Annotated in this window: 49 protein-coding genes and 2 pseudogenes (1 of these 51 cut by a window edge); 21 read left to right on the top strand and 30 right to left on the bottom strand. The window is 72.3% G+C overall.

Going from position 1 to position 55,641, the window contains the following annotated elements:
- Positions 1 to 61 precede the first annotated feature (61 nt).
- Together AC0ZLC_RS18795 and AC0ZLC_RS18790 are read left to right on the top strand one after the other, a co-directional pair.
- Positions 62 to 292, top strand: a complete 231-nt coding sequence (locus tag AC0ZLC_RS18795; protein ID WP_476753105.1) for a hypothetical protein — start codon at positions 62 to 64, stop codon at positions 290 to 292.
- A 90-nt stretch (positions 293 to 382) separates the two neighbouring features.
- Complete coding sequence (locus tag AC0ZLC_RS18790; RefSeq protein WP_358850849.1) at positions 383 to 859, top strand: hypothetical protein; 477 nt, start codon at positions 383 to 385, stop codon at positions 857 to 859.
- Positions 860 to 935: 76 nt separating this feature from the next.
- Here the strand turns inward: AC0ZLC_RS18790 and AC0ZLC_RS18785 are convergent, their stop codons facing one another.
- Together AC0ZLC_RS18785 and aspS are read right to left on the bottom strand one after the other, a co-directional pair.
- The gene (locus AC0ZLC_RS18785; RefSeq protein ID WP_476753104.1) at positions 936 to 1,895 is read right to left on the bottom strand and encodes an intradiol ring-cleavage dioxygenase; all 960 of its coding nucleotides are present in this window, start codon (positions 1,893 to 1,895) and stop codon (positions 936 to 938) included.
- Between the two features lie 120 nt (positions 1,896 to 2,015).
- The gene (gene aspS, locus AC0ZLC_RS18780; protein ID WP_476753103.1) at positions 2,016 to 3,779 is read right to left on the bottom strand and encodes an aspartate--tRNA ligase; all 1,764 of its coding nucleotides are present in this window, start codon (positions 3,777 to 3,779) and stop codon (positions 2,016 to 2,018) included.
- Positions 3,780 to 3,931: 152 nt separating this feature from the next.
- Between aspS and AC0ZLC_RS18775 the strand changes: the two genes are divergently transcribed.
- On the top strand, positions 3,932 to 6,148 hold the full coding sequence (locus AC0ZLC_RS18775; RefSeq protein WP_476753102.1) for a SpoIIE family protein phosphatase: 2,217 nt from the start codon (positions 3,932 to 3,934) through the stop codon (positions 6,146 to 6,148).
- Here AC0ZLC_RS18775 and AC0ZLC_RS18770 read toward each other — a convergent pair.
- Positions 6,064 to 7,164 (bottom strand): AI-2E family transporter, encoded by a 1,101-nt coding sequence (locus AC0ZLC_RS18770; protein ID WP_476753101.1) that lies wholly within the window; start codon positions 7,162 to 7,164, stop codon positions 6,064 to 6,066. The genes AC0ZLC_RS18775 and AC0ZLC_RS18770 overlap by 85 nt on opposite strands.
- 254 nt (positions 7,165 to 7,418) lie before the next feature.
- Between AC0ZLC_RS18770 and AC0ZLC_RS18765 the strand changes: the two genes are divergently transcribed.
- Positions 7,419 to 10,583 (top strand): ATP-binding protein, encoded by a 3,165-nt coding sequence (locus AC0ZLC_RS18765; protein ID WP_476753100.1) that lies wholly within the window; start codon positions 7,419 to 7,421, stop codon positions 10,581 to 10,583.
- On the opposite strand, the gene AC0ZLC_RS18760 is transcribed toward AC0ZLC_RS18765, so the two are convergent.
- The 4 genes from AC0ZLC_RS18760 to AC0ZLC_RS18745 form a co-directional block, all read right to left on the bottom strand.
- Positions 10,564 to 11,355: an ABC transporter permease gene (locus AC0ZLC_RS18760; protein WP_476753099.1), complete on the bottom strand. Its 792-nt coding sequence runs from the start codon at positions 11,353 to 11,355 to the stop codon at positions 10,564 to 10,566. The genes AC0ZLC_RS18765 and AC0ZLC_RS18760 overlap by 20 nt on opposite strands.
- A complete protein-coding gene (locus tag AC0ZLC_RS18755) occupies positions 11,352 to 12,323 on the bottom strand; it encodes an ATP-binding cassette domain-containing protein (RefSeq protein ID WP_476753098.1) in 972 nt (323 codons plus the stop codon). Before AC0ZLC_RS18755 ends, AC0ZLC_RS18760 begins: the two co-directional genes overlap by 4 nt.
- A 386-nt stretch (positions 12,324 to 12,709) precedes the next feature.
- On the bottom strand, positions 12,710 to 13,681 hold the full coding sequence (locus AC0ZLC_RS18750) for a pirin family protein (protein WP_476753097.1): 972 nt from the start codon (positions 13,679 to 13,681) through the stop codon (positions 12,710 to 12,712).
- A 183-nt stretch (positions 13,682 to 13,864) separates the two neighbouring features.
- Entirely contained in the window at positions 13,865 to 14,329 is a 465-nt protein-coding gene (locus AC0ZLC_RS18745) for an SseB family protein (protein ID WP_121405079.1), read from the bottom strand.
- 143 nt (positions 14,330 to 14,472) lie between these two features.
- Here AC0ZLC_RS18745 and AC0ZLC_RS18740 point away from each other — a divergent pair, with 143 nt between their 5' ends.
- The 4 genes from AC0ZLC_RS18740 to AC0ZLC_RS18725 all read left to right on the top strand — a co-directional run bounded on the left by AC0ZLC_RS18740 (position 14,473) and on the right by AC0ZLC_RS18725 (position 18,761).
- On the top strand, positions 14,473 to 16,299 hold the full coding sequence (locus AC0ZLC_RS18740; RefSeq protein WP_476753096.1) for an acyl-CoA dehydrogenase: 1,827 nt from the start codon (positions 14,473 to 14,475) through the stop codon (positions 16,297 to 16,299).
- A 240-nt stretch (positions 16,300 to 16,539) separates the two neighbouring features.
- Positions 16,540 to 17,832 carry a M18 family aminopeptidase gene (locus AC0ZLC_RS18735; protein WP_476753095.1) on the top strand — a complete coding sequence of 431 codons (1,293 nt, stop codon included), beginning with the start codon at positions 16,540 to 16,542 and terminating at the stop codon, positions 17,830 to 17,832.
- A 78-nt stretch (positions 17,833 to 17,910) separates the two neighbouring features.
- Positions 17,911 to 18,153, top strand: coding sequence for a hypothetical protein (locus AC0ZLC_RS18730; RefSeq protein ID WP_476753094.1), 243 nt, complete (start codon positions 17,911 to 17,913; stop codon positions 18,151 to 18,153).
- Positions 18,154 to 18,449: 296 nt separating this feature from the next.
- The gene (locus AC0ZLC_RS18725; RefSeq protein ID WP_476753093.1) at positions 18,450 to 18,761 is read left to right on the top strand and encodes a hypothetical protein; all 312 of its coding nucleotides are present in this window, start codon (positions 18,450 to 18,452) and stop codon (positions 18,759 to 18,761) included.
- A gap of 221 nt (positions 18,762 to 18,982) precedes the next feature.
- Here the strand turns inward: AC0ZLC_RS18725 and AC0ZLC_RS18720 are convergent, their stop codons facing one another.
- Entirely contained in the window at positions 18,983 to 19,402 is a 420-nt protein-coding gene (locus tag AC0ZLC_RS18720) for a cupin domain-containing protein (RefSeq protein ID WP_476753092.1), read from the bottom strand.
- A 52-nt stretch (positions 19,403 to 19,454) separates the two neighbouring features.
- On the opposite strand from AC0ZLC_RS18720, the gene AC0ZLC_RS18715 reads away from it, so the two are divergent.
- Both AC0ZLC_RS18715 and AC0ZLC_RS18710 read left to right on the top strand, forming a co-directional pair.
- Entirely contained in the window at positions 19,455 to 20,525 is a 1,071-nt protein-coding gene (locus tag AC0ZLC_RS18715) for a helix-turn-helix domain-containing protein (protein WP_476753091.1), read from the top strand.
- Positions 20,485 to 20,979 carry an LURP-one-related/scramblase family protein gene (locus AC0ZLC_RS18710; protein ID WP_476753090.1) on the top strand — a complete coding sequence of 165 codons (495 nt, stop codon included), beginning with the start codon at positions 20,485 to 20,487 and terminating at the stop codon, positions 20,977 to 20,979. Before AC0ZLC_RS18715 ends, AC0ZLC_RS18710 begins: the two co-directional genes overlap by 41 nt.
- Positions 20,980 to 20,991: 12 nt before the next feature.
- On the opposite strand, the gene AC0ZLC_RS18705 is transcribed toward AC0ZLC_RS18710, so the two are convergent.
- Positions 20,992 to 21,786, bottom strand: a complete 795-nt coding sequence (locus AC0ZLC_RS18705; protein ID WP_476753089.1) for a carbon-nitrogen family hydrolase — start codon at positions 21,784 to 21,786, stop codon at positions 20,992 to 20,994.
- Between the two features lie 144 nt (positions 21,787 to 21,930).
- Between AC0ZLC_RS18705 and AC0ZLC_RS18700 the strand changes: the two genes are divergently transcribed.
- Entirely contained in the window at positions 21,931 to 22,755 is an 825-nt protein-coding gene (locus AC0ZLC_RS18700) for a maleylpyruvate isomerase family mycothiol-dependent enzyme (protein WP_476753088.1), read from the top strand.
- 28 nt (positions 22,756 to 22,783) lie between these two features.
- Here the strand turns inward: AC0ZLC_RS18700 and AC0ZLC_RS18695 are convergent, their stop codons facing one another.
- Positions 22,784 to 24,079, bottom strand: a complete 1,296-nt coding sequence (locus AC0ZLC_RS18695; protein WP_476753087.1) for an MFS transporter — start codon at positions 24,077 to 24,079, stop codon at positions 22,784 to 22,786.
- Positions 24,076 to 24,774 carry a GntR family transcriptional regulator gene (locus AC0ZLC_RS18690; RefSeq protein WP_476753086.1) on the bottom strand — a complete coding sequence of 233 codons (699 nt, stop codon included), beginning with the start codon at positions 24,772 to 24,774 and terminating at the stop codon, positions 24,076 to 24,078. Before AC0ZLC_RS18690 ends, AC0ZLC_RS18695 begins: the two co-directional genes overlap by 4 nt.
- A gap of 241 nt (positions 24,775 to 25,015) precedes the next feature.
- Between AC0ZLC_RS18690 and AC0ZLC_RS18685 the strand changes: the two genes are divergently transcribed.
- Entirely contained in the window at positions 25,016 to 25,861 is an 846-nt protein-coding gene (locus AC0ZLC_RS18685) for a D-alanyl-D-alanine carboxypeptidase family protein (protein WP_476753085.1), read from the top strand.
- 69 nt (positions 25,862 to 25,930) lie between these two features.
- Here AC0ZLC_RS18685 and AC0ZLC_RS18680 read toward each other — a convergent pair whose 3' ends face one another.
- Together AC0ZLC_RS18680 and AC0ZLC_RS18675 are read right to left on the bottom strand one after the other, a co-directional pair.
- On the bottom strand, positions 25,931 to 26,110 hold the full coding sequence (locus AC0ZLC_RS18680; protein ID WP_476753084.1) for a DUF397 domain-containing protein: 180 nt from the start codon (positions 26,108 to 26,110) through the stop codon (positions 25,931 to 25,933).
- A gap of 3 nt (positions 26,111 to 26,113) precedes the next feature.
- Positions 26,114 to 26,995, bottom strand: coding sequence for a helix-turn-helix domain-containing protein (locus AC0ZLC_RS18675; RefSeq protein WP_476753083.1), 882 nt, complete (start codon positions 26,993 to 26,995; stop codon positions 26,114 to 26,116).
- A gap of 260 nt (positions 26,996 to 27,255) precedes the next feature.
- On the opposite strand from AC0ZLC_RS18675, the gene AC0ZLC_RS18670 reads away from it, so the two are divergent.
- On the top strand, positions 27,256 to 27,696 hold the full coding sequence (locus tag AC0ZLC_RS18670) for an ATP-binding protein (RefSeq protein WP_476753082.1): 441 nt from the start codon (positions 27,256 to 27,258) through the stop codon (positions 27,694 to 27,696).
- A gap of 75 nt (positions 27,697 to 27,771) precedes the next feature.
- Here the strand turns inward: AC0ZLC_RS18670 and AC0ZLC_RS18665 are convergent, their stop codons facing one another.
- The 3 genes from AC0ZLC_RS18665 to pdhA (AC0ZLC_RS18655) are packed head-to-tail and all read right to left on the bottom strand — an operon-like array spanning position 27,772 to position 31,366.
- A complete protein-coding gene (locus AC0ZLC_RS18665; RefSeq protein ID WP_476753081.1) occupies positions 27,772 to 29,184 on the bottom strand; it encodes a dihydrolipoamide acetyltransferase family protein in 1,413 nt (470 codons plus the stop codon).
- An 11-nt stretch (positions 29,185 to 29,195) separates the two neighbouring features.
- Entirely contained in the window at positions 29,196 to 30,176 is a 981-nt protein-coding gene (locus AC0ZLC_RS18660) for an alpha-ketoacid dehydrogenase subunit beta (RefSeq protein ID WP_476753080.1), read from the bottom strand.
- Between the two features lie 2 nt (positions 30,177 to 30,178).
- On the bottom strand, positions 30,179 to 31,366 hold the full coding sequence (pdhA, locus tag AC0ZLC_RS18655) for a pyruvate dehydrogenase (acetyl-transferring) E1 component subunit alpha (RefSeq protein ID WP_476753079.1): 1,188 nt from the start codon (positions 31,364 to 31,366) through the stop codon (positions 30,179 to 30,181).
- A gap of 368 nt (positions 31,367 to 31,734) precedes the next feature.
- Here pdhA (AC0ZLC_RS18655) and AC0ZLC_RS18650 point away from each other — a divergent pair, with 368 nt between their 5' ends.
- The 3 genes from AC0ZLC_RS18650 to AC0ZLC_RS18640 all read left to right on the top strand — a co-directional run bounded on the left by AC0ZLC_RS18650 (position 31,735) and on the right by AC0ZLC_RS18640 (position 34,002).
- Positions 31,735 to 32,400, top strand: a complete 666-nt coding sequence (locus AC0ZLC_RS18650) for a response regulator (protein ID WP_476753078.1) — start codon at positions 31,735 to 31,737, stop codon at positions 32,398 to 32,400.
- Between the two features lie 82 nt (positions 32,401 to 32,482).
- Positions 32,483 to 32,905, top strand: coding sequence for a pyridoxamine 5'-phosphate oxidase family protein (locus AC0ZLC_RS18645; protein WP_476753077.1), 423 nt, complete (start codon positions 32,483 to 32,485; stop codon positions 32,903 to 32,905).
- 92 nt (positions 32,906 to 32,997) lie between these two features.
- Positions 32,998 to 34,002, top strand: coding sequence for a phosphotransferase (locus tag AC0ZLC_RS18640; RefSeq protein WP_476753076.1), 1,005 nt, complete (start codon positions 32,998 to 33,000; stop codon positions 34,000 to 34,002).
- An 89-nt stretch (positions 34,003 to 34,091) separates the two neighbouring features.
- Here the strand turns inward: AC0ZLC_RS18640 and AC0ZLC_RS18635 are convergent, their stop codons facing one another.
- Positions 34,092 to 35,636 carry a protein kinase domain-containing protein gene (locus AC0ZLC_RS18635; protein ID WP_476753075.1) on the bottom strand — a complete coding sequence of 515 codons (1,545 nt, stop codon included), beginning with the start codon at positions 35,634 to 35,636 and terminating at the stop codon, positions 34,092 to 34,094.
- A gap of 350 nt (positions 35,637 to 35,986) precedes the next feature.
- Here AC0ZLC_RS18635 and AC0ZLC_RS18630 point away from each other — a divergent pair, with 350 nt between their 5' ends.
- Positions 35,987 to 37,624 (top strand): protein kinase domain-containing protein, encoded by a 1,638-nt coding sequence (locus AC0ZLC_RS18630; protein WP_476753074.1) that lies wholly within the window; start codon positions 35,987 to 35,989, stop codon positions 37,622 to 37,624.
- 115 nt (positions 37,625 to 37,739) lie between these two features.
- On the opposite strand, the gene AC0ZLC_RS18625 is transcribed toward AC0ZLC_RS18630, so the two are convergent.
- Positions 37,740 to 38,291 (bottom strand): bacterial proteasome activator family protein, encoded by a 552-nt coding sequence (locus tag AC0ZLC_RS18625; protein ID WP_476753073.1) that lies wholly within the window; start codon positions 38,289 to 38,291, stop codon positions 37,740 to 37,742.
- Between the two features lie 156 nt (positions 38,292 to 38,447).
- On the opposite strand from AC0ZLC_RS18625, the gene AC0ZLC_RS18620 reads away from it, so the two are divergent.
- On the top strand, positions 38,448 to 39,119 hold the full coding sequence (locus AC0ZLC_RS18620; RefSeq protein WP_476753072.1) for a hypothetical protein: 672 nt from the start codon (positions 38,448 to 38,450) through the stop codon (positions 39,117 to 39,119).
- A gap of 826 nt (positions 39,120 to 39,945) precedes the next feature.
- Here AC0ZLC_RS18620 and AC0ZLC_RS18615 read toward each other — a convergent pair.
- Both AC0ZLC_RS18615 and AC0ZLC_RS18610 read right to left on the bottom strand, forming a co-directional pair.
- Positions 39,946 to 40,926, bottom strand: a complete 981-nt coding sequence (locus AC0ZLC_RS18615) for an NAD(P)H-quinone oxidoreductase (RefSeq protein WP_476753071.1) — start codon at positions 40,924 to 40,926, stop codon at positions 39,946 to 39,948.
- A gap of 14 nt (positions 40,927 to 40,940) precedes the next feature.
- Positions 40,941 to 41,588: pseudogene (locus tag AC0ZLC_RS18610) on the bottom strand (potassium channel family protein); the annotation flags it as partial.
- A gap of 249 nt (positions 41,589 to 41,837) precedes the next feature.
- On the opposite strand from AC0ZLC_RS18610, the gene AC0ZLC_RS18605 reads away from it, so the two are divergent.
- Positions 41,838 to 42,911 (top strand): potassium channel family protein, encoded by a 1,074-nt coding sequence (locus tag AC0ZLC_RS18605; protein ID WP_476753143.1) that lies wholly within the window; start codon positions 41,838 to 41,840, stop codon positions 42,909 to 42,911.
- A 197-nt stretch (positions 42,912 to 43,108) separates the two neighbouring features.
- Here AC0ZLC_RS18605 and AC0ZLC_RS18600 read toward each other — a convergent pair whose 3' ends face one another.
- The 6 genes and pseudogenes from AC0ZLC_RS18600 to pdhA (AC0ZLC_RS18575) form a co-directional block, all read right to left on the bottom strand.
- Entirely contained in the window at positions 43,109 to 44,476 is a 1,368-nt protein-coding gene (locus AC0ZLC_RS18600) for a molybdopterin molybdotransferase MoeA (RefSeq protein ID WP_476753070.1), read from the bottom strand.
- Positions 44,473 to 45,465 (bottom strand): DUF6457 domain-containing protein, encoded by a 993-nt coding sequence (locus AC0ZLC_RS18595; RefSeq protein WP_476753142.1) that lies wholly within the window; start codon positions 45,463 to 45,465, stop codon positions 44,473 to 44,475. The genes AC0ZLC_RS18600 and AC0ZLC_RS18595 overlap by 4 nt, the downstream gene beginning before the upstream one ends.
- Before the next feature lie 69 nt (positions 45,466 to 45,534).
- Positions 45,535 to 45,975 (bottom strand): annotated as a pseudogene (gene mobA / locus AC0ZLC_RS18590) (molybdenum cofactor guanylyltransferase); the annotation flags it as partial.
- A 136-nt stretch (positions 45,976 to 46,111) separates the two neighbouring features.
- Positions 46,112 to 47,620, bottom strand: coding sequence for a dihydrolipoamide acetyltransferase family protein (locus tag AC0ZLC_RS18585; RefSeq protein WP_476753069.1), 1,509 nt, complete (start codon positions 47,618 to 47,620; stop codon positions 46,112 to 46,114).
- Positions 47,620 to 48,624 carry an alpha-ketoacid dehydrogenase subunit beta gene (locus AC0ZLC_RS18580; protein ID WP_476753068.1) on the bottom strand — a complete coding sequence of 335 codons (1,005 nt, stop codon included), beginning with the start codon at positions 48,622 to 48,624 and terminating at the stop codon, positions 47,620 to 47,622. Before AC0ZLC_RS18580 ends, AC0ZLC_RS18585 begins: the two co-directional genes overlap by 1 nt.
- Positions 48,621 to 49,775: a pyruvate dehydrogenase (acetyl-transferring) E1 component subunit alpha gene (pdhA, locus tag AC0ZLC_RS18575; RefSeq protein WP_476753067.1), complete on the bottom strand. Its 1,155-nt coding sequence runs from the start codon at positions 49,773 to 49,775 to the stop codon at positions 48,621 to 48,623. The genes AC0ZLC_RS18580 and pdhA (AC0ZLC_RS18575) overlap by 4 nt, the downstream gene beginning before the upstream one ends.
- Before the next feature lie 190 nt (positions 49,776 to 49,965).
- On the opposite strand from pdhA (AC0ZLC_RS18575), the gene AC0ZLC_RS18570 reads away from it, so the two are divergent.
- Complete coding sequence (locus tag AC0ZLC_RS18570) at positions 49,966 to 50,451, top strand: Lrp/AsnC family transcriptional regulator (RefSeq protein WP_358850913.1); 486 nt, start codon at positions 49,966 to 49,968, stop codon at positions 50,449 to 50,451.
- Positions 50,452 to 50,531: 80 nt separating this feature from the next.
- Here the strand turns inward: AC0ZLC_RS18570 and AC0ZLC_RS18565 are convergent, their stop codons facing one another.
- A complete protein-coding gene (locus tag AC0ZLC_RS18565) occupies positions 50,532 to 51,122 on the bottom strand; it encodes a TetR/AcrR family transcriptional regulator (protein WP_476753066.1) in 591 nt (196 codons plus the stop codon).
- Positions 51,119 to 52,633 (bottom strand): 3-hydroxyacyl-CoA dehydrogenase, encoded by a 1,515-nt coding sequence (locus tag AC0ZLC_RS18560; protein ID WP_476753065.1) that lies wholly within the window; start codon positions 52,631 to 52,633, stop codon positions 51,119 to 51,121. The genes AC0ZLC_RS18565 and AC0ZLC_RS18560 overlap by 4 nt, the downstream gene beginning before the upstream one ends.
- A gap of 148 nt (positions 52,634 to 52,781) precedes the next feature.
- Here AC0ZLC_RS18560 and paaN point away from each other — a divergent pair, with 148 nt between their 5' ends.
- A complete protein-coding gene (gene paaN / locus AC0ZLC_RS18555; RefSeq protein ID WP_476753064.1) occupies positions 52,782 to 54,488 on the top strand; it encodes a phenylacetic acid degradation protein PaaN in 1,707 nt (568 codons plus the stop codon).
- Positions 54,489 to 54,491: 3 nt separating this feature from the next.
- Here paaN and AC0ZLC_RS18550 read toward each other — a convergent pair whose 3' ends face one another.
- Positions 54,492 to 55,400 carry a TrmH family RNA methyltransferase gene (locus AC0ZLC_RS18550; RefSeq protein ID WP_476753063.1) on the bottom strand — a complete coding sequence of 303 codons (909 nt, stop codon included), beginning with the start codon at positions 55,398 to 55,400 and terminating at the stop codon, positions 54,492 to 54,494.
- Positions 55,397 to 55,641 carry the final stretch of an HTTM domain-containing protein gene (locus tag AC0ZLC_RS18545; RefSeq protein ID WP_476753062.1) on the bottom strand. 997 nt of this gene lie beyond the right edge of the window, so the window shows 245 of its 1,242 coding nt (coding positions 998-1,242); the start codon falls outside the window, past its right edge — the gene reads right to left on this strand; its stop codon occupies positions 55,397 to 55,399. The genes AC0ZLC_RS18550 and AC0ZLC_RS18545 overlap by 4 nt, the downstream gene beginning before the upstream one ends.

Raw genomic sequence — 55,641 nt, 5'->3', positions numbered from 1 at the left:
GGCCCATAGTTTTGATCGACTTCCGTGTGCCCGCGCGCACATCCGGAGGAAACTGGTGGCTGTGGACCTCTCCTTCTACAAGTCGGACCTGTCGCAAGAACTCCGCGCCGAGGGCCGCGCGGAAGGCGAGGCGAGGCGTGCTGCCGAGGACATCCTGGAAGTACGTGGCCTCGACGTCCCCCACGCGGTGCGTGAGCGCATCGTCGGCTGTGACGATCCCGAGACCCTGCGTCGCTGGCACCGGCGTGCCGTCACCGCCCCGACGGCCGAGAAGATCTTCGAAGACGCGTAGCCACGGTCGGCGGAGGACCTCTCCTCCTCCCCGGGAGCCGGAAACCCACCCCGGCGCTGACATGTCCGCGCCCGCCCGTATGGTTTCGCCATGGCAGTCCCCCAGGTCATCCCGATCGCCTACGAGCCCAAGCACCGCACCGAGACCATCGGCCGGTACGCGGACGGCCAGTTCCTGGCGTCGATCACGTACGCCTTCCCCGAAGGGTTCCGTCCCGACGACGGCTGGGAGGAGCACAAGCGCCTCTACGTGGCGCTGCACACCTTCGACGCCGAGGGGCGCTACCGCGATTCGGAGATCTGGTGCGCGGGCACCTGGGCCGAGCAGCAGCGCGCCCCGCACGGGGAGGGCTCGGTCCTCGCCCAGGCCCGGGCACACCGGGGCAAGCTGCTGCGGAGCCTGCCCCGGCGCGCGTACACGGACATCGCGATCCGCCCCTTCCGGCTGACCGTCGACGGCGTGCTGTTCGGGCTGCTCACCGGCGAGGACGCCGGGGAGGGATGGGCCGAGCTCTATCCGGACCGCCTCGGCTTCGGCGCCCCCTGGGACGGCCGCTACGACACCTGAAGGCCCCGCGCGCCCGGGGCTCGCACCCGGGCCCCCAGGGCTCGCACCCCGGGCACACCGGGCGCCCTCGGGCGGGTCAGCCGGCCGAGGCCGACGCGGACGCACCCGGCTGGGTGTCGGTGTTGTCGTGGGTCTCGTCCGGGGCGACGCCCATCGTCAGGGACGCGGTGACCCCCTTGGCGATGCCGTTCTTCCGGTACCTCAGTTTCAGGAGACCGCCCTCGGTCCCGTTGCCCGGGTAGATGGTGTCCTCGGTCAGGGTCGTGCGGGCCGCGGTGTTGGCGGAGTACGGGGCGACCTCCGCCGACGCCAGGACCGCCTCCTCGGAGAAGAACAGCTGGCCGGTGTGGCAGGTGTGGCCGCCCTCGTAGCCGGCGTCCGTCCAGGCGCCGTCGACGTGGACCTTCACATGGATGTGCACGCAGCGGCCCTGGTACCAGCCGGGGAAGACGGTCCTGAAGGTGACGTGACCGTGCTTGTCGGTCCGCCAGGTGCCCCGCAGATACCGCTCCTCGTCGGTCGGCTCCGTGTGCCCGCCGCCGCCCGGGCCGCCGGAGGGACCACCGGAGGGACCGCCGGACGGGGGCTCGCCCGTCGGCGTACCGGACGGGGCGCCCGACGGGGCACCGCCACCTCCGCCGCCCCCGCTGCCCATGGACTCGTAGCCGGAGTAGACACCCAGCACCGTGCAGTGCCAGATGTCGACGGCCGCGTCCTTCACCGGCCGGCAGGTGTCCGCGTCGATCACCTTGAGCCCGAGGGTCAGCGGGATGCCCTCCTGGTCCTCGGTGATGTCCTGGCGGATCTTGTCCGCGTCGATGTAGTAGGGGCCCTCGGTGGTCTCCGAGGTGAGCGTGTAGCACGCCTCCGACGCCTTGTCCCCGCCGGACGGGCCGCCGGTCCTCGTCCCGTCCGCGAAGGCGGTCACGGCGAGGCCCCCGCCCGCGCCCACGGCCGCGACGGCCGCGCCGCCCACGACGACGACCTTGCGCCGCGTCAGATCCCTTTTGTGTGCGGGTCGTTGATTCTCAGTCATGGGCGGGGACGCTAGGGACGGCACCTGTGAGCAGCATGGGTGCGGACTGTGGTTTCCCGTGTCCACGCGAAAGTGGCCCGGAACCGACCTCGGTTCCGAGCCACTTCCACGCGTCGGCGGCTACTTCGGCTGCGGCTTCCGCACGGAGAGGTGCAGCTCGCGCAGCCGGGTCTCGTCGAGCTCCGTCGGCGCGCCCATCATCAGGTCCTGCGCGTTGCCGTTGAGCGGGAACGCGATGGTCTCGCGGATGTTGGGCTCGTCGGCGAGGAGCATGACGATGCGGTCGACGCCCGGGGCGATACCGCCGTGCGGCGGGGCGCCGAAGCGGAACGCGCGGAGCATGCCGGCGAACTGCTCCTCGACCGTGTCCCGGTCGTAGCCCGCGATCTCGAAGGCCTTGAGCATGATCTCGGGCTCGTGGTTCCGGATCGCGCCGGACGACAGCTCCACGCCGTTGCAGACGATGTCGTACTGCCAGCCCAGGATGTCCAGCGGGTCCTGGGTCTGCAGGGCTTCCAGACCGCCCTGCGGCATCGAGAACGGGTTGTGCGAGAAGTCGATCTTCCCGGTGTCCTCGTCCTTCTCGTACATCGGGAAGTCGACGATCCAGCAGAAGCGGAAGACGTTCTCCTCGAAGTGCCCGGCGCGCTTGGCGGCCTCGACCCGCACCGCGCCCATGATCTTCGAGACCTCGCCGAACTCGCCCGCGCCGAAGAAGACGGCGTGGCCGGCGGAGAGGGAGAGCCGCTTCGTCAGTTCCGCGACGTTGTCCTCGGTCAGGAACTTGGCGATCGGGCCGGTCAGCGAGCCGTCCTCGGCCACGCGCACCCACGCCAGGCCCTTCGCGCCCTGCTCGACCGCGTAGTCACCGAGGCCGTCGAAGAACTTCCGGGACTGGCCGGCGACGTCCGGCACCGGCAGGGCACGCACGTGCTTGCCCGCGAAAGCCTTGAACTCCGAGCCCTCGAAGACGTCGGTGATGTCGACCAGCTCCAGCCGGGCGCGCAGGTCCGGCTTGTCGGAGCCGTACTTCAGCATCGCCTCGCGGAACGGGATGCGGGGGAACGGCGAGGTGACGTGCCGGCCGCCGCCGAACTCCTCGAAGAGCTCGGTCATGAGCTTCTCGATGGGCTGGAAGACGTCCTCCTGCTCGACGAAGGACATCTCCACGTCGAGCTGGTAGAACTCACCCGGCGAGCGGTCCGCGCGCGCGTCCTCGTCGCGGAAACAGGGCGCGATCTGGAAGTAGCGGTCGAAGCCGGAGATCATCAGCAGCTGCTTGAACTGCTGCGGGGCCTGCGGGAGCGCGTAGAACCGGCCCGGGTTCAGGCGGGAGGGGACGACGAAGTCGCGGGCGCCCTCCGGGGAGGTGGCGCTGAGGATCGGCGTCGCCATCTCGTTGAAGCCCAGGGCCGTCATCTTGTGACGGATCGCGGAGATCACGGCCGTACGCAGCAGGATGTTGCGGTGCATGCGCTCACGGCGCAGGTCCAGGAAGCGGTACTCCAGCCGCCGCTCCTCGTTGACACCGTCCTCGGCGTTGATGGTGAAGGGCAGCGGGGCGGCCGCGCCGAGCAGCTCGACCTCGCTCACCTCGACCTCGACCTCGCCGGTCGGCAGGTCGGGGTTCACGTTCTCCGCGCCGCGGGAGACGACCTTGCCGTCGACACGGACCGTCGACTCCTTGGAGACCTTGTCGAGGGCCTCGTAGGCGGCCGTGCCGGGGCGGGCGACGAGCTGCGTGATGCCGTAGTGGTCGCGCAGATCGATGAAGAGGATGCCGCCCAGGTCTCGGCGATTGTGCAGCCAGCCGCTCAGCCGGACGTCGCTCTCGACGTCAGAGGCGCGGAGCTCGCCGCAGGTGTGGGACCTGTACCGATGCATCGTCGTTCATCCAGTCTTCGCGGGTCGGGGGCTGTTTCACGTGAAACATCCGGGCTGGAGCCCGGATCTCCCAAGGGTACCGGCCACCCCGAGATCGCAGCCCCGAATACTCTCGGTGGCAGGCCCCGATCACCTCTCCTTAGAGTGGGTGAATGCGCACTGGTGAGCCCCTGCCCACCGTGGGAGAGGTCCTGGCATCCCTCGCGACCGGCCTTTGGCGCTGGGACAACGAGGCAGGCCTGGTGACGCTGGACGCCGAAGCCGCTCGGCTGCTGGGTCTGCCCGCCGAGCCGGCGACCCTCACCGAGGCGGCCGTACGCTCCCGTTTCCACCCGGTCGACTGGAACGAGATCGACGGCATCGTGCAGCTCGCCGTCGCCGAGGGCACCCTCGCCGAGGCCCGCCTGCGGATCATGGACGAGCAGGGGCGCGTGATCCGTACGGTGCGCAGCCGCTCCAGGCCGTCGGTCCACCCCGAGACGGGCGAGTACAAGCTGGTCGGCACCCTCCAGGAGGTCAGCGAGCAGCCGCCGGGTGCAGCCGCCCGCACCCCGGTCACCGGCGACTGGCGCCGCTCGCGCGAGGCGTTCCTGCTGGACGCGGGACGCGCGCTGGCTCAGGCGCGGTCGACGGAGGAGGTCCTGCGGGTCGCGGCCGGGCTGTCGATGCCGGGCTTCACACCGGACGGGCTGGCCGTCTTCGGGGCGGAGGCGGACCGGCTGACCATCATCGGCCACCACGGGCACCTGCCGGGTGACGACGGACCGTTCTCCCACATGTCGCTGGACACGGACTATCCGGCAGCGGAGGTCGTCCGCACCGGCCGTGCCGTCTATCTCTCCTCGCCGGCGGACTACAAGGCCCGCTACCCCGCGTCCTGGCCGCTGGCCCAGCACTTCGGCCGGCAGTCCTGGGCGTTCCTGCCGCTGACCTTCGCCGGGCGCACGATGGGGGCCTGGATGGCGGCCTTCGCCTATCCGGTCTCGTTCACGCCCGACGAGCGCTCGGTGCTGGCCACGGTGGCGCGGATGCTGGCGCAGGCCCTGTCGCGGGCAGGCGTGGCCGAGTCCGAGCGGGAGCTGACCGACGGCCTCCAGCGCTCGATGCTGCCGACTCTGGGCCCCGAGATACCCGGCATGTCGGTGGCCGCGCGGTACGTCCCCACCGGCGGCGGACTCCAGGTCGGCGGCGACTGGTACGACATGATCCCGCTGCCCGGCGGCACCGCCAGGACGAAGTCCGGGGCCGGCAGATTCGCCCTGGTCATCGGGGACGTCCAGGGGCACGACGTGCGGGCGGCGGGCCTGATGGGCCAGCTGCGGATCGCGCTCCGCGCGTACGCGTCCGAGGGGCACCGTCCGGACGCGGTGCTCTCCCGCGCCTCCCGCTTCCTGTACGGGATCACCGGCTCGGTCGCCCACGGCGGCAAGAGCATGGACCCCCGCTTCGCGACCTGCCTGTACGTCGAGGTGGACCCGGCGACCGGCGTGCTGGACATCGCCCGGGCCGGTCACCCGGACCCCGCGATCCGCATGGCCGACGGGACGGTGCTGACGCGGCCGACCGCCGGCGGGCTGCCGCTCGGCGTCGATCCGGACGCGGACTACCCGACCACCCGGATGGTCCTGGAGCCCGCCGAGACCATGCTGCTGTGCACCGACGGACTGATCGAGACCGGCGGCCACGACCTGGAGACCGGCTGGCGGCGGATCCGCCGGATCCTGGAGGAGCACGACGGCGACATGGAGGTCCTCGCCGACTCCCTGGTCCAGGCCGTGCACGGGCCGTCCTCCCACCACACTCCCGGGCCGCTGATCGACCGTCGCGAGGACGACATCGCGGTGCTGCTGCTGTGCCGGCAGGGCGAGGGTTGCGGCTGCGGCGACAACGTCGGTGTCGTACCGCCGCCCCTGCGCCGCACCATGGTCACCGTCGCGCAGGCCGAGCCCGAGCGGGTCGCGGGCGCCCGGCAGCAGCTGCGGGAGCTGCTGCACGACTGGACGTGCGACGACCAGGTCGACTCGGCGGTGCTGATGACCTCCGAGATGGTGACGAACGTCCTCGTGCACACCGACGCGGACGCGGCGCTCGTCGCCCAGCTCACCGGCGAGCCGGGGGAGCGCCGGCTGCGGGTGGAGGTCACGGACGGCAGCGACGACCTGCCGCACAAGCGCCGGCCGGGCGAGCTGGCCTCGTCGGGCCGGGGTCTGGTGCTCATGGAGCTGCTCGCCGACGCGTGGGGCGTCGACCCCCGGGGTGAGGGCAAGAGCATCTGGTTCGAGCTCTACGAGTCCTCGGGCCCGTCCGACGGCCCGGCCGGGTTCGGGCTCGACGACCCGTCCGAGGGGGCCGAGGACGTCACGGCGTAGCGCGTACGCAGCTCCGAGAGGACGCCGAACGCGGCCGCCGTCAGCGGTACGGCCAGCAGCATCCCGAGGATCCCGGCCACCGAGGCGCCCGCGGTGATCGCCAGCAGGACGGCCGCCGGGTGCATCTGCACCGTACGGCTCTGGATGGCCGGCTGGAGGACGTGCCCCTCCAGGACCTGGACGGTGAGGACGACGCCGAGTGCCCACAGCGCGATGACGAAGCCCCGGTCGGCGAGGGCGACCAGGACCGCCACCGCCCCGGAGAGGAAGGCGCCGAGGTAGGGGATGTAGGCGCTCACGAAGACCAGCGCGCCCAGCCCGACGGCGCCGGGGACACCGAGGACCAGCAGGCCGACGGTGATGCAGGTGGCGTCGATCAGCGCGATGAGGGTCGTACCGCGCATGAAACCCTCGACGGCCTCGAAGGCGCGGCGGGCCATTGCCTCGACGGTGTCGGCCGTGCCGTGCGGGGAGAGGGCGCGCACGGCGCCGGCGGCGCGGTGGGAGTCGCGCAGGAAGAAGAAGACGAGCAGCAGGGCCAGGACGGCCATGGCGAGGCTCTCGGCGACCACGCTGACGCCGCTGATCACGCCGGAGGCGGCGGTCCCGCCGAACTTGCCCAGCAGCTCCCTGGAGTTCGAGGCGACGTCGTCCAGGGAGGTGCCCGCCGCCCCGAAGTGCTCGGCGACCGAGGTCGCGGCCTGCTTGAGCGAGGCGACGATCTGGTCGCCGGTGTCGACGAGGGCGGCGACGACGATGTAGACGGCGCCGCCGACGACCACGACCACCGCGACGCAGGTGAGGCCGGCCGCGAGCGACCGGTTGACCTTCACGTGCACCAGCCGCCGGTGCAGCGGCCCGAGGAGCGCCGTCCCGAGCAGCGCGAGCAGCACGGGCACGACCGCCGTCCGCAGTTCGCCGCAGAGCCGGATCCCCACCCAGACGACGCCGGCGACGAGCAGGACCACGACGCACCAGGCGGCCAGCCGCCGGACGCCTTCGGGAAGTAGCTGCACGCCCCCAGCCGATCACGCGGGGGACGGTCTGTCCTCGCGGAGCGGCCCGCCCGAGTGACACGACGTCAGGGACACCCGCCGCGGCGAGAGCCCACCGGGCCGGCCCGGGAAGGGCTCCCGGCCCGGGAAGGGCTCACCGGCCCCGGGTGCGCAGAACCCCCGGCACGGGTGTGCGGACGTGGGGAGCCCGTCGTGCGGCGGGAGTTGGGACGCGGTGGGAGTTGCCGCGGCCGGGCCGCCGCTAATCTGCACGGGTGACCACCGACCTGACCCTGCTGCCGCGTGTCGCCCATCGCGGACGGGAGGTCACCGCGCCCCGCCTCCGCGGCCTCCTCGCCCTCCTGGCGAGCGACCTGCGCACGGGCTGCAGCACCGAGCGGCTGGTGGCGGGGCTGTGGCCGGACGAGTTGCCCGAGCGCCCGGGAAAGGCGCTCCAGGTCCTGGTGTCCAGGGCGCGGGCCCAGCTCGGCGCCGACGCCATCACCAGCACGCCGACCGGCTACCGGCTCGCCCTCGCCGAGGACCGGGTCGACAGCTCCGCCCTGCTGCTGCACGCCGCCGCGAGCGCCGGCCGGGCCAGGGCCGGGGACCACGCGGGATCGCTGGCCGCGGCCGAGGCCGGACTCGCGCTGTGGGAGGGCACCCCGGACGGGGCCGGCGACCGGGACGACCCCGTGGCCGCACTGCGCGCCGAACGCGCCCCCGTCCGCGGCGCGCTCGTCCGCGCGCGGGCGCTCGCGCTCGCCCGGCTGGGACGGCACGCGGAGGCGGCCGCGCCGCTGGCCGCGGCCGCCGCGGAGCGCCCGCGCGACGAGGAGGTGCTCGCCGAGCTGCTGCGCGGCGAGGCGGCGACCGCCGGTCCGTCCGCCGCGCTGAGCCGGTACGAGACGTACCGCCGTGAGCTGCGCGAGCAGCTCGGCACCGACCCGGGCCCCGCGCTGAAGGCCGTACAGCGCGAGCTGTTGCGCGGCGAGTCACCGGCCGTACGGCACGGCGTGCCGCACGAGCCGAACCCGCTGCTGGGACGGGACGACGACATCACGGAGGTGGAGCGGCTGCTGCGCGCCTCCCGCGCCGTCACCGTCGTCGGCCCCGGCGGCCTCGGCAAGACCCGGCTCGCGCACGCCGTCAGCCGCCGGGCCGAGCAGCGCGTGGTGTATTTCGTGACGCTCGCCGGCGTCACCTCCGACGAGGACGTGACCACGGAGGTGGCCTCCGCGCTCGGCGCGGGCGAGGGACGTCCCGGCGCGGTGAGCGGCCACGTCTCCGCCCCGGTGGCCGGCATCCTCGGCGTGCTGGGCTCCGGGCCCGCCCTGCTGGTCCTGGACAACTGCGAACAGGTCGTCCGGGGCGCCGCCGACCTCGTACAGGCCCTCGTCTCCTCCTCGAAGGACCTGCGGGTGCTGGCCACCAGCCGGGCCCCGCTCGGTCTGACGTCGGAGGCGGTCTTCGCGCTGCCTGAGCTGGACCTCGGCACCTCCGCCGAGCTGTTCACCCAGCGGGCCCGGGCCGCCCGGCCCGGAGTGGAGCTGCCGCCGCACGCGGTGGCCGAGCTGTGCCGCCACCTCGACGGGCTGCCGCTCGCCGTGGAACTGGCCGCGGCGCGGGTACGGGTGCTGTCGGTGCCGGAGATCGCGCGCCGCCTAGGCGACCGGTTCGCGCTGCTGCGCGGCGGGGCGCGGGACGTGCCGGAACGCCACCGCACACTGCACGCGGTCGTGGACTGGAGCTGGAACCTCCTCGACGAGCAGGCCAGGGCGGCGCTGCGCACGATGTCCGTCTTCCCCGGCGGCTTCTGTGGCGCGGCGGCGGAACAGGTCCTCGGCGAGGATGCGCTGCTGCTGCTGGAGCAGCTGGCCGATCAGTCGCTGCTCACCGTCGCCGACACCCCGGCCGGCGTGCGGTTCCGGATGCTGGAGACCGTACGGGAGTTCAGTGCGGCCCGGCGGGCGGAGGCGGGCGAGGAAGAGGCGGCCGTCGGCCGGTTCCTCGCCTGGGCGCGGGACTTCGGGGTCGCGTACCACGACTGGTTCTTCGCCTCGGAGTCCTCCCCGGGCTCCCGGCCCGGCCCGCGCGGGGCGGACCCCATCGCGGCCTGGGAGCGGATCAGGGCCGAGCAGGACAACCTCGTGCTGGCCCTGCGGTACGCCCTGGCCCGCACGGACGGTCCCACCACCGCCGCCCTCACCGCCGTCCTGGCCGCCCTGTGGTCCACCGACTCCAACTACCTGCGTCTCGCCGCCCTCGCCGCGGACACCGGCCCGCCGCTGTCGCACTACCACCCCGAGCCCGAGTACGTCGAAGTCGCCCGCGCCGCCGCGGTGTTGTGCACCGCGAGCCTGTTCATGGGCTACGGCCCGCACGTCGTACGCCAGCTCGTCACCCTGCGGCGGCTGCCCCCGGCACCGCCGGACACCCTGCTGCGCGCCATCGCGACGGTGCTGGGCGCGGTCCCCGAGATGCTGCCTCCCGACTACGACGTGCTGCGAAAGCTCTGCGACAGCGAGCGGCCGCTGCTCGCCGGCATCGCCGAGTGCGTCGCCACCTACGTCTGGGAGTACGAGCACGACATCGACCGCTCGCTCGCCTCGGCCCGCCGCACCGTCGCCGCGCTGGCGCCGGTCGACAACCCGTTCCTCCAGGTCATGGGTCACTCCCGGCTGAGCCAGCTGTACCTGCAGCTGGAGCGGGGCGAGGCCGCGTACGGGCACCTCAGAGCGGCGCTCGAAGCCCTGCCGCGGCTCGGCGACGAGCGGGACACCATCGGCGTCCGCTGGGGTCTCGTCCTCGCCTGCCTCCAGCGCGGCGACCCCGACGAGGCCGAGTACTGGCTGCGGCAGGCGGAGGCCGTCGGCAACCCGCAGAAGGACGACTCCGACAGCGCCGACCTGGGCGGCCGCGCCGAGATCGCCCTTGCCCGCGGACTGACGGAGGTCGGGCTCGGCCTGTGGCGCAGCGCCGTGGAGGGGGTGACCGCAACCGGCTCGCTGTACCGCGGCGATCCCTTCCTCGACCGGTGGGCGCTGAAGATCCAGTCGGCGGCGGTGACGGCGCACGCGCACGCCGGCCGGGTCGAACTGGTCGCGGAACCGGTCGAGCGGCTGCGCCAGGGGCTGCGGATCCTGCTCTCGGCCCCGTCCCACTCGCCCATGGACCTGCCGGTGTTCGGGACGGTGCTGCACGCCCTCGGCCTGGCGCGGCTCGCCTCCGGCGACGCCTCCGCCGTACGGATGATCGCGCTGGCCGGACGGCTGCGGGTGCTGCGCGACTACCAGCCGACCATGTCGGCGGACCGCGCCCGCGAGGCGGCCGAGCACGCCGACGGGGCGGCCTACGCCGACGCGGTGTCGGAGTACGCCGCCCTGGAGCGGGACGAGCTGCGCGAGGCAGCCCGCGCGCTCATTTCGGGTCGCGGTTGAACAGCGCCGTCGACCAGCGGTAGCCGAGCGCGGACAGACCGACGCACCACAGGATCGCGATCCACCAGTTGTTGCCGATCTCGCTGCCGAGCAGCAGGCCGCGCAGGGTCTCGATGGCGGGGGTGAAGGGCTGGTACTCGGCGATCGGCTGGAACCAGCCCGGCATCGTGTCGGCGGGGATGAAGGCGCTGGAGATGAGCGGGAGGAGGATCAGCGGCATCGCCATGTTGCTGGCGGCCTCGGCGTTGGGGCTGGCCATGCCCATCCCGACGGCGATCCAGGTGAGCGCCAGGCTGAACAGCGCCAGCAGCCCGAACGCCGCCAGCCACTCCAGCGTCGTGGCGTCCGTGGACCGGAAGCCGATGGCCACGCCGACCGCGCCGACGAGGACCAGGCTGGCGAGGACCTGCAGCACGCTGCCGACGACGTGCCCGATGATCACGGAGCTGCGGTGGATCGCCATCGTGCGGAAGCGGGCGATGAGGCCCTCGGCCATGTCGGTGGAGACGGACACCGCGGCCCCGATCACGGTGCTGCCGATGGTCATCATCAAGATGCCCGGGACGATGTAGGCGATGTACTCGGAGCGGTCGGCGTCGCCGCCGCCGATGCCCGCGCTCATCACGTCGCCGAAGATGTAGACGAAGAGCAGCAGCATCATGATCGGCGTGAGCAGCAGGTTCAGGGTGAGGGAGGGGTAGCGCCGCGCGTGCAGCAGGTTGCGGCGCAGCATCGTGTTCGAGTCGCGGACGGCGAGGGACAGGGCGCTCATCGGACGGTCTCCTTGGACGGGCCGGGGACGGTGGTGCCGCCGGTCAGGGCGAAGAACACGTCGTCGAGGTCGGGGGTGTGCACGGTCAGCTCGTCGGCCTCGATGCCGGCCTTGTCCAGCCAGTCGAGGACGGAGCGCAGCTCGCGCTGGCTGCCGTCGCTGGGGATCTGCAGGGACAGCGCCTCGTCGTCGCGGGTGACCTCGCGCAGGGCGGCGGCGGCGGACTGGTAGGCGACCGGGTCGGTGAACCGCAGCCGCACGTGGCCCCCCGGGACCAGCCGCTTCAGCTGGTCGGCGCTTCCCTCGGCAGCGATCCTGCCGTCGCTCAGCACCGCGATGCGGTCGGCGAGTTCGTCGGCCTCCTCCAGGTACTGGGTGGTGAGGAAGACGGTGACGCCGCCACAGACCAGCTCGCGGATGATCCCCCACATGGTGTGGCGGGAGCGGGGGTCGAGGCCGGTGGTCGGCTCGTCCAGGAAGATGATCCGGGGGTTGCCGACCAGCGTCATGGCGATGTCCAGGCGGCGCTTCATGCCGCCGGAGTAGGTGGAGACGGGCTTCTTCGCGGCCTCGGTGAGGTCGAACCGCTCCAGCAGCTCGGCGGTGACGCGTCGGCCCTCCTGCTTGGACAGGTGGTGCAGGTCCGCCATCAGGAGCATGTTCTCCTCGCCGGTGATCAGGCCGTCGACGGCGGAGAACTGACCGGTGACACCGATCGCGGCGCAGACGGCGTACGGGTCCACGGCCAGGTCGTGGCCGCCCACGCGGAGGTCGCCGGCGTCGGCGCCGATGAGGGTGGAGAGGATCTTGACGGCGGTGGTCTTGCCGGCGCCGTTCGGGCCGAGCAGGGAGAAGACGGTGCCGGTCGGCACCTCCAGGTCGATGCCGTCGAGGACCGTCTTGTCCCCGTAGGCCTTGCGCAGCCCCTTGGCCGCGATGGCGAGGGAGTGCGGGGTGGTTGTCGTCATGCGGCAGAGAATGCGGCGGGGCGCATTCAGCGCGGTTTCACGCCGGTTTCACCACCGTGGAACCGGGGCTTGCCCCCGGCCGTGGGAAGCGCCGCGGAACCGGTGCTTGCCCAGGCCCCGGGGGCCGGACCGCCGACGCTCCGCGAGAACCGGGCCGGGCGGAGCACCCCCGCCCCGCAAGAACCCGGCGGACGGAGCACCCCCCGCCCCGCGTGGGCCCGGCGGGCCTCGGCCGTCGCGCCCGACGCGGACAGCGAGACGCGGACGAGCCCCGCCGTGTCAGGGCGGGGCTCGTCCGCGTGAAGGGGGCTCCGCCCCTCGCGGGGCCCGGGTGGGGCGGCCCCGCCGGGTCAGGCGAAGCCCGGCCACGCCGGGTGCCGACGGGTCTACAGACCGCCCTCGGACATCCCGTGCACCGCCGGAATGGTCCCCAGGCGGCCCTTCTGGAAGTCCTCGAACGCCTGCTGGAGCTCGTCGCGGGTGTTCATCACGAAGGGGCCGTAGTGAGCCATCGGCTCACGGATCGGCTGTCCGCCGAGGATCACGACCTCCAGGTCCGGCGTGTTCGCGTCCTGCCGCTCGTCCGCGCGGACGGTCAGCGCGGAACCGGCGCCGAAGACGGCGGTCTGGCCGCTGTGGACGGGACGGCGCTCCGCGCCGACGCTGCCGCGCCCGGCGAGCACGTACGCGAGGCCGTTGAAGTCCTCGCGCCACGGGAGCGTCAGCTCGGCACCGGGCGCCACGGTCGCGTGGATCATGGTGATCGGCGTGTGCGTGATGCCGGGGCCCTCGTGGCCGTCCAGCTCACCGGCGATGACCCGCAGCAGCGCGCCGCCGTCGGGCGTGGTCAGCAGCTGGACGTTGCCGCCGCGGATGTCCTGGTAGCGCGGAGGCATCATCTTGTCCTTGGCCGGCAGGTTCACCCACAGCTGGAGCCCGTGGAAGAGACCGCCGGACATGACGAGCGACTCCGGCGGCGCCTCGATGTGCAGCAGGCCCGCGCCCGCCGTCATCCACTGGGTGTCGCCGTTGGTGATGGTGCCGCCGCCCCCGTTGGAGTCCTGGTGGTCGAAGATCCCGTCGATGATGTACGTGACGGTCTCGAAGCCGCGGTGGGGGTGCCAGGGGGTGCCCTTGGGCTCTCCCGGCGCGTACTCCACCTCACCCATCTGGTCCATCATGATGAACGGGTCGAGGTGCCGGTAGTTGATCCCGGCGAAGGCCCGGCGCACCGGGAAGCCCTCGCCCTCGAAGCCACTGGGCGCGGTCGTCACCGTGAGTACGGGACGGGACACGGCGTCGGCGGGCGCGACCACACGGGGAAGGGTCAACGGGTTCTCGACGGTCACTGCAGGCATGTCGGGTACCTCCTTGGCTTCGAGATTAGTTGATTGTTGAACTTTCTGCCACCCACAACGACGGACGCCCGGAGGGCATTCCCTCCGGGCGTCCGTCGCGAGTGGGGCAGTCGGCGGCGCACCAGGACCACCGGCCGCCGGCGAGAGGCGTCAGCCGTACATCCGGCGCATCGCGAGCAGGCGTCAGCCGTACATCCGGCGCATCGCGAAGTCGACCATCTGCTCCACGGCCTTCGCGTCGAAGACCATGCGGTGCTCGCCCTCCATGTCGAGGACGAAGCCGTAGCCCGTCGGCAGCAGGTCGATCACCTCGGCGCCGGTGATCACGAAGTACTTGGACTCCTTGCCCGCGTACCGGCGCAGCTCCTTGAGCGAGGTGAACATCGGGATCACGGGCTGCTGGGTGTTGTGCAGCGCGAGGAAGCCGGGGTTGTCGCCGCGCGGGCAGTAGACCTTCGAGGTCGCGAAGATCTGCTGGAAGTCCTCGGCGGCCATCGACCCCGTGGTGAAGGCACGGACCGCGTCCGCGAGGGACGGCGGGGACGGCTCGGGGTACAGCGGCGGCTGCTGGCCGTAGCCGCCGGGCATCTGCTGCTGCGGCGGGGCGTACTGCTGCTGAGCGCTCGCGTTCTGGTCGTAGCCGTACATGCCGCAAAGACTACTGAGTCACAGATGACCCACCCGGGGTTGCGTCTTATTACCGACGGGTAGCATCATCGTAAGTACTTGCTGGTATGTGTAACGAGGCTGCTAGTTCTCCGGCCTCCCCTATCCCTTACGGAGCCGTCGCCATGGGGCACTACAAGTCGAATCTCCGCGACATCGAGTTCAACCTCTTCGAGGTGCTCGGGCGCGACAAGCTGTACGGCACCGGCCCGTTCGAGGAGATGGACACCGACACCGCCAAGAGCATCCTCGACGAGCTGACCCGCCTCTCGGAGAACGAACTGGCGGAGTCCTTCGCCGACGCCGACCGCAACCCGCCGGTCTTCGACCCCGAGACCAACACGGCGCCCATCCCCGCGAGTTTCAAGAAGTCCTACAAGGCCTTCATGGACTCCGAGTACTGGCGCCTCGGGCTGCCCGAGGAGATCGGCGGCACCACCGCGCCCCGCTCCCTGATCTGGGCCTACGCGGAGCTGGTGCTCGGCGCGAACCCGGCGGTCTGGATGTACTCGTCCGGCCCCGCCTTCGCGGGCATCCTCTTCGAAGAGGGCAACGAGGTCCAGAAGCACATCGCGAAGATCGCCGTCGACAAGCAGTGGGGCTCCACCATGGTGCTCACCGAGCCGGACGCCGGCTCGGACGTCGGCGCCGGCCGCACCAAGGCGGTCCAGCAGGAGGACGGCTCCTGGCACATCGAGGGCGTGAAGCGCTTCATCACGTCCGGTGAGCACGACATGTCGGAGAACATCCTCCACTACGTCCTCGCGCGCCCCGAGGGCGCGGGCCCCGGCACCAAGGGCCTGTCCCTCTTCCTCGTACCGAAGTACGAGTTCGACTTCCAGACCGGCGAGCTGGGCGAGCGCAACGGCGTGTACGCCACGAACGTCGAGCACAAGATGGGCCTCAAGGCGTCCAACACCTGCGAGATGACGTTCGGCGACCGCCACCCCGCCAAGGGCTGGCTGATCGGCGACAAGCACGACGGCATCCGCCAGATGTTCCGCATCATCGAGTTCGCCCGCATGATGGTCGGCACGAAGGCCATCTCCACGCTCTCCACGGGCTACCTGAACGCGCTGGAGTACGCCAAGGAGCGCGTCCAGGGCCCCGACCTGGCGAACTTCATGGACAAGACCGCGCCCAAGGTCACCGTCACGCACCACCCGGACGTGCGCCGCTCGCTGATGACGCAGAAGGCGTACGCGGAGGGCATGCGCGCCCTCGTGCTGCACACCGCCGCGATCCAGGACGAGATCCAGGTCAAGGAGGCCGCCGGCGAGGACTACGCCGCCCTGGAGGCCCTCAACGACCTGCTCCTGCCGATCGTCAAGGGCTACGGCTCCGAGAAGGGCTACGAGCAGCTCGCCCAGTCCCTGCAGACCTTCGGCGGCTCCGGCTTCCTGCAGGAGTACCCGATCGAGCAGTACATCCGCGACGCCAAGATCGACACCCTGTACGAGGGCACCACCGCGATCCAGGGCCAGGACTTCTTCTTCCGGAAGATCGTCCGCAACCAGGGCGCCGCGCTGAACTCCCTCGCCGAGGACATCAAGAAGTTCCTGGCGCTCGGAACCGGCGGCGAGGAGCTGTCCACCGCCCGCGAGCAGCTCGCAAAGGCGGCCGTCGAGCTGGAGGCCATCGTCGGCCTGATGCTCACCGACCTCGCGGCCACCGAGCAGGACGTCAAGAACATCTACAAGGTCGGTCTCAACACCACCCGCCTGCTGATGGCCTCCGGTGACGTCGTCGTCGGCTATCTGCTGCTGCGCGGCGCCGCCGTGGCCGCCGAGAAGCTCGAGACCGCCTCCGCCAAGGACAAGCCCTTCTACACCGGCAAGATCGCCGCGGCGAAGTTCTTCGCCGCCAACGTCCTGCCGGGCGTCACCGGCGCGCGCAAGCTCGCCGAGGGCGTCGACCTGGACCTGATGGAGCTGGACGAGGCAGCCTTCTAGGCCCGCGGACCGGTCGGGGGACCACCCCGGCCGGCGTCGGCCGACCCGCCGGGGACACCTCCGGCGCATCCCGGCAGGCCGGGGCGTACGGCGTCCGGGCGGTCGCCCGGTCGTCCGGAAACGGGCGGACCGTGACCGGATTCTGACCCTCCGGTCAAGTGTCCGCCCTTCACATCCCCCTCACGAGGGCCCGCTCCCACTCCCGGGAGCGGGCCCTCGTGCGTCGTTAAGGTGAACCCCATGCGCACACCCTCCCGCTTCGACCGCGGCCACACCGACGACCTGATGACCTTCCTTGCGGCGACCCCGACGCCGTACCACGCCGTGGCGAACGCCGCGGAGCGGCTGGAGAAGGCCGGATTCCGTCAGGTCGCCGAGACCGACGCGTGGGACGGGACCTTCGGCGGCAGGTTCGTGCTGCGCGGCGGCGCGATCATCGCCTGGTACGTCCCCGAGGGCGCCGCGCCGCACACCCCGTTCCGGATCGTGGGCGCCCACACCGACTCCCCCAACCTGCGGGTCAAACCGCTGCCCGACAGCGGCGCCCACGGCTGGCGCCAGGTCGCCGTCGAGATCTACGGCGGCCCCCTCCTCAACTCCTGGCTGGACCGCGACCTCGGCCTCGCCGGGCGCGTCTCGCTGCGCGACGGTACGACCCGGCTGGTGAACCTCGACCGCCCGCTGCTACGCGTCCCGCAGCTCGCCATCCACCTGGACCGCTCGGTGTCCTCCGAGGGCCTGAAGCTGGACAAGCAGCGCCACCTCCAGCCGATCTGGGGTCTGGGCGCGCCCCGCGAGGGCGACCTGATCGCCTTCGTCGAGCAGGAGACGGGCCTGGCCGCCGGCGAGATCACCGGCTGGGACCTGATGACCCACTCCGTCGAACCCCCCGCGTACCTGGGCCGCGACGCTGAACTCCTCGCCGGCCCGCGCATGGACAACCTGCTGTCGGTGCACGCCGGCACCGCCGCCCTCGCCGCGGTGTCGACCGCCGGCGAACCGTCCCACATCCCCGTCCTCGCCGCCTTCGACCACGAGGAGAACGGCTCCCAGTCGGACACCGGCGCGGACGGCCCGCTGCTCGGCGGCGTCCTGGAGCGCTCGGTGTTCGCCCGCGGCGGTACGTACGAGGACCGGGCGCGCGCCTTCGCCGGCACGGTCTGTCTGTCCTCCGACACCGGGCACGCCGTCCACCCCAACTACGCGGAGCGGCACGACCCGACGCACCACCCGCGCGCGAACGGCGGCCCCATCCTCAAGGTGAACGTCAACAACCGCTACGCCACCGACGGTTGCGGCCGGGCCATCTTCGCCGCGGCCTGCGAGAAGGCCGGCGTTCCCTTCCAGTCCTTCGTGTCCAACAACGCCATGCCCTGCGGCACCACCATCGGGCCCATCACCGCGGCCCGGCACGGCATCACGACCGTCGACGTCGGCGTGGCCATCCTCTCCATGCACAGCGTGCGTGAACTCTGCGGTGCGGACGACCCGTTCCTGCTGGCCAACTCCCTCGCGGCGTTCCTGGAAGGGTAGTCGGCATGTCCGCGACGGTCCCGGGTATCCGGAGGTGACCCGAAGACAAGCCGTATCGGCTACAGGAGGCGACACCCCATGGGCCTGGGCGGGTGCATCATTCTGATCGCCGTTGGTGCGATCCTCACATTCGCGACCGACTGGGACATGAAAGGGGTCAACCTCGATCTGGTCGGCATCATCTTCATGATCGCCGGTCTGATCGGCGTGGCGGCGTTCAGCAGCATCGCCAAGCGCCGGCGCATGATCGTGCCGCCCGCCGCTCCGGTGGTCGAGGAGGACCGGCGCCGGGGCGGCTACAGCGACGGCTACGGCGCCTGAGAGGCCCCGATCCGGCGCGAGCCACCACCTGAGACGGCCCGGCGGACGTCCCTTCCCCCGGGGACGGCCGTACGGGCCACACACCACGCACCGAGCACTCCGAAGGCGGTCATGGCACGAGGAGTGCCGGGTGCGGGGGCAGTACGCGGGGAGGACGGATCACCGTCCTCCCCGCAGCCATGTGCAGGACCCCTCTCCAGTCACGCTGCGTGCCCGAATGCCCACGGGATGCGCACGTGTCGTGACGGAGGCATGCTCGGGTTCAGGCAGGGGGGTCACTGCAAGGGAGCAGTTCCATGGCACGAGAGTCCGGTGAATCCATGCGCGAGCCCGGTACGCGTGAGCGCGAGGGGATACGCGACCCCGAGGGCGTGCAGGACCGCAGGCGAGGCCGCGAGAACCCGCAGCACCGCGAGGACCCGCGGGACCCGGAGGGCCTGCGCGACCGCCGGGTCCCGCGCGATCCGGAGGGCATGGAGGACAGGGACCGCCGGGAGCGGCGCGGTTCGGACGCCGGGATGCCCGGCACCGGCGACCGTGAGCGCGTCCGGGGCGACCAGCGCGCCGCCCAGGACGACGACGAGATGTGGGCGGACGGCTACCGGTAACCCGTAGCCGCCGACCGCACGCGGTTCGCGTCACGCCCCTCGCCGCCTCCGGGCGGCGGGGGGCTCGTGCGTCCGCCCCCCCGCTCTGGAGAGGACCGCCACCGGACCGGGCCGGGCCGGGACAGGCCGTCACCGGAAACAGGCCGTCACCGGAACGGGCCGTCACCGAAAACAGGCCTTCACCGGAACGGGCAGCTTCGGAGGGACACCGGAGCGGGCCCTCAGCCCAGCGCGTGTCCCGCCGTCACGTCCACGTGGTCCGGGATCTCGTCGTGGCGGTCGCCGACGCTCAGGGTGCCGCTCGGCTCGAAGAGGAGCAGTGAGGCACCCGTCGGCGCGACGGGCTTGTGCTCGATGCCGCGCGGGACGGTGAAGACGGACCCCTTGGGCAGGACGACGGTCCGCTCACCCCCGGGCTCCCGCAGGCCGATGCTCAGCTCGCCGTCCAGGACCAGGAAGAACTCGTCCGTGTGGTCGTGCACGTGCCAGAGGTGCTCGCCCTCGACCTTGGCCACGCGTACGTCGTAGTCGTTGACGGCGGTGACGATCCTGGGGCTCCAGACGTCGTCGAAGGAACCGAGGGCCTCGGCGAGGGAGACGGGCGAGGCGCCCGCACGGGCACCACTGCGTTCGCTGCTCATGGCCCCATGCTCGGGCCTGGTACGGCCGACCCGCGAGTGCTAGAAATCGCGTATGCCGCAAGGATCCTCGCAAGCGGGACCGCAGGTGCCGGGCACCGCCCCGGCGCCGCGCCCCCACCGGGTCGCCGTCGTCGTCGACGAGAACACGAACCCCTTCGAAGTCGGGGTCGCCACCGAGCTGTTCGGGCTGCCGCGACCCGAACTCGGCCTCCCCATGCCCCTGTACGAGCTGACGCTCTGCGGCCCCGAGCCCGTGATCCGGATGAACCACGGGTTCTTCACGCTGTCCGACGTGCCCGGTCTCGACGCCGTCGACGACGCGGACACCCTCATCGTCCCCGGCCGCCCCGACAACGTCGTGCCGCGCTGCGCCCTGGTGCGCGAGGCGATCCGGCGCACCCACGCACGCGGGGCCCGCGTCATGAGCTTCTGCACCGGCACGTTCGCACTCGCCGAGGCGGGGCTGCTGGACGGCCGCCGGGCGACCACGCACTGGCGGTGGGCCGACTCCTTCCGCGCGCTCCACCCGGGGGTGCTCCTGGAGCCGGACGTCCTGTTCGTGGACGAGGGTGACGTGCTGACCGCGGCCGGCAGTGCCGCCGCGCTCGATCTCGGGCTGTACGTCGTCCGGCGGGACCACGGCGCCGAGATCGCCAACGCCGTGTCCCGGCGGCTGGTGTTCGCCGCGCACCGCGACGGGGGACAGCGCCAGTTCGTGGAACGGCCGCTGCCCGACGTGCCGGACGAGTCCCTGGCGCCCCTGCTGGCATGGGCCCGGCAGCGCGTCGCCGAGCCCCTGACCGTCGCCGGCCTGGCGACGCGGGCGGCCGTCAGCCCCGCCACCCTGCACCGGCGCTTCCGCGCCCAGCTGGGCACGACCCCGCTGGCGTGGCTGACCGGCGAGCGGGTCGCCCTCGCCTGCCGGCTCATCGAGCGGGGCGAGGAACGGCTCGACGTGGTGGCCCGGCGCAGCGGTCTGGGGACCGCCGCCAACCTGCGGGAGCGGCTGCGGCGCGGGACGGGACTCAGCCCGTCGGCCTACCGGCGGCGTTTCGGAGGGGCCGCCGGGGAAGCCCTGATGCATGAGATACCTGGTACGCGAACGACTGCTCGGCCTCGGTGACGACTACTGGATCGAGGACCAGCACGGCAACAGGACCTTCCTCGTCGACGGCAAGGCGATGCGGGTGCGGGACACCTTCGAGCTGAAGGACGCCCAGGGGCGGGTCCTCATCGACATCCACCAGAAGATGTTCGCCCTGCGCGACACGATGGTGATCGAGCGGGACGGCGACCCCCTGGCCACCATCAAGCGCAAGCGCCTGTCGCTGCTGCGCAACCACTACCGCGTGTCCCTGGTGGACGGCACCGAGCTCGACGTCAGCGGCAGGATCCTGGACCGCGAGTTCGCCATCGACTACGACAACGAACTCCTGGCCCAGATCTCCCGCCGCTGGCTCCACGTCCGCGAGACCTACGGCGTCGACGTCGTCCGTGACGACGCGGACGCGGCCCTCCTGATCGCCGTGGCGGTGTGTGTCATCCACCTGGCGGACAAGGAGGGCGAGGACGACTGACGGGCCGCCGGGTCAGCCGAGGGGCGCCCGGAGTCCCAGCACCCGGTCCTTCAGCGCCGGGAACTGTTCCCGGGTGACGGCCGTCTTCGCGGGGTCGAAGTCCACGGTGAGGACCTCCTCGCCGTCGCCGGCCTCCGCGAGCACCTCGCCCCAGGGGTCGACCACGATCGAGTGACCGGCCTGGGGAACTCCCGCATGCGTGCCGCCGGTTCCGCAGGCAAGCACGTACGCCTGGTTCTCCACGGCCCGGGCCCGGGCGAGCAGGGTCCAGTGGGAGCGGCGCCGCTCGGGCCAGCCGGCCGCGAGGACGAGGGTGTCCGCGCCCGCGTCGACGAGCCCGCGGAAGAGCTCGGGGAAGCGGAGGTCGTAGCAGGTGGCGAGTCCGAGAGTGGTCTCCGGCAGCCGTACGGTGACCAGTTCCGTCCCGGCGCCCATGAGCACGGCCTCGCCCTGGTCGAAGCCGAAGCGGTGGATCTTGCGGTAGGCGGCGGCGCGCCCGCCGTCCGGAGCGAAGACGAGGGAGGTGTTGTACAGGGTGCCGTCGGCGGCCCGTTCGGGGATCGAGCCGGCGTGCAGCCACACGCCCGCGTCGCTCGCCGCCTTCGCCATCGCCTCGTGGGTGGGCCCCTCCAGGGGCTCCGCCTCGGTGTCGAACGCCTGGTAGGCGAAGGCACCCGTGGTCCACAGCTCGGGGAGGACGACGAGATCCACTCCGGCCTGGTCGCGTACGAGCGAGGCAGCGCGCCGCCTGCGCGAAGCGACCGGTTCGTCCTCGTCTACGCGGATCTGGATGAGGGAGGCGCGCACACTACCACCGTCCTGGCATTCGAGCCGTCTTCACGGGCCTACGATCGTCACACGAAAGCACTGCCGGGGTGCCACACAGCAGCGTAACTTAGCGTTCCAAGACACCCACTGCCCGCGTACCGACCGCCCGAGGGGTCCCGTTCCGTGAGTCTGCATCCCAGCCTTCAGTCCTACGCCGACGCCTGGACCCATTCCGTCGACGCGATAGCGGAGCTGGTGTCCACACTTGTGGAGGGCGAGTGGAACCGGCGGACGCCGTGCCCGGGCTGGTCGGTGCGGGACCTCGTGTCGCACGTCATCGGTCTCGACTGCGAGATGCTGGGCGACCCGCGGCCGATCCACACCCTGCCCCGCGACCTGTACCACGTGACGAACGAGCACCAGCGGTACATGGAGATGCAGGTCGACGTGCGGCGCCACCACACGGCGCCCGAGATGACCTCCGAGCTGGAGTACACGATCATCCGCCGCAACCGCCGGCTGCGGAACGAGTCGCGGACTCCGGACACCAGGGTGCGCGGCCCGCTGGGCACGGAGCCGACGCTCGAAGAGGCCATGCGCAACCGGGCGTTCGACGTGTGGGTGCACGAGCAGGACCTGCGGACCGCCCTGCGGCAGCCGGGCAATCTCGACTCACCGGGCGCGTACGTCACCCGTGACGTACTCCTCGGCGCCCTCCCGAAGGTGGTCGCCAAGGACGCGGGCGCGCCCGCCAATTCGGCGGTGGTCCTCGACGTGCACGGGCCCGTCGAGTTCCTGCGCACGGTGCGCGTCGACGCGGACGGGCGCGGCTCGATAGACGGCACCCCCTCTCTCGGCCCGGCCGCCACCCTGTCGATGGACTGGGAGACGTATGTCCGGCTGGCCTGCGGGCGGGTGCGGGCCGACTCCGTCGCGGACCGCGTCAAGGCGGAGGGCGACCCGGAACTGACCGCGGCGATCCTGCGGAACTTCGCGGTCACGCCGTAGCCACGGGCACGCCCAGGCGTACCCGGGCCTACGCGGGGACGTGCACCGTCTCCACCCGGCTGGCCACCAGCCGCTCCCGCTCCCGGCGGGCCGCCTGCTTGCGCAGCCGGAAGATCTGGCTGAGGCCGAGCGCCTGGAGCACGAACACCGCGGAGAACGCGATGCGGTAGTTGTCGCCCGTCGCGTCCAGCAGGACGCCGATCGCCAGCAGCGTGGTCATGGAGGCGACGAAGCCGCCCATGTTGGTGATGCCGGACGCCGTCCCCTGCCGCTCCGGCGGATTCGCGGGCCGCGCGAAGTCGAAACCGATCATCGACGCGGGCCCGCAGGCCCCTAGCACGGCGCAGAGCACGACGAGCAGCCACAGGGGTGCGTGTTCGCCGGGGTAGACCAGTGTCGCCGCCCAGAGCAGCGCCGTCGCGGCCACCGTGCCGAGCGCCAGGGGCAGCCGCGCCGCGTGGTGCCGGGCGACGATCTGGCCGTAGACGAGGCCCACGGCCATGTTGGCCAGGACGACCAGCGTGAGCAGTTCACCGGCCAAGGCCCGGGAGAGTCCCTGTGCCTCGACGAGGAACGGCATGCCCCACAGCAGCAGGAAGACCATGGCGGGGAACTGCGTGGTGAAGTGCACCCAGAGCCCCAGCCGGGTCCCCGGCTCCTGCCAGGACCGCGCGATCTGGCGCCGCACGTAACCCATTCCCTGGTGCGGGAAGGGTTCGGGCTCGTGTCCCTCGGGGTGGTCCTTCAGGAAGACGAGGAGCAGGACGAGGACGGCGACCCCGGCGAGCGCGCTGCCCGCGAACGCCGCCGTCCAGCCGACCCCGTGCAGCAGCCGGGCGATGACGAGCGTCGAGACGAGGTTGCCTGCCATGCCGACGAGGCCCGCGAGCTGGGCGACGAGCGGTCCGCGGCGGGCGGGGAACCAGCGGGTGCCGAGCCGCAGCACGCTGATGAAGGTCATCGCGTCGCCGCAGCCCAGCAGCGCGCGCGAGGCGAGGGCCATGCCGTACGACGGGGAGAAGGCGAAGCCCAGTTGTCCGGCCGTGAACAGCAGGACGCCGATGGTCAGCACCTTCTTGGTGCCGAGCCGGTCGACCAGGAGTCCGACGGGTATCTGCAGGCCCGCGTAGACGAGGAGCTGGAGGATGGAGAAGCCGGACAGGGCCGAGGCGTTGACGTGGAAGCGGTCGGCCGCGTCCAGGCCGGCCACGCCCAGCGAGGTGCGGAAGATGACCGCGACGAAGTAGACCGAGACGCCGATGCCCCAGACGGCGACGGCGCGGCGCCCTCCGGGCGGGTCCCCCGGCAGCGACACGGCGCTCACCGGACCTCGCCCCGGGCCAGGTTGGAGAACCAGCTGACGTGCCGGTGCACGAGTGCGACCGCCGCCTCCGCGTCACCGGAGCGCAGCGCCTGGAGGATCTCCTCGTGCTCGGTGAGCGTTTTGGTGATCCGGTCGGGGTGGGCGTGCATCACGGCGACGCCCATCCGCAGCTGCCGGTCGCGGAGTTGGTCGTAGAGCCGGGCGAGGATCTCGTTGCCGCCGCTGCGGACGATCTCGGCGTGGAAGCAGCGGTCGGTGACGGCGGCGCCCGCCAGGTCACCGGCGGCGGCCTGTGCCTTCTGCTGGGCGAGCAGCTCCTCCAGGCGGGCGATGAGCCGGGGCGGGGCCGGTACGGCCTTGCGGGCGGCGTGCTCCTCGACGAGCTGCCGGGTCTCCACGACGTCCGCGATCTCCTGCGCGGAGACCGGCAGGACGAGGGCGCCCTTCTTCGGGTAGAGCCTGATCAGCCCCTCCACCTCCAGACGGAGGAGCGCCTCTCGCACGGGCGTGCGGGAGACACCGACGGCGTCGGCGAGTTCACCCTCGGTCAGGAGCGTCCCGCCCTCGTAGCGGCGCTCCAGGACACCCTGTTTGACGTGCGCGTAGACGCGGTCGGCCGCCGGGGGCGGTTTCGCTGCGGGCACGCGGGGCGCGGTCGTCCCGGCGGGCACGTCGGACACAGGTGCGACAGGCATGCGCACAGCATAGATACAACACGCACGCATCGTCGCGCCCCGTCCGGATCGCGGACGCCGGGCCGGATGCGGGGAAAGGTGACCCCGCCCGGCGGGGTGTGCAACCATCCGTGCTAATCAGGTGTCAGAGGAGAAGCGGTACTCCCATGTGACCGCGCTCCAGGGGCATTTAAACGTATTCGGGGTATTCAACTTGATAAACGGCATTCAGGGCGTACGCGTTCGCCGCGCTGTCGCCGCGATGATGACGACCGGCGCCGTGGTCGCGGCCGGAGCCCTCGGCGCGGCACCCGCACAGGCCGTCACCAAGCCCACGATCACCGCCAAGGGCGGCTACATGATGAACAACGGCACCGGTGCCAGCCTGTTCACCAAGGCGGCGGACGGCAAGCTGTCCACCGGTTCCACCACCAAGATCATGACCGCCAAGGTCGTGCTGTCGCAGTCGAACCTGAACCTGGACTCCAAGGTCACGGTCCAGAAGGCGTACAGCGACTACATCGTCGCCAACAACGCCTCCTCGGCCCGTCTGATCGTCGGGGACAAGGTCACCGTCCGCCAGCTCCTGTACGGGCTGATGCTGCCGTCCGGCTGCGACGCCGCGTACGCGCTCGCCGACAAGTTCGGCAGCGGCACGACCCGTTCCGCCCGCGTGAAGTCCTTCATCGGCAAGATGAACACCACGGCGCGCAGCCTGGGCATGACGAACACGCACTTCGACTCGTTCGACGGCATCGGCAATGGCGCCAACTACTCGACGCCGCGCGACCTCACGAAGCTCGCGAGCAGCGCGATGAAGAGTGCGACGTTCCGTACGGTCGTCAAGACGAAGACGACCCAGCAGAAGGTGACCACCAAGACCGGTGGGTACCGGTACATGAACTGGTCGAACACGAACAAACTGCTCAGCGAGTACAGCGGCGCCATCGGCGTGAAGACGGGCTCGGGCCCGGAGGCGAAGTTCTGCCTCGTCTTCGCCGCCACGCGCAACGGCAAGACGGTCATCGGCACGGTCCTCGCCTCCACGTCGGCCGACAACCGCACGGCGGACGCGAAGAAGCTGATGACCTACGGCTTCGCCAGCTAGGCATCGCTCCGGGGAATCGCCCCCGGGCAACGAAGGGGCCGGCCGCACACCGCGGCCGGCCCCTTCGCGTCAACGCCGGCGCAGCAGCGCCGCGAACGACACCCAGGCGCCCGGCGTGAGCCGGAGCACGGGCCCACCGGAGTCCTTGGAATCCCGGACGGCCACGACACCGGCCACGTTCAGGGCGACCTCGACGCACTCACCGTTACCGCTGCTGTGGCTGGACTTGCGGAAGTCGAAGTGCGGCACGGTTCACAACTCCTTGCGGATACGTTCGATCAGGTCGACGGAGTCGCGAAGGGCGAGCCCGTTTCTGGCGATCCGCTCGAACGTAACGTTGTGCCGTGCGGCGTCCGCCTCGCTCTCCAGCCACAGAGTAGACGACGTCGTGTCCATGTAGACCACGTCCATCGCCCCGGGTTCCGCGAACGAGACGACGCTGAACGCGCTGGTCATGCCGGGGTGTGAGCCCGCCAGGAACGGCACAACCTGGAGCATCACATTCGGCAGCCGAGCCGACTCCACGAGGCGCCCCAGTTGTACGCGCATGACCTCGCGTCCACCCACCAGTTGACGCAGAGCGCCCTCGCTCACAACTGCCCACACTTGCAGTGGGTTGCTGTCCGTGAGGCGGGCCTGTCGGGCGATCTTCGCCTCGACGAACCGTTCGATCTCGTCCGGGTCGTCCCAGTCGGCGTTGCCGACGGCCAGCGCCCGCGCATAGTCCGGCGTCTGAAGAAGTCCCGGGACGAAGGCGACTTGCCAGGTGCGGACAGCGGTCGCGATGTCCTCCAGGGCCACGTACTCCACGAGAGAGCGCAGCTCCGGGTACTGGTTCCACCAGCCCTTGGCCTTGCGGCGCTCCCGATCTGCCTTGGCCAGGCTCAGGAGCCGGGACACGGCCCTCTCTTCCGTCACTCCGTAGAGATCGCACAGGATCCGGATGTCCGGGTCGCGAAGAGGCACCCAGCCGCGCTCCATCTTGGCCACCTTGGCCGCGGTCGCCGAGAGAGCGGCTGCCGCCTGCGGCTGAGTCAGCCCGGCTTCGTCACGGAGCCGCAGCAGCTCACCACCCAACTTCCGCGCGAGCACGGTCGATACGCGGTTGCCGCGTGTGAACTGGTCTGCCGTCACGTCCGACTTCCTCCTGCGTCGACGTCAGTGTGCAGGCGCCAGACGAGCACCGCAAGGACGGCCGGGGACATATTTCCCCGAGACCGATTGCACAGTAGTCCGAATTGCCGCTACCGTCGGTACTCAATCGCCCACTCAGCGACACCAGTTGGCGGAAGGGCACCGTGCTGCCCGTTCCGGGGCCGCGCGGCCGAGCCACCTCCCCCCACCCACCTGGAAGCCGCCCGGGCATCCGGCCCCGCACGAGGAGGTGCGCTTCCATGTACGGCTCCTGCGATCCCGATCGCCACGCCCCCGCCCCCGCCCGCTACGACGCCGTCAGTTACACCCCGTATCCGCAGAACGTGTCCCTGGCCCGCAGACGGGTGGCCCGGCTCGCCGGTGAGTGGGGGCATCCCGGCGCCGCCGGTGACGCGGCCCTGCTGACGAGCGAGTTGTGCACGAACGCGCTGCTTTACGGGTGCCTGCGGGACCGGCTGTTCCGAGTGGAGACGTCCCTCACCGGGACGGTGCTGCGCATCGCGGTGACGGACCCGAGGGGGGAGCGGATGCCGCAGGCCCGGCTCGCGCGGGACGGTGACCAGTTCGGGCGGGGGCTGTACATCATCGGGATGCTCGCCGAACGGTGGGCGGTGGAGAGCCTGCCGGTGGGCAAGTCGGTGTGGGCGGAGCTGGACGTGGGCCGGCGGCGGCCCGCGTAGCGCGCCGCGGCGGCCGGGAACGACGCGGGGCCGCCTCCGTGAGGAGACGGCCCCGGGTCTGCGCACCGGCCTGGGCTACGCCCAGGTGATCAGTCGCTTCGGCTGTTCCAGGACCGCCGCCACGTCGGCGAGGACCTTGGAGCCCAGCTCGCCGTCGACCAGGCGGTGGTCGAAGGAGAGCGCCAGCGTGGTGACCTGGCGGGGCTTGACCTTGCCCTTGTGGACCCACGGCTGGAGCCTGATCGCACCGACCGCGAGGATCGCGGACTCGCCGGGGTTGAGGATCGGCGTGCCCGTGTCGACGCCGAAGACGCCGACGTTCGTGATGGTGACCGTGCCGCCCTGCATGGCCCCCGGGGACGTCTTGCCCTCGCGGGCCGTGGCGACCAGCTCACCGAGCGACGCGGCCAGTTGCGGCAGGGTCTTGGCGTGGGCGTCCTTGATGTTCGGCACGATCAGGCCACGGGGTGTGGCCGCCGCGATGCCCAGGTTGACGTAGTGCTTGCGCACGATCTCCTGGGCGGCCTCGTCCCAGGACGCGTTCACGTCCGGGTTGCGCTTGATGGCGACCAGCAGGGCCTTGGCGATGAGCAGCAGCGGGTTCACCCGCAGGCCGGTCATCTCCTTGTCCTGCTTGAGCTCCTCGACCAGCTTCAGCGTGCGCGTCACGTCGACGGTGACGAACTCCGTGACGTGCGGCGCGGTGAACGCGGAGCCCACCATGGCCTGGGCCGTGGCCTTGCGGACCCCCTTGACCGGGATCCGGGTCTCCCGGGCACCGTCGTGCGTGACGGCGGGCGCCGTTGCGGGGGCCGGGGTCCCGGCCGGGGCGGGCGCGGGCGCGGGCGGGGCGGCCTGCGGCGCCACCGCCGCGTGCACGTCCTCGCGCGTGATGATCCCGTCGGGACCCGACGGAGTGATCGTCGCGAGGTCGACCCCGAGGTCCTTGGCGAGCTTGCGGACCGGCGGCTTGGCCAGCGGACGCTGCCCGCCGTGGCCGTTCAGCTCGGCCTGGATCGCGGTGGCCGCGTAGTACGTGCCGGGCGGGGCCACGGGCCTGGGCTCCGCTCCCCTGCGGGGGCGGCGCTTGGTGGAGGCCTCGGCGACCCCGTACCCGACGAGGACCGGCGTGCGGCCCTCGGACTTGGGCTCCTCGGTGAGGGGTGCGGGCGCGGCGGGGGCCTGCGCGGCGGGCGCCTCGGGGGCGGGGGCGCCGGCACCGCCGGACACGTCCACGGTGATGATCACCTCGCCCACGTCCACCGTCGTGCCCTCGGGGAAGCGGAGTTCGCTCACCACCCCGTCGTACGGAATGGGCAGCTCCACGGCGGCCTTGGCCGTCTCGACCTCGCAGACGACCTGGCCGTCGGTGACCTGGTCACCGGGCTGGACGTACCACTTGAGGATCTCGGCCTCGGTGAGCCCCTCGCCCACGTCGGGCATCTTGAACTCGCGGAGGCCGGAGGCGGTCTCTGTCATCGTCGTCACGACCTTCTCCCTCAGTACGCCAGCGAGCGGTCGACGGTGTCGAGCACCCGGTCCAGGCCCGGCAGGTACTCGTCCTCCAGGCGTGCCGGCGGGTACGGGGCGTGATAGCCGCCGACCCGCAGGACGGGCGCCTCCAGGTGGTAGAAGCACCGCTCCGTGATGCGGGCGGCGATCTCCGCGCCCGTGCCGAGGAACACCGGGGCCTCGTGCACCACGACGAGCCGGCGGGTCTTCTCGACGGAGGCCTGGACCGTGTCGAAGTCGATCGGCGACATGGAGCGCAGGTCGACGACCTCCAGGGACTTGCCCTCCTCCTGCGCCGCGTCGGCGACCTCCTGGCAGACCTTCACCATCGGGCCGTACGCCACCAGCGTCAGGTCGCTGCCCTCGCGGACGACCCGCGCCTTGTGCAGCGGCCCGGGGATCGCGCTCTTGTCGACCTCGGACTTGTCCCAGTAGCGGCGCTTCGGCTCGAAGAAGATCACCGGGTCGTCGCTCTGGATGGCCTGCTGCATCATCCAGTAGGCGTCGGCGGCGTTCGAAGGGGAGACCACCTTCAGGCCCGCCACGTGCGCGAAGAGCGCCTCGGGGGACTCGGAGTGGTGCTCGACGGCGCCGATGCCGCCGCCGTACGGGATGCGGATCACGACGGGGAGCTTGATCTTGCCGAGCGCACGCGCGTGCATCTTCGCGAGCTGCGTGACGATCTGGTCGTACGCCGGGAAGACGAAGCCGTCGAACTGGATCTCGACCACGGGGCGGTAGCCGCGCAGGGCGAGGCCGATGGCCGTGCCGACGATGCCGGACTCGGCGAGCGGGGTGTCGATGACCCGGTCCTCGCCGAAGTCCTTCTGGAGGCCGTCGGTGACCCGGAAGACACCGCCGAGCTTGCCGACGTCCTCGCCCATGATGAGGACCTTGGGGTCGGTGTCGAGGGCCGTGCGCAGCGATTCGTTGATCGCCTTGGCCAGCGCCATCTTCTCTGCCGCCATGGTTACTTGCCCTCCCCTTCATCGGCGAACGACGCCTGGTAGGCGGCGAACTGGGCGCGCTCCTCGTCGACGAGCGCGTGCCCGTCCGCGTACGCGTTCTCGAAGATCGCGAAGTGGTCCGGGTCCGGCATGGCACGCACCGCGTCCCGCACTCGCTTGCCCAACGCCTCGCTCTCCGCGTCGAGTTCCGCGAAGAATCCCTCGTCCGCGTGGTTTGCCGCCTCCAGATAGGCGCGCAGACGCAGGATCGGGTCCTTCGCCTCCCACGCCTCGCGCTCCTCGTCGGCCCGGTACTTGGTCGGGTCGTCGGAGGTGGTGTGCGCGCCCATGCGGTACGTGTACGCCTCCACCAGGGTGGGGCCCTCGCCGTCGCGGGCCCGCTCCAGGGCCCACTTGGTGACGGCGAGGCAGGCGAGGACGTCGTTGCCGTCGACGCGGACGCCCGGGAAGCCGTAGCCCCGCGCGCGCTGGTAGAGCGGGACGCGGGTCTGCTTCTCGGTCGGCTCGGAGATCGCCCACTGGTTGTTCTGGCAGAAGAAGACGACGGGGGCGTTGTAGACCGCGGAGAAGGTGAACGATTCGGCGACGTCGCCCTGGCTGGAGGCGCCGTCCCCGAAGTAGGCGATCACGGCCGAGTCGGCGCCGTCCTTGGCGATGCCCATGGCGTAGCCGGTGGCGTGCAGGGTCTGCGAGCCGATGACGATCGTGTACAGGTGGAAGTTGTTGCTGTTCGGGTCCCAGCCGCCGTTGTTCACGCCGCGGAACATGCCGAGCAGGTTCGTCGGGTCGACGCCGCGGCACCAGGCGACGCCGTGCTCCCGGTAGGTCGGGAAGACGTAGTCGTCGTCCCGGGTGGCCCGGCCCGAACCGATCTGTGCGGCCTCCTGGCCGAGCATCGAGGCCCACAGGCCCAGCTCGCCCTGGCGCTGCAGCGAGGTGGCCTCCGCGTCGAAACGACGGCTCAGCACCATGTCCCGGTACAGGCCGCGCAGCTCCTCGGGGGTGATGTCCGCGACGTACGCGTCGTACGTCGCGTCCTTGACCCGCTTGCCTTCCGGGGTCAGCAGCTGGACGAGTTCCGGCTCGGCGCCCGGGGCCGCCTTGGCGGCCGCGCCGGTGCGCTTGCTCGCGGCGGTCTTCGTACCGGCGCTGCGTCGCGGCTTGCGCGCGGCAGTGCTCTCCACGGTCACGTGTGCTCCTCCGTCGGTCCGGCCCCCGGGGTTGCCGGGTGGCCAGTGCGGCTCGCCTGATCCCGATCCCGTGCACGGGGTGGGTGCCACTCGGCCGGGAACAGACGTGACAGGTGCCCCGGCGAGCGCCCTGCAACAAGCACGTTACCCAGTGCTCCACATTTCTGTGAAACCCCACCTGACCTGCGATTTTGCTTGGATTTCCAAGTACTTTGCACGAGGGTTCCCAAGTGAATCGCCCGAGCCGGGGACATGCGCTGGTCACAGCCTTGCAGGGGGCCGGAACACCGGCACGTTATCCCGGTCACCCCTGGCACGGGAAGGGTTCACCTCAAGCGGGTATTCCGACCCTGTGTGAAACTGGCCCCGTGCGCGAAGACGGGAAAATCACCGTATTCCTCCTCGACGACCACGAGGTGGTGCGCCGGGGCGTCCATGAGCTGCTCTCCGGGGAGCCCGACGTCCAGGTGGTCGGCGAGGCCGGGACCGCGGCCGACGCCCTCGTGCGGATTCCGGCCACCCGGCCGGACGTCGCCGTGCTGGACGTACGGCTTCCGGACGGCAGCGGCGTCGAGGTGTGCCGCGAGATCCGCTCGCGGAACGAGGACATCAAGTGCCTGATGCTGACGTCCTACGCCGACGACGAGGCCCTGTTCGAAGCGATCATGGCGGGCGCCTCGGGCTACGTCCTCAAGGCCATCCGCGGCACCGAGCTGCTGGCCGCCGTACGTGACGTCGCGGCCGGGAAGTCCCTGCTCGACCCGGTGGCCACGGCACGCGTGCTGGAGCGGTTGCGCGACGGGGGCGGCCCGAAGACCGACGACCGGCTCGCCCACCTCACCGACCAGGAGCGCCGCATCCTCGACCTGATCGGGGAGGGACTCACCAACCGCGCGATCGGCGAGCGGCTGCATCTGGCGGAGAAGACGATCAAGAACTACGTGTCCAGCCTGCTGTCCAAACTGGGCATGGAGCGCCGGTCCCAGGCAGCCGCCTACGTGGCGCGCCTACAGGTGGAGAACGACCGGCGCTGACGCGTCCATCCGGACCTGTGGCCCCTCCTCCCGGGGCGGGCGACCCTTTCCCGCCGCCCCCGGGTGCCACAGATTGGTGGGCATGCCCACCGACGAACAGCTCGCCGTGGACCTCATCGGCCGGGTCTCCCACGGCCGCGCGGCCACCACCATGCGCGCGCTGCCCTTCCTCGCCCTCGCCCGCCACATCGTGGCGGACGGCCGCGTGCTGCTGCGCCTGCACCGGGGCTGCGGACACCACCTGGCCCGCACCGGCGGCGTCGTCGCGTACGGCGCCGACAACCTGGGCTGCGCCCGGCCCGGCGAGAGCCTGTGGTCCGCCCAGATCGTCGGTCACTGCACGGGCGTCGAGCCGACCCCGGCCCAGCTCGAGCGCTTCGGCCCCGGCCCGCGTCTCGTCGACGGCGAGCCGTTCGACCCGGTCCACCTGGCGATCGAGCCGCGGTTCGCCACCGTGCACACCGCCGATGGTGCCCTGGAACGTCGATTCCAGCACATCCTGTGACCGAAGACGACTGTCTGTGACAAGCGCGAGGTCAGCGCTCCGTCCCGTGCCCTAGCATCTGGCGCGTGCCGCGCCCATCTGTACCACCCCCTATGACTCACGCGCCCCCCTTGGGTGCCCTTCTGCGCCGTTACGCCGCCGGGTCCGTGCTGACCTGCGAGCCCGTCGACCAGGGCCTGCTCAACCGCGGTTACCGGCTCCGCACCACCCGCGGCCGCTACTTCCTCAAGCACCACTTCGACCCCGAGACCGCCGACCCGGCCGCCATCGTCCGGCAGCACCGCGCCACCCAGCGCCTCGCGGACCTCGGCGTCCCGGTCGCCCCGCCGCTGGCGGGCACCGACGGCCGGACGGTCGCGGTCGTCGGCGGCCACGCCTACGCCCTGCACCCCTGGATCGACGGCGGGCACCGCCACGGCGGCCAGCTGGCCACCGACCAGTGCCGACGGCTCGGGGCGCTCCTGGGGGTCGTACACGCGTGTCTGGAGCGGGTGATGCCGCCGGACGGGCGGCCGCCGGAGAAGCCCGCGGACGGCGCCGATCCGGCGGACACCTTCGCGCTCATCGACGACCTGCTCGCGCACGTGCGCCGGCACCGCCCGCCGGACGCCTTCGACGAACTGGCACGGCGCCGGCTCCTGGAGCGGCGGACCCTGCTGGAGGAGCACGCCGGCCGGCGGCCGCCGCGGGGCGGCTCGGTGGGATGGGTGCACGGCGACTTCCACCCGTTCAACCTGCTCTACCGGGACGGCGAGCCCGCCGCGATCGTCGACTGGGACCGGCTGGGCGTCCAGCCCCGCGCCGAGGAGGCCGTCCGCGCCGCGGTGATCTTCTTCCTCCGCCCGGCCGGCACCCTCGACCTGGCCAAAGTGCGTGCCTACGCGCGCGCGTACCGGCGCGCGGCGGGCGCCTCCCCCGCCGAGCTCGCGGCCGCCGCGCACCGGGTGTGGTGGGAGCGCCTCAACGACTTCTGGATGCTGCGCTGGCACTACGAGCGCGGGGACACCCGCGCCGACCCCCAGTTCCCGGCGGCCTCGGCCCTGGTGGCGTGGTGGACCCGCGAGTACGACGCGGTGCGCGAGGCGTTCGCGGGCTGAACAGCGGGGGAGCCGGGGTCAGGAAGCAGCACGCGCGCGTGGAGCCCGTTCCGGGCCGCACGCGCGCGTGGTGGGGAGGCAGCCTGGTGTCAGAGACCCTCGGCGCCCGTGGTGTCCTCTTCGCCCGACGGCTCCGGCGACTCCACGGGGGGAGGCGACTCCGCGGGCTCCGAAGGCGTCGTCTTCGTCGGCGGCACGTTGCTGGGCGTCGTCTTCGAGGGCTCGTCCGACGGCTGGCTGCTCGGGGTCGCGGACGGCCTGTACGACGGCGAGTACTCCTCACCGGTGCCCGTACCCGTGCCGTCGTCCGTGGAGTCCTCGGTCTCGCGCTCCGTGGCCTTGTCGCTGGGCTTCTTGCTGGAGTGCTTGTCCTTGGTGGCCGAGGACGTGGGCGAGTGCGTGGTGTCGGTGCCACCGGTGCCGCTGCCGGTGTTGTTCAGCGCCAGTGCCACACCCGCCGCGATGGCGATCACCGCGAAGACCGCGAGGATCCACAGCTTGCCGCGGCCGCTGCCCCGGTTGCCGTGTCCCTCGAAGCCCCCGTCGTCGCCGCCGGACTGCGGCAGCAGCGGCGAGGGGATCTGCGTGGTGCCCGAGTCCCCGAGGTTCGGCAGCATGCCCGCGCCCGCGAAACCGGCCGCCGGGGTCTGCCGGCCCTCGTGCACGGTCACCGGGCCGGTGTTCCAGGTGCCGGTGTGGCCGCCCTGGTCGTACAGCATCTGCAGCGCGTACTGGACCAGGCCGCGCATCTCCTCGGCGGTCTGGAACCGGTCGTCGGGCTCCTTCGCCAGGGCGCGCATCACGAGTCCGTCGAGCTCCGGCGGCACGGTGTCCGAGACGGACGACGGGGGCGCCGGGATGTCCTGCACGTGCTGGTAGACCACGGACAGCGGCGTCTCACCGGTGAACGGGGGACGCAGCGCGAGCAGTTCGTAGAGCAGGCAGCCGGTCGCGTACAGGTCGGAGCGGTGGTCGACGGCCTTGCCGAGCGCCTGCTCCGGGGAGAGGTACTGCGGGGTGCCCATGACCATGCCGGTCTGGGTCATTGTCGACTGCGCGCCGTGCAGGGCGCGCGCGATGCCGAAGTCCATCACCTTCACGGCACCCGTGTCGGTGATGATCACGTTGGCGGGCTTGATGTCGCGGTGCACGATGCCGTGCTGATGCGAGTACGCCAGCGCCTCCAGGACACCGGAGACGATGATCAGCGCCTGCTCCGGCCCGGGGGCCTCGGCGTTGAGCAACAGGTCGCGGATCGTGTGGCCCTCGACGATCTCCATGACGATGTACGGCACGACGCCGTGGCCGACGTTGTCCTCGCCGGAGTCGTACACGGCGACGACCGCGTGGTGGTTGAGTCCGGCCACCGACTGGGCCTCGCGCGTGAAGCGGGCCTTGGAGACCGGGTCCTCGGCCAGGTCGGACCGGAGCAGCTTGACCGCCACGGTGCGGCCGAGACGTACGTCCTCGGCGGCGAACACCTCGGCCATACCACCCCGGCCGAGTCTGCGGGTGAGCCGATACCGGCCATCGCCGACCAGCCCGCCGTTACCCCACATCTCCGGCGCATCTGACATACCGCCGCCAGTCGCCTCGGGGTCGGACGGGCCCTGAGCGCGCTGCTGCTGTGCCATCAGTCCTCGCCGTCGTTTCTGCCCGCGGTCTGCGCGGTGGTTGTTACGGTCTCCGTCGGGCCACGCTACAGGCTCCGCGCAAGGCGCCGGTCCGAGTTGGATTCGAGATGGACCGGTCATGAAACCCGCAGCGGGTCCCCGGGGGCAAATCCTGTGTACCGGCCGTACAACACCTGTAACGCTTCCGCGACGCTTCCTTCGCGTACGGTCACGGAACGGGCACCGAGCTTGACGTGTCCGTGCCCTCGGGCAGACTTGGCCGGGAATAGCACATTGGATCACTGAGGACCGATCGCGGGACGCGGGAGCACACCAGCCGCTGCCACCGCGCCGATGGGGGACGCAGAAACATGAGCCAGGACGGCGCACAGGGCCGGTACGCGGGGCGTGCGGTCGCCGGCGGGCGCTACCAGCTGCGCGACTTGCTCGGCGAAGGCGGCATGGCCTCGGTGCACCTCGCGTACGACTCGGTGCTCGACCGGCAGGTCGCGATCAAGACACTGCACACCGAGCTCGGCCGCGAGCAGGCCTTCCGCGAGCGGTTCCGCCGCGAGGCGCAGTCGGTGGCCAAGCTCACGCACACGAACATCGTCTCGGTCTTCGACACCGGCGAGGACGACCTCGACGGCATGACGACGCCGTACATCGTCATGGAGTACATCGAGGGCAACCCGCTCGGCTCGGTCCTCGACGCGGACATCCAGCAGTACGGCGCCATGCCCGCGGACAAGGCCCTGAAGATCACCGCGGACGTGCTGGCCGCCCTGGAGATCAGCCACGAGATGGGCCTGGTCCACCGGGACATCAAGCCGGGCAACGTGATGATGACGAAGCGCAACGTCGTCAAGGTGATGGACTTCGGCATCGCCCGCGCCATGCAGTCCGGGGTCACGTCGATGACCCAGACCGGCATGGTCGTCGGCACCCCGCAGTACCTCTCGCCCGAGCAGGCCCTCGGCCGGGGCGTCGACGCGCGCAGCGACCTGTACTCGGTCGGCATCATGCTCTTCCAACTGGTCACCGGGCGGCTGCCGTTCGAAGCGGACTCACCCCTGGCCATCGCGTACGCGCACGTCCAGGAGGAGCCCGTCGCGCCCTCCTCGGTCAACCGCTCGCTGCCGCCTGCCGTGGACGCCCTGGTCGCCCGCGCGCTGAAGAAGAACCCGAACGAGCGCTTCCCCAGCGCCGAGGCGATGCGCGACGAGTGCCTGCGCGTGGCCCAGTCGCTGCACGCCACCGCCCCGAGCATCGTGCCGGGCGCCCAGACGCCCAGCGGCGCCGGCGTCGGCTCCGCCGTCTTCCCGCCGGTCGACCAGTCGGCCCCGGCCCCCACGGGCCCGGTCCAGACGCCGTACCAGCCGGGCCCCTACAACCCGCAGACGCCGGCGGCCCCGCACACCCCGGCGCCGTCGTACGGCTATCCGCAGCAGGGCGGCTACCAGGCGCCGCAGACCGCGGCGTACTCCCAGCAGCACGGCTCGTCGACCGCGCCGCCGTACAACCTGACGCCCCACTCCACGGCGCCCGGCAACTCCGGCGGCCGCAAGAGCAACAAGGGAATGATCATCGGCTCCGTCGTCGTCGCGCTCGTCGCGGCAGGCGGTCTGATCACGGCGCTCACGCTGAGCGGCGGCGGTGACGACGACAAGGGCGGCGGCGACTCCACCGGCTCCGCGTCCGCGTCCGCGGTCCCCGGCCACAAGGGTCCGGACACCACGAAGGTCATCGAGACCACCAAGTGCACGGAGCCGGACGAGTCGTACAACGACCCGGACAAGGTCAGGGTCCCCGACTTCACGTTCAAGAACCTCAAGTCCGTCAAGTCGTGCTTCCAGGCGGCCGGTTGGCAGCTGGACGTCAAGAAGGTGGATGAGAACACCTACGGCGAGGACACGGTCATGGACCAGTTCCCGTCCGCGGGCACGGACGTGGACCCGAAGGACATGCCCGAGATCGAGCTGAGCGTCTCGTCGGGCGACCCGGCCTGACCGGCCGCTGAAGCCGTCGTCGGCCGCCGGCCGACGCACGAAGGGCCCGGCACGGGAAGTGCCGGGCCCTTCGCGGGTACCACGCCGGGTCCGTCCGGCCGGCGGGTCCCGGGGGTTACAGGTACGGACCGCCCGAGCGGCCGATCGTGCGCGGGTCCTCCTCGTCGTCACCGCCGCCTACGCCCGGCGGCAGGGCCCTGCGCATCTGCTCCAGCTGCGCCCTGGCCGCCATCTGCTGGGCGAACAGGGTCGTCTGGATCCCGTGGAAGAGCCCTTCCAGCCATCCCACCAGCTGGGCCTGCGCGATGCGCAGTTCGGCGTCGCTCGGCGTCCCCTCGTCCGTGAAGGGGAGGGAGAGCCGCTCCAGCTCATCGACCAACTCGGGCGCCAGGCCGTCCTCCAGCTCCTTGACCGAGCTGGCGTGGATCTCCTTGAGCCGCACCCGGCTGGCCTCGTCCAGAGGTGCCGCGCGCACTTCTTCCAGCAGCTGCTTGATCATGCTGCCGATGCGCATCACCTTGGCGGGCTGTTCCACCATCTCCGTCACCGGGACCTCGCGGGAGTCCTGGTTCCCGGCACCACCGGCGCCGCCGAGAGGCAGTCCGTCCTCACCTACGACCAGGATCTGGGGGTTCTCCGGCGACCGTTCGTTCCTCGGCATCTCCATTGCGCCATTGTCTCGCACCCGTCCGCCTCATCACGGTGTGCCCCCTGCGGAGGGTGGTCCTCCGGTCGGCCCCCGACCGGATGCCGGGATCGTCCCGTCATGTGAGGCTTGTTCCGTTGATCTTGGCGACTCTCGCACCGGGAGGGGGTCACGGACGTGACTCCAAGGCTCCGCACACAGCGGCGGCGCGGCCCCGCGCCGTCCATGGCGGGACTGGCACTGCTGCTGACCCTGTCGGCCGGTGTCACCACCCAGATGTCGTACGCGGCCTCACCCCCGGACGAGAGCGGGTCCCGGCCCTCCCCGTCCGTCTCGGTGTCCCCCACGCCGACGACGACGGCGTCCCGTGTCCCGGCCGCCGACGCGTCCCGCGCCGGGAGCCAGGCGGGCGAGGGCCGCAAGCGTCCGGGGCGGGAGGAAACGGCACCGCGGGACGAGGACTCGGCACCGGTGTACACGGACCGCGACCCGGACAGCCGTCAGCGACCCGAGCGCCCGGCCAGGCCCGCCGGCCGGCCCGACGCGGACTCCGCGGACTCCTCGGACTCGGCGGACGGCGGGGACTCCGTGGACGGCACCGCCCACGCGGACGCCACGGAGGGCTCCGACACCGCGGACAGTGACAGCGCCCCGGAGAGCGCGGTCGCCTCCGAAGCGCCACGGGACACGGAGGGGCAGACGCCCTCCCCGGCCCCGGCCGGTCCGTCCGTCACGCGGTCCGCGCCGCAGCAACCCGTGCTGCGCCTCCTGCCGCTGGGCAGCGGGCTGATCCTCATAGGCTGCGGCCTGGGACTCGCCTTCTTCGCCCTGCGGGCCCGACGCGCCTGAGCGACGCCGGTCGGCGGTCCTGGCCCGGGGGCCCGGACGGCAGGCGTTCGCGGACCGGGACCGGCCGGCACTGGACGGCGCCGGGTCACATGACCGGCCCGGGGGCCTGGACAGCACGGGGCGCGGGGGCCAGGGCAGCACCGGGGCTCGCGGGCCGGGACCGGCCGGCACTGGACGGCGCCGGGTTCGGTTGACCGGCCCGGGGGCCGGGACAGCACGGGGGCCGGGACCGGCCGGCACTGGACGGTGCCGGGTTCGCGCCGGGACCGGCGGGGCCGAGCACGGTGCCAAGATCACAGTCCGGGCCCCGGGGGCCCTGGACCGCTTGGGGTTCGCAGGCCGGGAACCGGGCAGGCCCTGGACGGCGCCGGGGTCGCAGTACTGGCCCGGCGGCCCGGACGGTGCCGGGTTCCGCGGGCCGCGGACCGCGCCGGGTTCGCCAGGTCGGCGCGCGGACGGCACCCGGTTCGCGCGGCCGACCCGGCGGCCCGGACGGTGCCGGGTTCGCGCCGGGACCGGCGGCCCGGACGGTGCCCGGTTCCGCGGGCCGCATCGGGTTCGCCAGGTCGGCGCGGCGCGCCAGGTCCGCGGGCGGTCACCGGCCTCGCACGCAGGCCCGGACGGCACCCGGTTCGCGCGGCCGACCCGGCGGCCCGGACGGTGCCGGGTTCGCGCCGGGACCGGCGGTCTGGACGGTGCCGGGTTCCGCGGGCCGCGGACCGCATCGGGTTCGCCAGGTCGGCGCGGCGCGCCAGGTCCGCGGGCGGCCACCGGCCTCGCACGCAGGCCCGGACAGCACCCGGTTCACGCGGCCGACCCGGCGGGCCTACGGCACCACCAGCAGCACCTTGCCGATGTGGCCGCTCTCCTCCAACACCCGGTGGCCCGTGGCCGCGTCGCTCATCGGGATCTCCCGGTCCACGACCGGCCGTACGTGACCGCCGGAGATCAGCGGCCACACGTGCTCGCGCACCGCGGCCACGATGGACGCCTTCTCGCCGAGGGGGCGGGCGCGGAGCGAGGTCGCGCTGACCGCGGCCCGCTTGCCGAGGAGCGTGCCGATGTTCAGCTCGCCCTTGACGCCGCCCTGCATACCGATGATCGCGAGCCGCCCGTTGACGGCCAGCGCCCGGACGTTGCGGTCCAGGTACTTGGCACCCATGTTGTCGAGGATCACGTCGGCGCCGCCGCCGTCGGTGGCCCGCTCGATCTCCTCGACGAAGTCCTGCTCGTGGTAGTTGACGAGGACGTCCGCACCGAGGTCGGCGCAGAACCGCAGCTTGTCCTCGGTCCCCGCCGTGACGGCGACCTTGGCGCCGACCGCCTTCGCCAGCTGGATCGCCATGGTGCCGATGCCGCTGGAGCCGCCGTGCACGAGCAGGGTCTCGCCGGGACGGAGGTGGGAGATCATGAAGACGTTGGACCAGACGGTGCAGGTCACCTCGGGCAGCGCCGCCGCCTGTCGGAGGTCCAGTCCCTCCGGCACGGGCAGCAGCTGACCGGCCGGGACGGCGACCTTCTCGGCGTAGCCGCCGCCCGAGAGCAGCGCGCACACCTCGTCCCCGACGGCCCACCCGGACACGCCGGGCCCCAGGGCGGCGATCCGCCCGGAGCATTCGAGACCGGGGTACGGGGACGCGCCCGGCGGGGGGTTGTAGAAACCCTGCCGTTGCAGCAGATCGGCTCGGTTGACGGCGCTGGCCACCACGTCGACCAGGACTTCGCCCTCCCCGGGCTCCGGGTCCGGGACCTCGTCCCACACCAGCGCCTCGGGTCCACCAGGTTCGACAATCGTGATCGCTCGCATGCCGCGAGGCTACTTCAGGAGACCCGCACGATCGTGATGAGACGGTCCGTCAACTCCAGTGTGCCGATGGCGGGATCGTCGTACCCGAGCACCCGGTGACCTCGTACCACGCTGACCACCAGATCACCGGTCTCGCGCACGCCCTTGCCGACCTCGGCCTTTATGACCGGGCGTTCGACGATGTCGAGGCCGCTGCCCTGCTGGATGAGGTCCTCCATGACCAGGCCCGCGCTGGGGCTGAGGACGGAGAGCCCGAGCAGCCGGCCGGCCGCGCCCGCGCTGGTGATGACGGCGTCGGCGCCGGACTGGCGCAGCAGCGGCGCGTTCTCCTCCTCCCGCACCGCCGCCACGATTTTCGCGGTGCCGTTGAGCTGGCGGGCGGTCAGGGCGACCAGCACGGCCGTGTCGTCCCGCTGCGTGGCGATGACGATCTGCCGCGCCCGCTGCACCTCGGCCCGCAGCAGCACGTCGCTGCGCGTCCCGTCGCCCACCACGCCCGCGTGCCCCTCGGCCACCGCCGCGTCGACCGCCTCCGAGCCGGGGTCGACCACGACGATGCGCTCCTTCTTCAGCCCCGTCGCACAGAGGGTCTGCACGGCGGACCGCCCTTTCGTCCCGAAACCGACCACCACGGTGTGGTCACGCAAGGGGGGCCTCCCACGAATCGACGGACGTCACGCGTGCCGACGTTACCCATCCCGGGGCGAAGATCCGAGAGCATGGGCCGGGTGCCGGCCGACGACCGGACCGCGAGCCGCTGGGAGCAGGCCATGAAGGACGGGCAGCAACGACCGCCCAGGACAACCGTGAGCCGGGACGGCACGGGCGGAGGGAGCCCGGGCGGCACGGACACGCGGGCGGGGGCCGCCTCCGGGAAGGGGCGGAGCGGTGGTACCGGGAGGTTCTCCATCCTGCGGTTCCTCTGGTACCGGTCGCGCACCGAGGCCCTGGACGACGCCGAGGCGGGACGCTCGATCCGGCTGCCCGTCGAGGGCACGGTGCCGCCCCTCCAGCAGGTGCTGCGCCGGCTCGCCATGGCGCTGCTGGTCCTCGCCCTCACCACGTTCCTGGTCTGGGTGGACCGCGCCGGCTACCACGACAGCTCCGACAGCACGGTCGACCTCCTCGACGCCGCGTACTACGCGACCGTCACCCTCTCCACCACCGGCTACGGCGACATCACCCCGGTGAGCGACACGGCCCGCCTCGTCAACATCCTCGTCATCACCCCGCTGCGCGTCCTCTTCCTGATCATCCTGGTCGGCACCACCCTGGAGGTCCTCACCGAGCGCACCCAGCAGCAGGTGCGCATCCACCGCTGGCGCTCCCGGATGCGGGACCACGTGGTGGTGGTCGGCTACGGCACCAAGGGGCGGCACGCCATCCAGACGCTGCTGGGCCAGGGCATCCCCAGGGAGCGGATCGTCGTCGTCGACCCGCAGCACAAGACGGTGGACGCGGCGGGCAGCGACGGGCTGGTGGCGGTGCTCGGGGACGCCACCCGCTCCGACACCCTCCTCAAGGCCGAGGTGCAGCACGCCGCCCAGGTGATCGTCGCCCCGCAGCGGGACGACACCGCGACGCTCGTCACGCTCACCGCCCGCCAGCTCAACCGGCGCGCCACGATCGTCGCCGCCGTCCGCGAGGACGAGAACGTGCCGCTGCTGAAGCGGAGCGGAGCCGACATGGTCGTCACCAGCTCCAGTTCGGCCGGCCGCCTGCTGGGCGTGTCGATGGCCAGCCCGCACGCCGCCGACGTGCTGGAGGGCCTGATGACGTACGGCAGCGGCCTCGACCTGGCGGAACGGCCCGTGTCGGAAGGGGAGATCGGTGCCGCGCCGCGCGACTGCACCGATCTCGTGGTGGCCGTCGTACGCGGCGGGCAGGTACTGGACCAGGCGGCTCCCGGCACCACGCCGCTGCGGGCGGGCGACCGCCTGATCACCATCAGCCGGACCGCGAACGGCGGGCGGCGCCACCCGTAGGCCGCGCGCACGACCGTAGGCCTCGCGCGCAAGCCCGGGCCTCGCGCGCACGAGGCGGCCGGTCGGTCGATCGGCGGGTGGCTTGGTCGGCGGGTGGCCCGCCCGGTGGGTCGGGGCCCGCCCGGTGGGTCGGGGCCCGCCCGGTGGGTCGGGGCCCGCCCGGTCGGCTGCCGGTCAGGGAGGGGGCGATGCGCCGGTCACTCGATGCACGCCCCGAGGCCCGCCAGGGCCCAGGGCAGGTCGAGGATCTCCAGCTCCTGACCGGCCCGGGCACCGCCGGGCGGTACGACGGCGAGGGCGTCGGACGCGGCGATGCCCCGCAGCATCGCCGGACCGTTGTAGTGCAGCGGCACGGCCCGCTCGGCGCGCAGCGCGACGGGGACGAGCCGGGTGTCGTAGGGGTGCCCGTGCACGGCTTCCGTGAGAGGCATCGCGTACGGCTCCGGAGCCGCCCGTCCGGCGAGGGTCCGCAGCAGGGGCTCGGCGAGCGTGAGCAGCCCGGAGACCGCGGCCAGGGGATTGCCGGGCAGCCCGACGAGGTGCTGGTTCTCCTTGGTGCGGGCCAGCAGCATGGGGTGCCCGGGGCGGACCTTGACGCCGTCCACGAGGAGCTCGGCGCCGAGGCGGGCCAGGACGGGGTGCACGTGGTCGACGGGGCCGGCGGCGGTACCGCCGGTCGTGACGATCAGGTCGGCGCCGGATCCGGCGATCGCCTGGTGCAGGGCCTCGGCGTCGTCGCCCAGCCGCCGCACGCCGACGACCTCGGCGCCGGCGGCCCGCAGCCAGGACGGCAGCATGGGACCGAGGGCGTCCCGGATGAGCCCGTCCCGGGGAAGACCCGACGTGAGCAGCTCGTCGCCGAGGACGAGGACCTCGGCCCGCGGGCGGGGGAGAGCGGCGAGTGCGTCGTAGCCGGCGGCCGCGGCGAGGCCCAGCACGGCCGGGGTGACCAGCGCGCCGACGGGCAGGAGCTGGTCGCCGTTGCGGCACTCCTGGCCCCGCGGCCGGATGTCCTGCCCGTGGACGACCTCGCGGGTCGCGTGCAGGCGTCCCTTCTCGTCGGTCCGCCCGTGCTCACTGCGCAGGACGGCGGTCACGTCCTGCGGGATACGCGCCCCGGTGGCGATCCGCACCGCCTCCCCGTCGGTGAGCCGCTCCGGCTGGGCCTGCCCGGCGAGCACGCCCTCCTCGCGCACGTCCCAGGGACCGGGACCCGCCACCGCCCACCCGTCCATCGCGGACGTGTCGAAGGAGGGCAGGTCCGTGAGCGCGGCGAGCGGCGCGGCGAGAACCAGACCGAGGGAGGCATCGAGCGGTACGGAGACGGGCGCCCGGCACGCACCGGCACGGCCGGCCCGTTCGGCGAGGGTGCGTGCCTGCGGCCACGGGGTGGCCCGGTGATGCTCGGTGGGGGCGGTGGGGTGTCCGTGCCTTCCGCCGTCGGGGGCGGGGGCGGGCCGGCTCTGGGGCGTGGGGACGGTTTCCCCCTTGACCAGGGCGAGGGCCTCTTCGACGTCGAAGTCCTCGTCCTCCTGGCTGTTCCGGGTGCCGCGGGCGGCGGTCATCCGGCGTCCGGGCGACCGGCGGGACCGTCGTCGGACGGGGCCCCGGTCGTGGCCGACGGGTCCGCGGTCGTGGCCGACGGGTCCGCGGTCGTGGCCGACGGGTCCGCGGTCGTGGCCGACGGGGCGGGCGGGCCGGTGTCCGGCTGGGGTGAGGCGTCCTCGGCCGCCCAGGCGAGGGCCAGCGCCGACGCCCTGCGGGCGGCTTCGGCCACCGCGTCGGGGCCGCCCTTCGCCTGCGCGGCCGCGTACCCCACGAGGAACGTGGTCAGCGGCGCCGCCGGGCGGGCCACGGAGTGCGCGGCGTCGCGGGCGAGATCCAGCAGGACGCCGGTGTCGACGTCCAGGTCGATGCCCAGTTCGTCCTTGACTGCGGAAATCCATTCATCCAACACGTGCCCATGCTCCCTGATGCGTGACCGAGCGGCGGCGATGTCGTCCCAGGTGTCGCAGTCGAAGGACGCGACGGGATCGGAGATACGGGTGAGGTCGAGCGCGGCGGTGACCCGCCGCAACGGCAGCCCTTCCAACCCGCCCCGGTCACCGCCGAGCGCCCCCAGCACCCGCCGCAACGCCGCCGCCCGGTACACGGCGACCAACGGCTGCTCCCGCCCACCGCGATCGGTGAGGAGAACGCCGTCGGGGTGCGGGGGGTGACTGGACGGGGCTTCGGTGGGGTGCGGGCGGTGAGTGGACGGGGCTCCGGTGGGGTGCGAGGGGTGAGTGGACGGGACCGGGGCGGACCGCGGGGAGCGGCCGGGGTCGACGGCTACCGGGTCGACGGCAGCCGGATCGGCGGCACCCGGATCGGCGGCGGACGGGGGTGCTGGGACCGGGTCCGGGTCCGCCGTGACCGGATCAGCAGCGCCCGGGCCGTCGGCCGTCTGATCGGCGGCACCCGCCGAGGCCGAGGCCGGGTCCGCGAAGCCCGCAGCGGCAGCACCCCCGCCGGCGGCGCCCGGAACCGCGGCGCCCGGAACCGCGGTGTCCAAACCAACGGTGGCCGGGTCGACATTGGCCGGGTCGGCGTTGGCCCGGTCGGCGTTGGCCCGGTCGAGGGCGTCCGGAACCACGGTGGCCGGCCGGAGCGCGGCCAGCAGCCGCCGAACCGTCCCCGCCGTCAGGAACGGCAGATCGGCGGAGAGTACGACGACGTACTCGGCGGTGGTGTGCCGCAACCCCGCGGCCAGCGCGGCGACCGGCCCCGCCCCCGGGGGATCCTCACGCGCCCACACGACGGGCCGCGCCGTCGGCCTCCGGTCGGCCACGACGACGACGGCCCCGGCACCCGCGCACGCGGCCAGCACCCGGTCGAGCAGCGCCCGTCCGCCCACCCGCACCCCGGGCTTGTCCGCGCCCCCGAGCCGTCGCGCCCCGCCCCCGGCAAGCACGACGGCGTCGAACGCGGCAGGCCCCACGGGCACGCCGTACACGTCGCCCGCGGTCGGGGCGACGTCGACGGACGCGGCATCGGCGGCGCCCGGTGACTCGTGCGCGGTCATCCCCCGAGTATGGGCGCCCGAAGGATCATTTCCACCCCGTGCACAGCATGTGGACGGGGGCACCCTCCGACGGACTACGACCAACTTCTCGCAGGCCCACGACGGACCACTACGGGCTACGACGGACCCCGACGGACTACAGCGTCCGCAACAGGACCGCCGGCTGCTTCACGCAGTCCGCGACAAACCGCAGGAAACCTCCCGCCGTGCCGCCGTCGCACACCCGGTGGTCGAAGGTGAGCGAGAGCTGTACGACCTGCCGTACGGCCAGCTCACCCTCGTGCACCCACGGCTTGGGGACGATGCGGCCGACGCCGAGCATGGCCGCCTCCGGGTGGTTGATGATCGGCGTGGAGCCGTCCACTCCGAACACGCCGTAGTTGTTCAGCGTGAACGTCCCGCCCGTGAGGTCCCCGGGTGTCAGCGTCCCGGTCCGCGCCGCCTCGGTCAGCCGTGCGAAGTCCGCGCCGAGCGACTCCGTGTCCCGCGCGTGCGCGTCCCTGACGACGGGCACGACGAGCCCGCGCTCGGTCTGGGCGGCGAAGCCCAGGTGCACCCGGTCGAGCCGCACGATCTCGCGGGCGTCCATGTCGACCGTCGAGTTGAGCTCCGGGTAGCGGGCCAGCGCGGCGGTGCAGATCCGGGCGAGCAGCGCCAGCAGCGGGATCTTCGGACCGCCCGCCGCGTTCATCGCCGCGCGCGCCCGCATCAGTTCCGTCGCGTCGGCGTCGACCCAGCAGGTCGCGTCGGGTATCTCGCGACGGCTCCGGGAGAGCTTGTCGGCGACGGCACCGCGGACACCCCGCAGGGGCACGCGTACCCCGTCCGTGACGGCCTCCGTCCGGGCGGCCCCGGACGGAACGGGAACCCCGTCGGCGTCACCGCGCGCGACGGACGGCCGCTCCGTACCGGAGGGACGCTCGCCCGGTACTCGTACCGTGCCCCTCCCGGCACCGGCGGCCCGCAGCGCGGACTCGACGTCCGCCCGCAGGATCAGTCCGTCCGGCCCCGAACCCGCCAGCTCCCGCAGGTCGAGACCGTTCTCCCGGGCGAGCCTGCGCACCAGCGGGGAAATCACCGGAACCGGTCCTTCCGCACGAACGGCCCGCTCCGAACCGACTGTCCGCTCCGCACCGGCGCCGTCGGAGCCGAACGCGCCGTCGGCCACGGCTCCCGCCGCGTCCGGCACGACGGCCGCCGGGGATCCGGCGGGCGCTCCGGCGGGGGCGGTGCCCACCGCCGAGGACGGCGCTGCGGCCCCCGCGGCGGCGAAACCGTCCGTGCGCGGCCCTGATCCGGGCGCCGCGGGCCGCACCCGCCTGCGCCGCGAGGGCGGGGCCTGCGTGCCGTATCCCACGAGGACGTTGCCCGACCCCTCGTCTGCGTCCGCCGGCGCGGGCGCCCCGACCGCGACCGTGATCAGCGGGGCGCCCACGGGCAGTTCGCTGCCCTCGTCGCCGAAGCGGGCGGTGACCACGCCCCCGTAGGGACACGGCACCTCGACCATCGCCTTGGCCGTCTCGACCTCGACGACCGGCTGGTCCACCGCGACGACGTCACCGACCTGGACGAGCCAGCGGACGATCTCCGCCTCGGTGAGGCCCTCCCCGAGGTCGGGGAGCTTGAACTCCAGCACCTGGGCCATCAGCTTCCCCCCTCCCATTGCAGCCGCGCCACCGCGTCCAGGATCCGGTCGACACCGGGCAGATGGTGGCGCTCCAGCATCGGCGGCGGATACGGGATGTCGAACCCGGCCACCCTCAGCACCGGTGCCTCCAGGTGGTGGAAGCAGCGCTCGGTGATCCGCGCGGCGATCTCTCCGCCCGGCCCGCCGTACCCACCGGACTCGTGGACGACGACCGCGCGTCCGGTCCGCCGGACGGCCGCGCACACCGTCTCGTCGTCGAACGGCACCAGGGAGCGCAGGTCGACGACTTCGAGGTCCCAGCCCTCGGCCCGCGCGGCCTCGGCCGCCTCCAGGCAGACCGGCACGGACGGGCCGTACGTGACGAGCGTGGCGCTCCGGCCCGAGCGCCGCACCACCGCGCGGCCTGTCGGTTCAACGGCCGTCGGCTCCTGCGGGTTCCAGGAATCCTTCGACCAGTACAGGCGCTTGGGTTCCAGGAAGACCACGGGGTCGTCGGAGGCGATGGCCTCGCGCAGCAGCCCGTAGGCGTCGGCGACGGTGGCGGGCGTGACGACGTGAAGCCCTGGAGTCGCCATGTAGTACGCCTCGGAGGAGTCGCTGTGGTGCTCGACGCCGCCGATGCCTCCCCCGTACGGGACGCGGATGGTGATCGGCAGCGGCATGGCCCCGCGTGTGCGGTTGCGCATGCGCGCGACGTGGCTGATCAGCTGCTCGAACGCCGGATAGGCGAAGGCGTCGAACTGCATCTCGACGACCGGCCGCAGGCCGTACATCGCCATGCCGACGGCGGTCCCGAGGATGCCCGCCTCCGCGAGGGGCGTGTCCGTGCAGCGGTCCTCGCCGAACTCCTCGGCCAGGCCGTCGGTGACCCGGAAGACACCGCCGAGCGTGCCGACGTCCTCGCCCATGACGTGGACCGTCGGGTCGTCGGCCATGGCGTCGCGCAGCGCGCGCCCGAGAGCCTGCGCCATGGTGGCCGGTTTCAGGGCAACGGTGGTCATCGCCCGGCACCTTCCGCCCCGTGCGTCCCGTCCGCCTCGGCTTCGAGCTCCGCGCGCAACTGGGCCTCCTGTTCCCGCAGCTGTGGGGTGGGCTCGGCGTACACATGGGCGAACAGGTCCATGGGGTCGAGCACCGCGTCCTGGTTCATGCGCGCGCGCAGATCGGCGGCCATGGCCTCGGCGTCCTCCCGCGCGGCCCGTATGCCGTCCTCGTCGAGCAGGCCCCGCTCGGTCAGCTCCCGCTCCAGCAGGGCGATCGGGTCGTGCGCGCGCCAGGTCTCGACCTCGGCGTCGCCCCGGTAGCGGGTGGCGTCGTCGGCGTTCGTGTGGGCGTCGATGCGGTACGTGACGGCCTCGACGAGCGTCGGGCCGCCCCCCGCGCGCGCGTGCCGTACGGCGTCGGAGAGGACCTCGTGCACGGCCGCCGCGTCGTTGCCGTCGACCAGCCGGCCCGGCATCCCGTAGCCGACGGCCTTGTGGGCCAGCGAGGGGGCCGCGGTCTGCTTGGCGAGCGGGACGGAGATGGCGAAGCCGTTGTTCTGGACCAGGAAGACGACCGGGGCCTGCCACACGGCGGCGAAGTTCAGCGCCTCGTGGAAGTCGCCCTCGCTGGTGCCGCCGTCGCCGACCATGGCGAGCGCGACCACGTCGTCGCCCTTCAGGCGAGCGGCGTGGGCGAGGCCCACGGCGTGCGGGAGCTGGGTGGCGAGCGGGGTGCACAGGGGCGCGATGCGGTGCTCGCGCGGGTCGTAGCCGGTGTGCCAGTCGCCGCGCAGCAGGGTGAGGGCCTGGACGGGGTCGAGGCCGCGGGCGACGGCCGCGAGGGTGTCGCGGTAGCTCGGGAAGAGCCAGTCGCGCTCTTCGAGGACGAGGGCGGCGGCGACCTCGCAGGCCTCCTGACCGGTGGTGGAGGGGTAGACCGCGAGGCGGCCCTGCTTGGTGAGGGCCGTGGCCTGCGTGTTGTAGCGGCGGCCGCGGACCAGCTGGGCGTACAGCCGGCGCAGCAGGTCCGGGTCGGCCTGCGCGGCGGCCTCGGTGCCGAGGACGCGGTGGGGCAGCGCGTCGGGAAGCAGCGGCGCGGGGTCGGTGCGTGGCTGCCAGGCGGGCGGCGGTGTGGGCCGGTAAGCGCCTCGCTGCTCCATGACCGTCATGACGGCACCTCCTCGTGGGAGCGGCTGGGAGAGACGCACCGGGTGTGATGCGCCTCACCTACCGATTGTTCGGTCGTCGGCGCATTTTGGCTACAGGCACCGCCAGGCTGTGGACAAACGGTTCTGCACAGCCTGTGATGGACGCAGTACGTCCATGGTAGGGAGGCGGGGGGACATGGCACCTGAACAAATGGCCGAGGGGCCCGAGGCCGGATCGGCGCTTCCGCCCGCCCGCCCGCTCGACGCCATCGACCAGGACATCCTGCAGATGCTCCAGGCGGACGGGCGCGCCTCGATACGTTCGGTGGCGGAGCGCGTCCACGTGTCACGGGCCAATGCCTACGCGCGGATCAACCGTCTCGTCGAGGACGGCGTCATCCGCGGTTTCGGGGCCCGCGTCAACCACGAGCGCGCCGGAGCGGGCACCTCGGCGTACATCACCCTCAAGATCGTGCAGAACTCGTGGCGTACCGTGCGCGAGCAGTTGCGGGCGCTGCCGGGGGCCGCCCACATCTCGCTGGTGGGCGGCGACTTCGACGTCCTGCTGCTGGTGCACACCCCCCACAACCGGGCGCTGCGGGAGCTGGTGCTGACCCGCCTCCAGGCCATCCCCGAGGTGCTCAGCACACGGACGCTGCTGGTCTTCGAGGAGGAGGACGTGGAGCCGGAGGGGTGAGAGGTGCGGGCACACCGCGCTCCCGCACCGGGCGGAGGATCCCCTTCTCGACAGGGGTGGGCGAGGCTCGCTCCCCGGACTCAGCCCTCCTTGCGGAGCCCCTCGAACACGAGCCGCACGACCGCGTCGGACACTTCCCGCTCGGCCGAACCCCGGCCGTCGGACCGGTACCACTCCACGATCGAGTTGATCATTCCGAAGACCAGCCGCGTGGCGAGCCTGAACTCCACGTCGTCGCGCACGTCGCCGTCGGCGGCCGCCGCCCTCAGCAGCTCGGCCACCCGGTGGTCGAAGTCGCGGCGCCGCTCCAGGGCCCAGCGCTCGGTGTCCGTGTTGCCGCGCACCCGCAGCAGCAGCGTCACGTACGGCAGCTCGGCCGTGAGGACCTCCACCATGCGCCGTACTACGTACTCCAGGCGCTCCACGGCACGCCCCACGCGCGCGTGCTCCTCGTCGAGGATCCCGAAGAGGCCGTCGAGGGCCCGGCGCACGGCCCGGCCCAGCAGCTCCTCCTTGCCCGCGACGTGGTGGTAGATCGAGGACTTCGAGATGCCGGCGGCCTTGGACAGGTGCTCCATGGAGGTGCCGTCGTAGCCCCGCTCGATGAAGACCTGCACGGCGACGTGCAGGAGCGTCTGCGGGGTGTACGTGTCCCGCTTGGCGGTGGTCATGAGGTGCCCTCCCGCTTCTCGGGGGCGTGTCCGTGGCGGTACAGCGCGAGAGAGGGCGCGTAGCGGCCGGAGGGTTCGCGCAGGTGCAGTTCCTCCAGGAGGTCGTGCGCCCAGGTCCTGCCGAGCTTGCGGCTCCATTCGAAGGGGCCCAGCGGGTAGTTGACGCCGAGCCGCATCGCGGTGTCGATGTCCTCCTCCGTGGCCACGCCCTTGGCGACGGCGTCGTGCGCCAGGTCGATGATCCGGGCCACCGTCCGGGCGACGATCATGCCGGGCGCGTCCCCGATGACACTGACGTCCTTGCCGAGCGCCTGGAAGAGGCCGGTGGCCTCCGAGAGCGTCTGGGAGGCGGTGTCCTGGGCGGCCGACAGGGCGATCCGGGTGGCCCTCCGGTAGTCGAGCGCCAGGTCGAAGTAGACGACGTCACGGAACTCGACCGAGGTCTGGCCGTCGGCGAGGGCCAGCTGACCGCCGGAGGGCAGCAGCAGGCGGGTGCCGTGGTCCTCTTCCTCCTCGCGGACCTGGATGCCCGCCTCGCGGATCAGGGCGACGAGTTCGCGGGCCGGTCCGAGGTCGCCCTCGACGGTGACGTACGCGGGCGGGCGGGCCTTCTCCGCGGTGTGCGGCTCGGGACGCTCGGCGCCGTCCGCGTAGTCGTACCAGCCGTGTCCCGCCTTGCGGCCGTGCCGACCGGACTCGACGAGCCGCCGCTGGGCGAGCGAGGGCGTGAAGCGCACGTCCTGGAAGAACGCCTGCCACACGGAGTGCGTGACGGACTCGTTGACGTCCTGACCGATCAGGTCCGTCAGCTCGAAGGCGCCCATCCGGAAGCCGCCGGACTCGCGCAGCACGGCGTCGATCGTGGCGGGATCGGCGGCCTGGGACTCGTACACCGCGAAGGCCTCGGCGTAGAAGGGCCGGGCGATGCGGTTGACGATGAAGCCCGGGGTGTCCGCGCAGGCCACCGGGGTCTTCCCCCAGGCGCGGGCCGTCTCGTACGCGCGCGTGGCCGACGTGACGTCGGTGGCGAACCCGGAGACGACCTCCACCAGGGGCAGCAGCGGGGCGGGGTTGAAGAAGTGCAGCCCGACGAAGCGGCCCGGGTTGCGCAGCGCGCCGCCGATGGCCGTGACGGACAGGGAGGAGGTGTTCGTGGCGAGCAGGGCGTCGTCCCCGACCACGTCCTCCAGGTCACGGAAGAGCTGCTGCTTCACGTCGAGCTGTTCGAGCACCGCCTCCACGACGAGCACGCAGTCGGCGAGCTCCCCGAGGCTGTGCGCGGGATGCAGCCGGGCACGGGCGGCGTCCCGGTCGGCGGCGCTGAGCCGGTCCTTCTCGACGAGCCGGTCGAGTCGGGCGCCGATCGCCCGGGCCGCCTCTTCGGCGCGTCCCGGAGCGGCGTCGTACAGCCGCACGGGCCGGCCCGCGACCAGCGCGACCTGGGCGATGCCCTGGCCCATGGTGCCGGTGCCGACGACGGCCACGGGGCTGCTGAGGTCGAGTGCTGTCATGCTCGCGATCCTCCCGCACACGGTTTTCCACAGATGCGGCGGTCCCCCTTGTCCCGACCGATCGTTCGGTTACTCTAGCCGTGTCCGTCCCTTCCTGCCCAGCTCGCGAGCTCGACGAGGAGCTCCTGAGACGAGGAGTTGGTCCTTGATGGCCGCCGAACTCACCGCGCACCAGCTCATCGCACAGCACCGGCCCACCCTCGACCAGGCGCTGGAAGCGATCCGCACGCGCGCGTACTGGTCCCCGCACCCCGAGCACCCCAAGGCCTACGGGGAGCACGGGAGCCTGGGCATGGCGGAGGGCAAGGCCGCCTTCGACGCGCTCCTGGGCACCCGCCTCGACCTCGGCCAGCCCGGCACGGACGACTGGGTCGGCGGCGAGACCTCGCCGTACGGGATCGAGCTCGGCGTCAGCTATCCGCATGTCGACGCCGAAGTGCTGCTCCCGGCCATGCGCGCCGGCCTGCGGGCGTGGCGCGACGCGGGCGCGGAGATGCGCGCGGTGGTCTGCCTGGAGATCCTCAAGCGGATCAGCGACCGGACGCACGAGTTCGCCCACGCGGTCATGCACACCAGCGGCCAGGCTTTCATGATGGCGTTCCAGGCGGGCGGGCCGCACGCGCAGGACCGCGGCCTGGAAGCAGTGGCGTACGCGTACGTGGAGCAGGTCCGCACCCCGGACACCGCGGAGTGGAGCAAGCCCCAGGGCAAGCGCGACCCGCTCGCGCTGACCAAGCAGTTCACGCCGGTCCCGCGCGGCATCGCCCTGCTGATCGGCTGCAACACCTTCCCCACGTGGAACGGCTATCCGGGCCTGTTCGCCTCCCTGGCCACCGGGAACGCGGTCCTGGTCAAGCCCCACCCGCGGGCCGTCCTGCCCCTCGCGCTCACCGTGCAGGTGGCCCGCGAGGTGCTCGCCGAGGCCGGCTTCGACCCGAATCTGGTGGCGCTGGCCGCCGAGCGCCCCGGAGAGGGCATCGCCAAGACCCTGGCCGTCCGCCCCGAGATCCGGATCATCGACTACACGGGCTCGACGGAGTTCGGCGACTGGCTGGAGGCCAACGCCCGCCAGGCGCAGGTGTACACGGAGAAGGCCGGCGTCAACACGGTCCTCGTCGACTCGACCGACGACTACAAGGGCATGCTGTCGAACCTCGCCTTCTCCCTGTCCCTGTACAGCGGCCAGATGTGCACGACCCCGCAGAACCTGCTGGTCCCCCGCGACGGCATCCGCACGGACGAGGGCCCCAAGTCGTACGACGAGGTGGTCGCCGACCTCGCCAGGTCGGTCGACGGGCTCCTCGGCGACGACGCCCGCGCGAACGCGCTGCTCGGCGCCATCGTCAACCCCGACGTGAAGGCCCGCCTGGAGGCCGCGTCCGGCCTCGGCGAAGTCGCCCTGCCCTCACGGGAAATCGCCAACCCGGAGTTCCCGGACGCCGTCGTCCGCACCCCGGTGATCGTGAAGCTCGACGGCGCCCGGAAGTACTGGGAGGGCGCCGAGACCGAGGCCGCCTACCTGAGCGAATGCTTCGGACCCGTCTCGTTCGCCGTCGCGGTCGACTCGGCGACGGACGCCGTGGACCTGCTGCGGCGGAGCATCAGGGACAAGGGCGCGATGACGGTCGGCGCGTACACCACCTCCGACGAGGTCGAGCAGGCCGTGCAGGAGGCCTGCTTCGACGAGTGCGCCCAGCTCTCGCTGAATCTGACCGGCGGGGTCTACGTCAACCAGACAGCGGCCTTCTCCGACTTCCACGGCTCCGGCGGCAACGCCGCAGCCAACTCGGCCCTGTGCGACGGCGCGTTCGTGGCGAACCGCTTCCGGGTCGTGGAGGTCCGCCGCGAGGCGTAGCCGTCACGCCGGCGCGCCCCCGGCGGCACTCCAGTGGAACAGCGTCATCGCCACGCTGGTCGCGAGGTTGTAGCTGGAGACCTGGGGGCGCATCGGCAGGGACACCAGCCGGTCGGTCCGGGCACGCAGTTCGGCGGAGAGCCCGCTGCGCTCGGAGCCGAAGGCCAGGACCGCGTCGTCCGGGATCCTCAGCCCGCGGATGTCCTCGCCCTCCGCGTCGAGGGCGAAGAGCGGCCCGGGCGGCAGCTCGGCGACCGTCAGCCGCTCCACGACGGTCGCGAAGTGCAGACCCGCCCCGCCGCGTACGACCGTGGGGTGCCAGGGGTCGAGCGTGCCGGTGGTGACCACGCCGGTCGCCCCGAAACCCGCCGCGAGCCGGATGACGGCGCCCGCGTTGCCCAGGTTCCTGGGATCGTCGAGCACGACGACGGGCGCCGTGCGGGCCGGGCGCGCCAGGGTTTCGAGATGGGCCGCCCTGGAGGGTCGTACGGCCAGCGCCGCCACCGCGGTGGGGTGCGGACGCGGGATGAGAGCCCGCAGCGTGCCCTCCGGGACCTCGATCAGGAGCATGTCCAGCACGTCCCGTACGTCCGGGGCCAGTTCGTCGGCCAGGGCGAGCGCCGCCCGCCGGTCCGCGGTGATCGCCACGGGGATCTCGGCCCGGAAGCGCACCGCGTGCTTGAGCGCGTGGAAGCCGTCGAGCAGGACCGAGCTGTCGGCGAGGCGGTGCCAGACCCGCACCGCGTCGTCCGCGCCGCGGGATGCCGTGCCGGCAACGGTTTCGGAACCGGTACCCGTGTCGCGGTACCTGTCGGTGCCCGTACCGGTACCCGTGTCGCCGTACCCGTCAGTGCCCGTACCGGTACCCGTGTCGCCGTACCTGTCTTGCCTGCCGCAGCCCGGGTCGTTCATGCCCCGAAGCCTACGTGCGTCCCTTCCGCCGGCTCCGAGCTGAGTGGTTGCTGCCCGCGCGGCCCCGGCACCGTACGGGCCCGGCCGGGAAAACCACCTCCACGCGTGCGTGCCGCCCATCCGCCCACGCGCCGCAGGAAGGACGTCGGCAGGAACACCGCGTCGGCAGCGATCATCGCCAGCGAGAAGAACGGCAGCCCGAGGACCACGGCGATCACGGCGTGCTCGGTCATCATGACCG

It is taken from the genome of Streptomyces sp. GLSS-08 (assembly GCF_056387915.1).
Note: the sequence above shows the minus strand (reverse complement) of the source record. Positions and strands in the feature narration are given on the sequence as shown.

Bases quoted from the DNA above. Each gene is read 5' to 3' on its own strand.
- AC0ZLC_RS18670 (WP_476753082.1), top strand. From the start codon at position 27,256: ATGTACGGCTCCTGCGATCCCGATCGCCACGCCCCCGCCCCCGCCCGC.
- AC0ZLC_RS18785 (WP_476753104.1), bottom strand. From the start codon at position 1,895: ATGACTGAGAATCAACGACCCGCACACAAAAGGGATCTGACGCGGCGC.
- AC0ZLC_RS18775 (WP_476753102.1), top strand. From the start codon at position 3,932: ATGCGCACTGGTGAGCCCCTGCCCACCGTGGGAGAGGTCCTGGCATCC.
- AC0ZLC_RS18750 (WP_476753097.1), bottom strand. From the start codon at position 13,681: ATGCCTGCAGTGACCGTCGAGAACCCGTTGACCCTTCCCCGTGTGGTC.
- AC0ZLC_RS18715 (WP_476753091.1), top strand. From the start codon at position 19,455: ATGCCGCAAGGATCCTCGCAAGCGGGACCGCAGGTGCCGGGCACCGCC.
- AC0ZLC_RS18660 (WP_476753080.1), bottom strand. From the start codon at position 30,176: ATGGCGGCAGAGAAGATGGCGCTGGCCAAGGCGATCAACGAATCGCTG.
- AC0ZLC_RS18720 (WP_476753092.1), bottom strand. From the start codon at position 19,402: ATGAGCAGCGAACGCAGTGGTGCCCGTGCGGGCGCCTCGCCCGTCTCC.
- AC0ZLC_RS18690 (WP_476753086.1), bottom strand. From the start codon at position 24,774: ATGCCTGTCGCACCTGTGTCCGACGTGCCCGCCGGGACGACCGCGCCC.
- AC0ZLC_RS18755 (WP_476753098.1), bottom strand. From the start codon at position 12,323: ATGACGACAACCACCCCGCACTCCCTCGCCATCGCGGCCAAGGGGCTG.
- AC0ZLC_RS18745 (WP_121405079.1), bottom strand. From the start codon at position 14,329: ATGTACGGCTACGACCAGAACGCGAGCGCTCAGCAGCAGTACGCCCCG.
- AC0ZLC_RS18710 (WP_476753090.1), top strand. From the start codon at position 20,485: ATGAGATACCTGGTACGCGAACGACTGCTCGGCCTCGGTGACGACTAC.
- AC0ZLC_RS18735 (WP_476753095.1), top strand. From the start codon at position 16,540: ATGCGCACACCCTCCCGCTTCGACCGCGGCCACACCGACGACCTGATG.
- AC0ZLC_RS18730 (WP_476753094.1), top strand. From the start codon at position 17,911: ATGGGCCTGGGCGGGTGCATCATTCTGATCGCCGTTGGTGCGATCCTC.
- paaN (WP_476753064.1), top strand. From the start codon at position 52,782: ATGGCCGCCGAACTCACCGCGCACCAGCTCATCGCACAGCACCGGCCC.
- AC0ZLC_RS18635 (WP_476753075.1), bottom strand. From the start codon at position 35,636: ATGGCACAGCAGCAGCGCGCTCAGGGCCCGTCCGACCCCGAGGCGACT.
- pdhA (WP_476753067.1), bottom strand. From the start codon at position 49,775: ATGACGGTCATGGAGCAGCGAGGCGCTTACCGGCCCACACCGCCGCCC.
- AC0ZLC_RS18630 (WP_476753074.1), top strand. From the start codon at position 35,987: ATGAGCCAGGACGGCGCACAGGGCCGGTACGCGGGGCGTGCGGTCGCC.
- AC0ZLC_RS18560 (WP_476753065.1), bottom strand. From the start codon at position 52,633: ATGACAGCACTCGACCTCAGCAGCCCCGTGGCCGTCGTCGGCACCGGC.
- AC0ZLC_RS18550 (WP_476753063.1), bottom strand. From the start codon at position 55,400: ATGAACGACCCGGGCTGCGGCAGGCAAGACAGGTACGGCGACACGGGT.
- AC0ZLC_RS18585 (WP_476753069.1), bottom strand. From the start codon at position 47,620: ATGGCCCAGGTGCTGGAGTTCAAGCTCCCCGACCTCGGGGAGGGCCTC.
- AC0ZLC_RS18790 (WP_358850849.1), top strand. From the start codon at position 383: ATGGCAGTCCCCCAGGTCATCCCGATCGCCTACGAGCCCAAGCACCGC.
- AC0ZLC_RS18580 (WP_476753068.1), bottom strand. From the start codon at position 48,624: ATGACCACCGTTGCCCTGAAACCGGCCACCATGGCGCAGGCTCTCGGG.
- AC0ZLC_RS18565 (WP_476753066.1), bottom strand. From the start codon at position 51,122: ATGACCACCGCCAAGCGGGACACGTACACCCCGCAGACGCTCCTGCAC.
- AC0ZLC_RS18740 (WP_476753096.1), top strand. From the start codon at position 14,473: ATGGGGCACTACAAGTCGAATCTCCGCGACATCGAGTTCAACCTCTTC.
- AC0ZLC_RS18725 (WP_476753093.1), top strand. From the start codon at position 18,450: ATGGCACGAGAGTCCGGTGAATCCATGCGCGAGCCCGGTACGCGTGAG.
- AC0ZLC_RS18615 (WP_476753071.1), bottom strand. From the start codon at position 40,926: ATGCGAGCGATCACGATTGTCGAACCTGGTGGACCCGAGGCGCTGGTG.
- AC0ZLC_RS18685 (WP_476753085.1), top strand. From the start codon at position 25,016: ATGATGACGACCGGCGCCGTGGTCGCGGCCGGAGCCCTCGGCGCGGCA.
- AC0ZLC_RS18645 (WP_476753077.1), top strand. From the start codon at position 32,483: ATGCCCACCGACGAACAGCTCGCCGTGGACCTCATCGGCCGGGTCTCC.
- AC0ZLC_RS18640 (WP_476753076.1), top strand. From the start codon at position 32,998: ATGACTCACGCGCCCCCCTTGGGTGCCCTTCTGCGCCGTTACGCCGCC.
- AC0ZLC_RS18600 (WP_476753070.1), bottom strand. From the start codon at position 44,476: ATGACCGCCGCCCGCGGCACCCGGAACAGCCAGGAGGACGAGGACTTC.
- AC0ZLC_RS18570 (WP_358850913.1), top strand. From the start codon at position 49,966: ATGGCCGAGGGGCCCGAGGCCGGATCGGCGCTTCCGCCCGCCCGCCCG.
- AC0ZLC_RS18760 (WP_476753099.1), bottom strand. From the start codon at position 11,355: ATGAGCGCCCTGTCCCTCGCCGTCCGCGACTCGAACACGATGCTGCGC.
- AC0ZLC_RS18625 (WP_476753073.1), bottom strand. From the start codon at position 38,291: ATGGAGATGCCGAGGAACGAACGGTCGCCGGAGAACCCCCAGATCCTG.
- aspS (WP_476753103.1), bottom strand. From the start codon at position 3,779: ATGCATCGGTACAGGTCCCACACCTGCGGCGAGCTCCGCGCCTCTGAC.